Genomic DNA, 42,093 nt, shown 5'->3' on the forward strand with positions numbered 1-42,093 from the left:
ATATCGAAGTAGTCCTGCCGGCCGGAAAACCGGAACTGCACCCGCTCCTCGTCAAAGCGGTAATTGCGCAACACTTCGTTGCCCGAGAAACGGCCGTTCAGGTTGTCCGTGGCATTCTTCTTGTTGATCCCGTAGACCATCAGGTAATAGCTGCGCAGAACCTCCGCCGAGCTGAAATCCGCCGGGGTATTGCGCATCTCCAGCGTGGCATAGGGATACCAGCCCCATTTGCTGTTATCCGGACTCGACTTGGTCAGCAGCACCATCATGGCGTTGCCCGCCTTCATCCGTTTTTTCTCCCTCGCCGACAACCGGCTGGGCAGCAGATAGATCGTCAACTTGCCCACCTGCTCGTCCAGCACCGCGACCGAATCCTTGATTTCCAGCCGGGTCCCTGCTTTTTCGATATACCCCTGCGAGGCAGTACACACCCCGGATATAACTAACGCCAGCAATGTAACCAGAATACGCATGGTCCCTCCCCATTGAGTCAATAACATCTCAATACTAAAAATCCCGCCTCACGCCGCCAGCAGCGTCTCGATCTGCTGCAGGTTGGCCTCGACATCGGTATAACTGTGCCGGATGAAATGGATCTGATCCCCCACCTTCAGCACCACGCTGGGATAGCCGCGGGCGCCCAGTTGCTCCGCCAGCGCCATATCCGCCTGCAATTGTTGCGCGATATCATCCGAATGAATCCGCTCGATAAACGTCTCCCGCGGGATGCCCAGCGCCTCACCCAGATCGTATAAATTGGCATACAGCGACGGATTGCCCGCCTCCAGGTAATAAAAGCGCTGAATCCGCTCGTCCATCGCCCGCTCCTTGCCATACTCGCGCGCCACCAGCGCCGCCTTGCAGGCCGGATACGTCGAGCGCAGCGGCGTATTCTGCGTCCAGAAATCGAAATTGAATTCCACCTCACACTGCTCGCTGATCCGCCGCCAGGTCTTTTGCAAATAGTCGCTGACCTCCGGCTCCATCGGCTCGTCCGTCTCCGGCGCCAGCCCGCCGAGCACGTAAACCACCTCCACCCGGTCCGCCAGCGCCGCCTTCACCTGCGACCACACGGGCCGAAACCCCCAGCACCAGCTACACATCGGGTCATACAGATAATACAGCGTCGCTTCACGGCTCATCTCACCTCACCCTCGCGCACCAGCGCGGTTAAAAATAGTGCCGTCCGTGGCCATGCGGCTTGTTTTTATTATTCCCGCACCCCTCCCGTTGAGCACTGAATATAACCGGTTAAAATCAAATCGCTTCGACCTGTTTTTACGAACAGCTTTTTACGTCGCTTTGCGATAATGGCTTAAAAACAGGTGCTCCCCGAAGAAGACCAGTAGCAAGCCGACGATGGCGGTGTAGATCACCAGCATGTCGGTCTGCGCCTTGATGATCAGCAACGCCACCAGCACCACCAGGTCCAGGATGAGCGCCGTGATCAGTATATAAGCGTTGGCATTGATCTGTTTGCGGATGTGCCGCAGGATGCCCCAGTGCACCGCCATGTCCATGATGATGTAGAAGATCGCGCCCAGCGCCGCGATGCGACTCAGATCGAAGAAGATGGTCAGCAGCATGGCCAGCACGATAGTGTAGACCAGGGTGTGTTTCTGGATACTGCCCGGCATGCCGAAGTGGCTGTGCGGCACCAGCTTCATCTCGGTCAGCATGGCCAGCATGCGTGAGACGGCAAACACGCTGGCGATCACCCCCGAGACCGTGGCAATGATGGCAAACACCACCGTAAACCACAGGCCGTAATCACCGAAGGCCGGGCGGGCCGCCTCGGCCAGGGCATAGTCCCGCGCCCGGACGATCTCGGCGATAGACAGGTTGCCGCCCACCGCCAGGGTCACCAGCATGTACAGCACCAGACAGATCACGATGGAAATGACGATCGCCCGCCCGACATTGCGGTGCGGATCGACGATCTCCCCGCCGCTGTTGGTGATGGTGGTAAAGCCCTTGTAGGCCAGGATCGCCAGCGCCACCGCGCCAAGAAAACTGCCGCCCTCCAGATTCGCCGGGGCCACCGAGATACTCTCGAACGACAGGCCCGAGACCCACAACCCGCCCAGGGCAAATACCACAATCCCGCCGATCTTGATGAAAGCCGTGATGAAGGAGAAGGTCTCGATCAAGCGGTTGCTGAGGATATTGATCAAAAAGGCGAAGAACAGCAGCCCGACTCCGAGCACGATCACCAGCACACTGTCCTGGCTCACGTCGAACAACTGCAGGGTATAGGTGCCGAAGGTCCGCGCCACCAGGCTCTCGTTGATCACCATGGAGAAATACATCAGCAGCGCGCAGGCCCCGGTCATGACCGACTTGCCGTAGGCCTTCTCCAGAAACATCGCGATCCCGCCCGCCGACGGCCAGGCCCGGGACAGCTTGATATAGGAATAGGCACTGAAACCCGAGATCACCGCCGCCAGCAGAAAGGCCAGCGGAAACCACTCCCGCGCCAGCTCCGCCACCTGCCCGGTCAGCGCGAAGATCCCGGCACCGATCATCACCCCGGTACCCATCGCCACCGCCCCGGTCAGCGTCAGGCTGTTGGCCGTGTACTTCGCCGATCTGTCATCCGATCCCGGCATTCGCTCACTCGTCCCCTTTTATGCCTGCGCGATAAATAAAACCGTCCCTGGCCATGCGGCGTTTTATTGTTATTCCCGCAACGCTCCCGTTGAGCACTGATTAAAACTCATCTCAAGTATTCTTTTCCCTAGATGCCGAGTTCCTCAGTAATAAAACCCGGCCATCAATTCCGCATAACTATCCGAGCAATCCGCAAAGATGCTGTTATCACAGTCCTGATACCGGACATACGCCATGCCGACACCCAGCACCAGGTTGCGACCGGCGCGCGCATAGACGCCGGCCCGACCGCCCCAGGCATCACGATCCTCAAAGCCGTCGATGCGGGTACGGCGATAGAACCCCCCGACATAGGGTGACACGCTGCCCTGCCGGGCAAACACGTAATTCACTTTCGGGCTGATTTGTTCGATGCCCGGCGAGCCGCCAGACCAGACTTCATAATCCAGCCCCAGCTCCAGACCATCTGCCACATAATAGCCACCGCCGACCCCGAAGATCCGGTAGGTATCATCAAACGCCCGGCCCTGACCCAGCACCACCGAGAGATTGAACGAGCCAGCATCGAAGGGATCCGCCGAGACCTTCAGCGGCAGCACAGTGCACAGCAGAACAAACACCAGAACAGCTCGATTCAGAACAGCCATGTCAAGTTCCTCTTGTAACCGCAGGGCCCCAATCGAGTCTAGCCCTGCCGATCGTTGTTAAATAGTGCCTTCCCTGGCCATGCGGCTGTTTTTGTTATTCCCGCAACGCTCGCGTTGAGCACTGATTAAAACCGTTGATACTTCACTCTTTCGTTAAACAGGCATTTTTACCGCAAAAATCGGGCTTCTAAGCCTCTATAAAGGCGATAAAACTGCATAATTTATTGCCAAATCATAAACTTGCATTGGTCCGACCCCGTTATTTTTGAACGCAGCAGCACCGGGCGGTTTGAAGCCGGCCCCTGCAGGCAGACTCCGGGAGGCCATACTCCCATCTTCAGTACAGTTCCACAGGTTTTAATCTGTGTTCGTGGCACACAGTGTTCTGACCCCTTGATCACTCCACCGAGAGATTGAACGAGCCGGCATCGAAGGGATCCGCCGAGACCTTCAGCGGCAGCAGAGCGCATAGCAGGACAAACCCCAGAACAGATCGATTCAGAACATCCATTTCAAGTTCCTCTTGTGACCACAGGGCCCCAATCGAGTCTAACCCTGTAGGTCTTGTTAAATAGTGCCTTCCGTGGCCATGCGGCTGTTTTTGTTATTCCCGCAACTCTCCCGTTGAGCACTGAAAAGCCTTCCAAATTTACCCATTAAAGGGCTTTGACCCCTTTAATCCGGTCAGCGTCAGGCTGTTGGCCGTGTACTTCGCCGATCTGTCATCCGATCCCGGCATTCGCTCCCTCGCCTCCTTTTATGCCTGCGCTATAAATAAAAACCGTCCCTGGCCATGCGGAGTATTATTTTTATTCCCGCAACGCTCCCGTTGAGCACTGATTAAAACCGTTGATACCTCACTCTTTCGTTAAACAGGTATTTTTACAGCAAAAATGGGGCATCTAAGCCTCTATAAAGGCGATAAAACTTCATAATTTATTGCCAAATCATTAACTTGCATTGGTCCGCCCCTGCACTGCTTACCAAATCATTAACTTGCATTGGTCCGCCCCTGCACTGCTTAACCTCGCTTTACCACATAAGAAGCTGAGTTATCAGACACCTTAATTTCATCGTCTGACCAACTTAGATTTATTGACTTTGGCAAGGAGATCTCAACTTCTTCAATCCCTTGGATTGCAGGTCGTATATACTTTTCTATAAATACAGAAATTACATCTCCTGCTTCTTCTTCCATGTGCTGCCACGCAGCCTCACCATGGTAAAACTCACCCCCACAGGAGATATACTTTTCAGAAAGTTCTGTTAAACGACTTGAAGGGGTAGGATCAAGCACTAAGAGAACGGGGATAAAACCAGCCGCTTGGCTTTCCTCAGCGAAAGAAAGCTCCTCTCCGAAACGCCCCTGCCCGCTAGCCGCGATAGTTACTCTTAACTTCAGCTCATAAGTTCGATTATTACTTGGTACCAGACAATCAATCTGCCGACCTTTTTTAGTTGGCGTCCCGTTTGAATCTAGCCGTTTTACCGGTGAATTTTTCGCTCCAACTGGCTCACCTCCAAGACAGCTAGCCAATAGCGGTTCAAACAAATATCCCGTTTCCTGTGCTGAACGATTATCTACATCATAAATCCATTTTCGCCATACCATCCAGTTGGCGAGCAAAGCAGATTCGCAACAACCATACTCTAATAAAGATCTGGGACCAATCTGATCCATAGTTGGCATCGGTTGCTCAGCTAAAATTCGGCGATATTTGACTCTGCGACGATGAAGTGCGCTTAAATTTTCAATAAACAGCCCAAAATCATTATCCTTCTCGAAAGCAGACCTAAGTGTTTTTTCTATTTGATTCGATTCGATATTTATATGAGCTTGCTGATCGAACCAACTTAGAGGTATTTTGTAGTAATCATTATTAGGAGCAACGACACGGTCAACTCCAATTTCGGTATGACTCCAATCTAAATTATCGATGGCAATCGATATAAGAGAATAAAGCTCGCCGTCAGATATAACAACCTGTGCATCCCCAGCCCCATGCATCTTACATTTTGTATACAAATTACGAAAAAATGCTGAATTCCTCATACTCTATCCAAATAATAAATGTTGTTTCTGGTTTTGATTTTCCATGAGATTTAGCAGCAATGATTCCGTTACCTTCAATGCCGGGCTCATCGCTCCTGCTTTAGTTAATAGATATCCTATGAGCCTGCCTTCAGTACAAGCTTTTCCAAAAAAACCGAAATCGTCTCGTATATGCTCAGCGAAAATACGAGCAAGCATAGGGGGGATAGCATTGCCTATTTGCTGTATCTTTTGGGAGGCAGTACCATAAAAACAAAAGTCATCCGGGAAGGTTTGGATTCTTGCAGCTTCTCTGATCGTTAACGGTCTATCTTCGACAGGGTGGATTAACTCTCGAGTTGCCGCACCAGTGATTGTTAGGCTTGGCTCCGTTTTTATTAACCTTTTCAGCCCTGAAGGAGCACCTCCCCGCTTTTCAGTAGGCGTTCCATCAGCAACGCGCCTATTAGCCCGCTTCTTGAACGACTCATGTTGAAGGTTCTCAGGCAGATCTTTCATTGTCTGACCAGGCTTAAGAGCCGAGATCCGTTCTAGCTGAAGTCCTTTAACAATTGGGCAATAGTGATCTGTGATTTCAGTGGCCCTCCCCCTCAACAAAAGATCAAACTTATCGCGGACAGGCTCGGAAACAGGTTTTACCGATTTGAGATTGGAGGTAGTTGCTCTTGGGAGGGTTTCAATTGCGTGCGAAATAGTAATATCTGAATTTCTGAATATTTGCCCAGATACCTTTATTGTCGCCTCGGGCAACTTATACTCATGCCCGATCCGATTACCAACAATTAGCACTCTTTTCCTTCTCTGAGGTACCCCATATTCCTGCGAATATACTTTTTCAATCCTTATAAGATACCCGAGATCTATAAAGGCTTTAGCTGCTTCATAGACGTATTTTCCTTTATTGGAAGTTAGCAGACCCTCAACATTTTCCATAATAAACCATTTAGGCCTTATAACTTCCAAAGCTTTGACATAGCTTCTTAATAGATGATTCCTTGGATCGTCCCAAAATCTCGTTCCGGCAGTTGAAAAGCCTTGGCAAGGTGGGCCACCGATTAACATATCAAGATCACCTGGACCAACCCCAATATCTTTCAATATCTGAGTAAAATCTAAGTTATTAATATCTTCATTACTACAGACTGTATCGGGGAAATTTTTTTTATAAGTTTCGATGGCTGCGTGGTCTTTATCATTCGCATAAAGTATCTCGTATCCAGCCTGCTTGAATCCGAGAGAGCACCCGCCTGCACCACAAAAAAGGCTAATCGCTGTCGGCTTTTTCACTTTTTCATCACCATAAATAACTTCAAAACTGTTAATAATGCACCAGGAATCGAGCTTTTGGTAGCGCTAACGCATCAATAACCTGCGCACATTGGGAATTCCTGGGACAGCACACCTATTTTACCTTCTGAATCAGTTTAGATTGATAATTAGTATACTGAACCCGGATTTCGATCATCGTTCTGCGACTTTCCTTGCGGAAGCAATCATAGATCTATATTTATCCATGAGGTATGCGATAATTTTTTTACTATATGCAATAGGTGATGTAGCGGCAAAAAAAGAAATGAATACGCCAAGCACCGCCAGCACATTCTTGTTTCCTCCTTGAATTTCTATAAGCAGATAAACTACAACCCCATACAATCCAATAATTATTGACACTAACAATATGGCAAGGCACCAAAATAAAATCATGATATTTCTTTGTTTTTTTATAACCAATGCACTTCTTTCATTCTCCTTTATGGACTGCAGTTCTTTTATAGCCTTTTCACCTTCATAAGCCTTTTTCTCAAGCAAGCTTTTTTCTCTTATATGTGACTCAATTTCTTTATTTCCTAGAAATGATAAAGCATCATCAATATCAGTCGCAGTTATCTCCTCAGGCGTAGCTGACTTGCTCCTTAGCTCTTTATGCAAATATTCAGCTTCTTCCGCCGATAATTTTCTTTGATCATATTGCTCCTTGAGTTGATCAAACTTCTCAGAGACTGAACTATTAATATGAGAAGCCAAAACAACTTGAGCTTTTATAACAACATCAAATGATAACGGGATTTTTGAATCATTCGACAACCCTTTATTTAACTTAAACCAGAGTCTATTTGTTATAAAATCAATATCAGTTGCATAAGGGATGCTTCCATCGTTTTCTCTTATTTTAGGATGAAATGCTAAATACTGAGTCACACTATTACCAGTCATTAAAATATGGCCAATATCTTCAAAAGATCTTTTATTCTCTCCCTTCCTCAACGCATTGATTTTTGTGAATAATTTCAAGGCATTCTTACATTTTTCTTCATCGAATTGCCTATTATTTTCCTCCGCTTCTTTCTTTAAACTTTGTATTAACTCACCACCCTCTACAACATATTGGTATTCATCATAAAAATCGTCTCTATTAACCTTAAATATACGCTTCTTTTCTAGCAGAGAAAATAATTTTGCCTTCTTAGTTGCTATATCGCTTTTTGTACCACTACCATTTAGAATATTTTGTATCGCAGTTTTTGATGGATCCGGCCTTACCTTTCCATCAACTATCAACTCACATACATGAAAAATATTATGAACCTCACTTTCACACTCATCAAAATACTCTAATGATATCTTTCCATTTTTCTTTTGGTTGACTTCTTTAACTAACCCATAAAACTCACCAAATAAATTTTTATAAAGTTCACCATTATATCCGGCAACGTTGAATAAATGTTCTGTATCTAAATATATCGTGATATCTTTTTTCCATGTTCCAATATCAGCTAAATTAGGCGAATACCTTATCCCGTCATATATAACAAGCCCTTCTCTTATTGCATTTAAATTTTTGGTAAAGTCACTTTGATCTTTGTTAGCAATGATATACGAGCTTATTAGATCTGAGTATCTCTGCCTCGAGCTGTTATCTAAAAGATAATCACAAAATTCATTTTCAATATCTTGCTTTTCGACATCAGCAAGGCTTTGATGTAAACGCTTCTCTATAAAATCAACTAATCCTTCTACTATTTTTTTCTGGACACCTTTCGCTGAACTTAGCTGTCCTGACAAAGGGTTTGATTTTTTTAGATCTTCGTCTATTACATAATAACCACCATCTTTTTCATCTAATACCTTATAATCCCTCTTTAAGCGATTCCTTAGAGTGGTTTTTACCACTGCCTCTGGAATATGGAAACCAAACACATCCTCAAGATACTGTGTTGCCTCACTCGCATTAAACTCCCATTTCTTTTCTAGCACGAAAACTGCTTTCAACAACTCCGCAATAACATCATATATATCTTTATTGTTATCATAGAGCTCACTAAACAATGCTACTGATGCTAATAGTTTGTTGTCGCTCATAAATAGACCCAATTCTTTTACTTACCCATATTAAATATATTATTAAATGATATAGCTTTAAAATACCTTAATTTTCAGTGCAATTCGCATAAACATAATCCAACTTAACTATAAATGCAGAAAGCAGCCCGTTGGACTGCTTTCTCATTATTATTCTTCGCGTCTCACAACTTGCACAGTGAGAAGTGCGAGAGCAAGGCATAAACTGTTTTGAGTACCGGAGCTACCATCTGGCGTAGTGAGGAAACTCAAAACAGTTTATAACGCGGCTAATCGTGCTTCTCACGAAGCAAGCTAGCCGCATTTGCTATCGCCGCAATTCAAACACGTCAAACACCCATCCATTTTAATCACGGCCTTGGTACTGCATTTGCCACACAACTGCGCCCCGGCCGGGAAGTCGCCTTTGGCTTCTTCGGACTCTTCGGCGACTTTCTTGGCGCCTTCGAACTGGGCGCGTTTTTCCTCGATCAGTTTCTTCTGATGCTCGTCCAGACCCTCGTCTTTGAGCAGGCCGATCATGCGCATGTGGCATTCGATGGCGTCACCGATCTCGGCGACCAGCGAGGGCATGTATTTACCGCCCTTTTTGAAGTAGCCGCCGCGCGGGTCGAACACCGAGCGCAGCTCTTCGACCAGGAAAGTGACGTCGCCGCCCTTGCGGAACACGGCGGAGACGATGCGCGTGAGGGCGACGATCCACTGGAAGTGGTCCATGTTCTTGGAATTGATGAAGATCTCGAACGGGCGGCGCAGTTCGTGATCGGTGCCCTGGTTGAGAATCACGTCGTTGATGGTGATATACAGCGCGTGCTCGGTCAGCGGGGTTTTGATCTTGTAGGTCGAGCCGAGCAGCATTTCCGGGCGCTCGAGCTTCTCGTGCATGTGGATGACGTTGTCTTCTGCCTCCGCTTTCTCTTTCAGCGCCGCTTCGGCGGCCTGGTCGTCGGCGTCTTCTTCCTTGACCACTTCGTAGGCGGCGATTTTGCTGTCGATTTTGATGGCCATGTTGCTGTTCCTCTCGCTTGTTCTTTTATGTTGTTGGGTTTACCAACTCACATCGGGTTTTTGCCCCTCTCCCTTTATCCCTCTCCCCGGAGGGGAGAGGGAATTTAAAAAGAGAGTTGTCTGTTTTTATCCTCTCTCCCTAACCTTTATGCCCTTCAGGGTGCTCTCCCTGGGGGAGAGGGGATGGGATGAGGGTTTGTTTGCCGGACAACAGTCCGGCCTACCGCTAATATTTTCCGTAATAGCCTTCTTTGAGGGCATCGTACAAGTTGGCGGCATTATGGGTTTCGCCGTCGTATTCGATCTCCTCGTTGCCCTTGGCTTCGATCACGGTGCCGTCGTCCAGGGTGAAGCGGTAGGTGGTGTTTTCCAGATCCTTGTCCTTGACCAGCACGCCCTGGAACGCCTCGGGGTTGAAGCGGAAGGTGGTGCAGCCCTTGAGCCCCTGGTGATAGGCGTAGGTGTAGATGTCCTTGAAGTCCTCGAAGGCGTACTCGGTAGGCACATTCGCGGTCTTGGAGATGGACGAGTCCACCCACTTCTGCGAGGCGGCCTGGATGTCGACATGCTCCTTGGGCGAGATGTCTTCGGCGGTGATGAAGTAGTCGGGCAGTTTGGCTTCTTCCTCCTCGCTGTAGGGCATCGCCTTCTGGTTGACCAGCTCGCGGTAGGCCAGCAGTTCGAAGGAGAAGACGTCGACTTTCTCCTTGGACTTGCGCCCCTCGCGGATCACGTTGCGCGCATAGTGATGGGCGAACGACGGCTCGATGCCGTTACTGGCGTTGTTGGCCAGCGACAGGGAGATGGTGCCGGTCGGGGCGATGGAGCTGTGATGGGTGAAGCGCACGCCCTTCTCGGCGATCTGCTCGACCAGTTCCGGATCCACCTCGGCCACCTTCTGCATATAGCGGCTGTACTTGGCCTGCAGCACCTTGCCCTTGAGCTTCTGGCCGACCTTGATGCCGTCCTTTTTCATCTCCGGGCGCCAGCGCAGCATGTCGGCGGTGACCTTGAATTCCTGCTCCATGATCGGCGCCGGGCCTTTTTCCTCGGCCAGGGCCAGGCCGGTGCGCCAGCCTTCCAGCGCCAGCTCGCGGCTGACCTTCTCGGTGAATTCCACCGACTCGCCGCTGCCGTACTTCATGCGCAGCATGGTCAGCGTGGAGCCCAGCCCCAGAAAGCCCATGCCGTGACGACGCTTGCTCAGGATCTCCTTGCGCTGACCTTCCAGCGGCAGGCCGTTGATCTCGACCACATTATCCAGCATGCGGGTAAAGATGCTGACCACCTTTTGATATTCCTCCCAGTCGAAGCTCGCCTCGGGAGTGAAGGGGTTGCGCACGAACTTGGTCAGGTTGATCGAACCCAGCAGGCAGGAGCCGTAGGGCGGTAATGGCTGCTCCCCGCATTGCCCTGTCACCAGCCCGTTGAAGATCACGGTGTTGTGATCCTGCTGGGTGGTATCAAAGACGGCTTCACGTCCCACGTAGTCAATCGATTCAACAGTGGAGGTAAACTTCTGGCTCTTGTAGAGCGGACGTTCGGCCGCCCATTCGCGATAACGATCGTTCTTGTAATCGAGCAGGAAGCCGATCTCGTCCATGAACTGTTCGCGGGACTCACCGTCGATAATCAGTTCATGATCGGCCTGACAGTTGTATTCCTTGCTGCCCCCATGGCCGTCCGGCAGCGACCGTTTGCCGGCATCACGGCGTTTGTGGATACGGCAGAAGACACCGAAGTTGGACAGCAGCATCTGCACTTCCTGCAACAGCTTCCTGTGGCTGGAAGCCAGGCGAATGGAACAGCTCTGGCTCTTGCCGGAGATATTGACCGTCCCGTCGGCCTGGAACAGGGCGCGCAGATAGCCCCTGACGCATTCTTCGGACCCGCGCCAGACGACTTCCGGCACCTGCAGCTTGGTCTGTTTGGTGAAGCCGTAATGTTCGAGTACCCGCGCCAGGATCACGGAGCGGACAAACACATGATTGCGATCCGGCACTGCAACCGGTGACACATGATAGGCACGCGGCGTCATGGCCACATCGCCGATCAGCGAGTTGACATAATTAACAATAGCCGGGGCCAGAACTCGATCTTCACCCCAGAAATTGACAATCGCGGCTTCCTTGCCACCACCGCGATTGGTGAAGTGGCCGTCACCGGCGATCAGCCCCAGCAACATGCCCAGTTCTTTGGAACCTTCATCGCCAAACTGACCCTTGCCGGACTGCACCAGCAGGCTGTCGCCCTGCTGGAGTTCGCTCAGCGGAATCTTGCCCCGACCGGTATAAAAGTCGTGCCACTCGGTCGCCTTGATTTCATAACCTTCCTTGGTGGTCACGCGGTAAACATCGGCTTCGCCGGCGGTCATAAAGGCCGGTACGGCTGATCTTGCCTCGGTCCCTCTGCCGTCCTGGCCCAGCGCGCGGGTATCCACAGTGGTTTGCAGCTCGGCACCGGACTTGTACAGCTCGCCGATTTCGACCATGCCGTACTGGGTATGCAGACGGGTATCGGCCGTGACACACGGATTGGTCGCGCGAATGTTTTCGCAGTACCAGTTGTTGTTCTGCTCGTTGACTCTATCTATAAGAATGAACCCCGGCTCGGCGAAGTCGTAGGTGGAGTTCATGATCATGTTCCACAGGTGTTTGGCCTTGATGGTCTTGTACACCTTGCAGGCCACCAGTCCTTCCTTGTTGGTGAAGTACTTATCCTTCACCGGCCAGTCGCGCCAGATGATCTGCTCGCTGTCCTTGAGATCGAGGCCGTCTTCGTCGATCTCTTTTTCGGTCAGCGGGAAGGCCAGTTGCCACCAGCCGTCGCTCTCCACCGCCTGCATGAACTCGTCGGTGATCAGCAGGGAAAGATTGAACTGGCGCAGGCGGGCGTTTTCGCGCTTGGCGCGAATAAAGTCCATCACGTCCGGATGACCGACCTCGAAGGTCGCCATCTGCGCGCCGCGGCGTCCGCCGGCGGAGGAGACGGTGAAGCACATCTTGTCGTAGATATCCATGAACGACAGCGGCCCGGAGGTATAGGCGCCGGCGCCGGAGACATACGCGCCTTTGGGACGCAGGGTGGAAAAGTCATAACCGATACCTGAACCCGACTTCAGAGTCAGCCCTGCTTCATGCACCTTGTTTAATATATCGTCCATCGAATCCTGGATGGTGCCGGAGACGGTGCAGTTGATGGTGGAGGTGGCCGGTTTGTGCTCCAGCGCGCCGGCGTTGGAGGTGATGCGCCCGGCGGGGATGGCGCCCTGGCGCAGGGCCCAGAGAAACTGTTCGTACCAGTGGTCCTGCTTGTCCTTCTCCTCGACTTCGGCCAGCGCCCGCGCCACCCGCTGATAGGTCTCGTCCATACTCTGGTCGATGATCCGGCCGTCCTTGCTCTTGAGGCGGTATTTTTTGTCCCAGATATCGAGGGATGCGTCCTGGAACGGAATTTCTTTGACACTGCCGACAGGCAGTTTATGTAGCTCGGCGCTCATGTGCGGTGTTCCTCCCTTTTGCGCGGATAATATAAAGCCAAAGCCCGGGCCGACTTGTTGTGTACGGCAAACGACGCCCTCGGGTACAACATGGTACAGCTGATTACGACAAGACTGCTGGCAAACACTAGATATTGTGTTTGATGTATGAGCTTAGGACCCCCGGCGGGGTCTGTCAATGCTTTGCCGTGTATTTTATGACTCAGGGTTTACCCTTAACAAACAGGTACTTGCACTATTATCAGGCAGTCTGCGCCGTCCCGGGGCAGAACAAAAATGCCCTCCCCCGACCACTATATATTGTGTTACTTATATTGGCCTGGCGCGCCGCTTTGACGGTTAGGGTCTACTTACGTTGCGGCCATTTTGCCCCATCGCCGCCGATCCACCGGGCCGGATCGCCGTGCCGCGCCACGCTCCCGCTGACACTATTTGCCGCCCGCACTTGATAACCATCGGGTTCACACCTATATCCCCTCAAGCAGATGGACACTGTGCGCACAGCAACACCTGCGAATAAATTCAACCCACGTTATTTATTTGCAATAAAGGAGAACGAATCATGGCCCTAGTACGTTATGAACCCTGGAGCATGCTGAACCAGATCCGACGCGAGATGGATCATATGCTGGAAACCACCGGCGACAGCGGTGAAAGCAGCGCCATTGCCACCAGCGACTGGATCCCGGCGGTGGACATCAAGGAGACCAAAGACGCTTTCATCCTGCATGCCGATGTCCCCGGCGTGGATCCCAAGGACGTGGACGTGCACATGGAAAACGGCATCCTGACCATCAAGGGTGAACGCGAATCCGAGAAGAAGGACGAGAAGGAAGGCTACAAGCGGGTGGAACGCCAGTACGGCGCCTTCTATCGCCGTTTCAGCCTGCCGGATACCGCCGATGCGGAGAAGATCTCGGCCAAGTCCAAAAACGGCGTCGTGGAGATCACCATCCCCAAGAAGGAAGCCGTGCAGCCGCGCAAGATCTCGGTCGAAAGCTGATTGGCGTGAGATGGCGAAGTCGTAAGAGCGTTAGCTCGTCAAGTCGAAAGGGGAGGCGTGTCAAGCTGTCGCAGCCTCTCCCAACCTCGCGACCTGACAATCTGGCGACCTCACTACATTACGACCTCTGAATCGCAGGGTGGCTCAAACAACGCGGGGCCACCGGCCAATGACCGAAGATGCCGGATCCGCCTGCGGCTTGATCCGGCCTATTTCATGCAATCATATATTTAAGGAGTGAACATGAACGCGATGGCAGAACTGCAACAGGGACTCAACCGTGCCTGGCACTCTCTCAGCGAGGGCTGGACCCAGCTGCGGGACCGGGCCGCCAACGCCATTACCCGCTTCAACCCGGTCAAGCACGACGGGGAGGTGGAGTCGGCCGAAGACGTCGGCGCCCTGCGCGGGGCCCGCTGGAGTGTCCTGGCCGCCGAGGTGCAGGACAAGGGTGACGATCTGGTGGTCCGCCTGGAAGTGCCGGGGATGGAAGCCGATGACTTTGATATTGCCGTGGTCGACGACTATCTGCTGGTGCGCGGCGAAAAGCGGCTGCAACGGGAGCAGACCGAAGGCGACTTCCATATTCGCGAACGCGCCTACGGTGCTTTCCAGCGCGCCGTGCCGCTGCCGACGGCCGTGGATCAGGAGAAGGCCAAAGCCCAATACAAGCGCGGCGTGCTCAACGTCACCCTGCCCAAGGCCAGCCATGCCCGGCGCAGAAAAATCGAAGTTGGCAGTTAGCAGTATGCAGTTGGCAGTCAGTTAAAAGTCAGAAATCGGAAGTCATAAGTCGTAAATCAGGATCAAAACCGATTTCGGACTTATGACTTCAGATTGATAACTGCAAACTGCCAACTGCCCTCTGCCAACTTCGCTGTCTTTACATATTCTTGCATTGACTCGAGAAACATTTACCTGCCGATCAGGCACTATAGTTATGCCACCGCTTTTTACGGCGGGTTTTGAATTCAATTGATACCGTAGTAAAAGGGAGAGCCGATCTTGAGAAGTCTGACTACCGCCCGGTCCACTCGATATGTGCTGTACCTGCTGCTCGGCCTGCTGCTGGCCGGCAACGCGGTGGCCCTGCCCACCCACGACAGCCAGGGCGAGGAACTGCCCAGTCTGGCGCCGATGCTGGACAAGGTCACCCCCGCGGTGGTCAATATCGCCACCACCGGCCGGGTGCGGGTGCAGGGCAATCCGCTGCTGGATGATCCCTTCTTCCGGCGCTTTTTCGATATGCCGCCGGATAGGCCGCGCGAACGCCGCACCCAGAGCCTGGGCTCCGGGGTCATCGTCGATGCCGAGCAGGGCTACATCCTGACCAACAATCATGTGATCGAGCACGCCGATCAGATCCAGGTCACCCTGCGCAACGGCAACAGTTACGAGGCCGAACTGATCGGCACCGATCCCGACTCGGACATGGCGGTGATCCGGATCGACGCCGACAACCTGAAAGCCGTGCCGCTGGCCGATTCGGACAGCCTGCGGGTGGGCGACTTCGTGGTCGCCATCGGCAACCCCTTCGGCCTGGGCCAGACGGTCACCTCCGGCATCGTCAGTGCGCTGGATCGCAGCGGTCTGGGGATTCAGGGTTACGAAGACTTCATCCAGACCGACGCCTCGATCAACCCCGGCAACTCCGGCGGGGCGCTGGTCAATCTCAACGGCGAGCTGGTCGGCATTAACAACGCCATCTTCTCCCGCTCCGGCGGGAATATCGGCATCGGCTTTGCCATTCCCGTCAATATGGCCCGCCAGGTCATGGCGCAACTGGTCGAACACGGCGAAGTGCGTCGCGGCCGGCTCGGTGCCCAGGCCCAGGATCTGACCCCGGAACTGGCCCAGGCCTTCGAACTCAAGCAGGGCCAGGGGGCCGTCGTCACCCAGGTGTCACCGGGCTCCCCGGCCGACAAGGCGGGCCTGAAGGCCGGTGACATCGTGATCGAGGTCGACGGCAAACCGGTGCGCGACGCCAATAGCCTGCGCAACGCCATCGGCCTGCTGCAGGTGGGCAGCCGGGTGCGCCTGAAGGTGCTGCGCGACGGCGAGACCACTTCGCTGACCGCCACGATCGAGGAGCCGGTCAGCCAGGGCCAGGGCGGCGAGCAACTGCACGCCCATCTGACCGGCGCCAGCTTCACCGACATCGGCGAAGACCATCGCCTGCACGGACGCATCGAAGGAGTGCTGGTCAGTGAGGTCGAGCAGGGCAGCCCGGCCTGGCGTGCCGGGCTGCGGCCCGATGACGTGATCGTCTCGGTCAATCGCCAGCCGGTCAAAGACCTGACCCGGATGCGCGAGGTGATCGGCAACAGTCAGCAACTGTTGCTCAATATCCGTCGCGGCAACGGCGCCTTGTTCCTTTATCTGCGTTAAACGCCCCGCCGGTCGGCCGTCCGCCGACCGGCCTCCCCCTCCCCGAAGAGCCGCGTCCGAAAAGAGCGGTTGAACCGGGGTTGTCGGTCTGGACAGGGCCTCGATCCCCTCTTGGCACACTCCCGGCATGTCAATCGGGCCGAACAGTGCTATTTTAACCCCGGTAAGCCAACGACTCTTCTTGATGCGGCAAACGGGAACCCAACTTGCAGCTAACCACGCTTCGCTCCTACCTGAACCGACTGAGCCTGGGAATCATGATTCCGGGCGCGGCGCTGGCGATCGCCCTGTTCCTGTATATCCAGGATAACGAACAAAAAAGTATCGACTACCGTCTGCAGCTGGCCTTCGATGAGCATTACCACGCCCTCGATGCCGAAGGGGATGTGCTCGACAAGTTGCTACAGGGCCTGCGCGGCCTCTATGCGGCGTCGGAGAAAGTAGAGCGTCACGAATTTGCCAACTATGTGCGCAATGCGGTCTTGCGCCATCATTACATCAAGGGGGTCTCCTGGGCTCCCCGGATCGATGGGGATTCCCCCGCCTATCCGGTACAGTTCGTCGAACCCGAGACCTATCGCGCCTCCATGAGCGGGCTGGATCTGGCCGCCGATACGACATTGCGCCAGCAGCTCCAGGCGGCCGGACGTGACCGGCAGCTGCTGATCCGCGCTGCGCAGCGCGATCCACAGGAACAGAGACTGCAATCGATCCGGCTGTTTTTACCGATCTATCATCCTGACAATCGCCGCCTGCAGGGTTTCATCGGCCTGTTGCTCGATTTTGACGAATTCGTCGAAGCGGCCCTGGCCCAGCGCACCACGGCCAGGCGGTCCATGAATCTTGCCATTTTAAACCGCAACAACAACCGGCTGTTGCTCTACCATTCCGTCGACGACCAGGTCCGCCCTGTCTTGCGCCCGGATCTGAATGTGCAGAAGAATGATTATCAGCGCCCATTGCACATACTGGATCAGGACTGGACACTGCTGATCCGGCCGGTGCCGGGTCGCTTTCCCGATCAGCTGTCGCTGATGCCGTGGTTCGCCCTGTTCGCCACCCTGGCCATCTCGTTACTGATCACCGGGGTCATCAACAGCACCCTCTCCCGGCGCAAGTATGCGGAGACCCGGATCGAGGAACATACCCGGGCGTTGCGCAAAAGCGAGGAACGGCTCGCCCGGCTGTATGACATCATCGCCTCGGATCTCGATTTTGCCGACAAGACCCGCAAGCTGCTCGCCTACGGCCGCGATCAACTGGATCTTCAATTCGGGGTGCTGTCGCGCGTCAGCCAGGGCGAGATCACCATTTTGTATGCCAGCACGCCGGCCGGCCAGCTGGAGGAAGGCCGGACCTACCCGCTGAATGAGAGTTACTGCAGCCAGACCCTGAATAACCAGGTCATCACCTCGGTAGCCCATGTCGGGAAATCGGACTGGCGCCATCTGCCGTGTTATGCGCAACACCCGCTGGAGTCCTATATCGGCACGCCAATCCATACCGGCCGCCGGCTGTACGGCACCCTGAGCTTTTCCGATCCCGAGCCCCGTGACACCCCTTTCAGCCAGGCCGAGCAGGAACTGGTGCAACTGATCGCCCAGTGGCTGAGCATGGAACTGGCGCATATCCAGTTTGAAGAGCAGCTGGTGGAACAGCGCAACACTATCAGCCATATCCTGGAGAGTACCGCCGAAGCCTTTGTGGCCGTGGATCGCGAGCAAACCATTCTTTATGCCAACTCCCTGACCCGCAGCCTGCTCAACCTGGAGGCGGAACAACTGGTCGGCCAGCCGCTGCAGACGGTGGCGCCCGAATTACTGACCTTGCTGGACAAAACGCTCGACGACACCCTGCGCAATGGACGCGCCGACCAGTTTGACTGCTTCTATCCGGCCAGCGCCAAATGGCTCGAAGTGGCCATCCATCCCACTCTGCAGGGGGCCTCGCTGTCGCTGCGCGATATTACCGAGTCAAAAGCCAATGCGGAGATGCTCTCGCACACCCTGGGTATCAAGAACGCCATTCTCAACAGCGCCAACTTCACCATCATCGCCACCGATGTCAATGGCACTATCATGAGCTTTAACAATGCGGCCGAACGGACGCTGGGCTATGCCGCCAGTGAGGTGATCGGCCGGCATAACCCCATGCTGTTTCATGATCCCCGGGAAATCGCGCTGCGCGCCCACGAGTTGAGCGAAGAGCTGGAGACAGATATCGAGCCGGGTTTTGAAGCCTTTATTGCCCTGGCCCGACGCGGCATCCCGGATGAGCAGGAGTGGACCTATCTGTGTCGTGACGGCAGCCGGGTGCCGGTGCTGCTGTCGATCACCGAAATGACCGACGCACACGGCAACAGCATCGGCTTTCTGGGGATCGGCGTCGACATTACCGAACGCAAGCGTATCGAGCGCCTGCGTGACGAGTTTGTCTCCACGGTCAGTCATGAACTGCGCACGCCGCTGACCTCGATTCGCGGCTCGCTCGGTCTGCTGAGCGGCAACCTGGGCGAACAACTGCCGGAACAGGCCCTGTCGTTGATCGACATCGCCTCGCGTAATGCCGAACGCCTGCTGCATCTGATCAACGATATTCTCGACATTAACAAGATCGAATCCGGTGAGATGGCATTCGACTACCAGCCGTTGCGCGTGTCCGGTTTTCTGCAGCAGGCGGTGGAGAACAACCTCGCCTACGCCCGACCGTTCGATGTGGATCTGGTGCTGGCCGACACACTCCCCGATGTCGAGCTGTTTGCCGATGAGCACCGTCTGATGCAGGTGATGAACAATCTGCTTTCCAACGCGGTAAAATTTTCCCCCGCGCACAGCCGGGTCGAGATCGACGCCAACATCCAGCAACACTTTGTACGCATCAGTGTCACCGATCACGGCAAAGGCATTGCCGAAGAGTTTCATCAGAAGGTGTTCGACCGTTTCGGCCAGGCCGACGCCTCGGACAGCCGCAATACCGGCGGTACCGGGCTAGGCCTGAGTATCGCCCGCGCCATCGTCGAGCAGCACGGCGGCCAGATCAATTTCGTCAGCCAGCCCGGGATCGGCACCACCTTCTATTTTGATATGCCGCTCTATCAGCAGCAGTCGATCACCCGCATCAAGGATCAGATCATCAGCCTGGCGCCGCCCCGGCCCCATCGCCTGTTGATCTGCGAGGATGATGCCGATGTTGCCGGCCTGTTGCAGCTGATGCTGGCCCGCCACGGTTATCAGGGCGATATCACCCATAGTGCCGAACAGGCGCGCGCCGCCCTCGCGCAACACCATTATGATGCACTGCTGCTGGATATCCTGCTGCCCGATCGGCACGGCCTGGATCTGATCCGCCAACTGCGAGAGTCCGCCGCCACCCGACAACTGCCGATCATCGTCGTTTCGGCCATCGCCAACGAGGCGCGCAATCAACTCGAGGGGGGCATGGCCGACATCATCGACTGGCTGGACAAGCCGCTGGATCAGGCGCGCCTGCTGCAATCGGTGCACCACGCCCTGCAACATCTGCCGGACAAACCGCGGGTCCTCTATGTCGAGGATGATCCGGATCTGCAACAACTGGTCGCCCTCATGCTGCAGGATCAGGTCATACTCTCCGCCGCCCGGACGCTGCAGGAGGCCGAAGCGTTGCTCGACGCACAGCGCTTCGATCTGCTGCTGCTGGATATCACGCTGCCCGACGGCTCGGGACTGTCGTTGCTGGAGACGCTCAAGGCGCACCCGATGCCGCCGGCGACGGTTATTTTCTCCAATCACGAACCGGACGCCGATACCACCCGCCAGGTCAGCGTGGCCCTGCGCAAAAGCGACACCTCGCAACAGACCCTGCTGGAAACCCTGGCTGCCTGTCTGCGACAACGCGCCCGTCACTTCGCCCACACTGACGACGACCCGGGAGACCGATGAACGCCTCAACGCTGCACAAGATCCTCTATGTGGAGGACGAACCGGACATCCAGACCATCGCGCGCCTCGCCCTGCAGGATATAGGGGGTTTTGATCTGTGTATCTGCAACAACGGCGCCGAGGCGCTGGAGACGGCCGACGCCTGTCGACCGGATCTGTTGATCCTGGATGTGATGCTGCCCGGCATGGACGGTCCCGCCACCCTGGCCGAACTGCGCAAAAAACCGGCCCTGGCCACCATCCCCGCGCTGTTCATGACCGCCAAAGTCCAGCCCCGGGAGCTGGAGCAGCTGCGCGCCCAGGGGGCGGTCGACGTTATTACCAAGCCCTTCGACCCGATGACCCTGGCCGAGACGGTCCGTCAGATCTGGCAAAAAATCTGATACTTTTTTATTTTTCAAATGGTTAGCGGCTATTGAAATCCCGCGCGACAACCTTACATAGGGAAATAACCTAGATATTTACTAGGGCTATAAGTTTTTTATTGGTTCACCTTGACTTATTTTATGTGTCTACTATATTAGTAGTTACTAAACAACTAACTCTGTAACGGAGGTGAGCAACATGGCTGGCGACCTGATCAAGAATTTCCCCCATGATGGTGTGGTGACTGTTAACCGCGTCATTCTCAAACCCGAATACTCGATTGACGATCTGCAGGAGCGCGTTGCGTTTCTGTGTGAAAACGTCAAGACCTATCACTCCGACACCGGTTTTGTCGGCGGCTTTGTCTGCCTGAACAGCGGTGCGGTCTCCAACGAGGGCTCCACCATCGGCCAGGCGGTCGAAAGTCCCCTGAAGGGCAAAGAAGCGCTGATCATCACCTTCTGGAACACCTTCGAGGAGCACGAGGCCTCGCACATGTCAGAGACCTTCCAGCCCCTGTTCCAGCAGGTCCTGGAGCTGTGTGAAAACGGCAACGAGGAAATTGCCTACGAAATGCTCTGGTCCGGTGCCGCCTATTCACCGGAAGAAGCCGAGCAGGCCCGTAAAGCCAAGGAAGACGCGGCATAACAAAAGGCGCCCGCCGGGCGCCTTTTGTCAGGGACGAGGTCCGAGTGACGAGGGACGAGTCCTGATATTTAAAGCGCCCTTCGGGCGCTTTTTTTGTTTCCAGCTCTGTGATAAATGAATTTGCCCATCCATTTCAACTCAGTCTAATTTCCGGATCCGGAGGCTTGTGCCTCGTCACTCGTCCCTCGGCACTCGGCCCTGTATTCTAATGCCCTCATAAATATCCCTGTTGTTCCGCCCCGAAGGCAGTGGTGTATAGTCGGGCGACTAACAATTTTGGCCGGGCTGCGCGGCAGCCGGACTCCCGCTCCGGCGGGCCCACCCAGACAACGACAGCCCGAACCGTAAATACATATGCCCATAGCGGCCCAACCTTGAGGAAGGACGGATGATCAAACCAATTGGTAGCGACGAGCTGCAACCGCGCTTTGTCTATGACTCGACGAAACACGATGCATTGAGTAAAGAGGCGGAATCCCTGCCTTCAGTGGTTATCAGCTCCCAGGCGGCGGGCAACGCCGTCATGCTGGGCGGCGGCTACTTCAACCCGCTCAAAGGCTTCATGAACGTGGCCGACGCCATGGGCGCCGCCGAGAAGATGACCCTGACCGACGGCAGCTTCTTCCCGGTCCCGATCCTCTGTCTGCTGGAAAATGCCGACGCCATCCAGGGCGCCGAGCGTATCGCCCTGCGCGATCCCAATGTCGAGGGCAACCCGGTGCTGGCCGTGATGGACGTGGAGGCCATCGAGGCGATTTCCGACGATCAGATGAGCACCATGACCCAGAAGGTCTACGGCACCACCGACATGGAACATCCCGGCGTCGCCGCTTTCAACAGCCAGGGGCAGATCGCTGTCTCCGGACCGATCCATGTACTCAATTTCAGCTACTTTCTGACCGACTTCCCGGACACCTTCCGCACCGCCGTGGAGATTCGCAACGAGATCCAGGAACACGGCTGGAACAAGGTCGTCGCCTTCCAGACCCGCAACCCCATGCATCTGGCTCACGAAGAGCTGTGCCACATGGCCATGGATCGCATCGGCGCCGACGGTCTGGTCATCCACATGCTGCTGGGCAAACTCAAGCCCGGGGATATTCCCGCACCGGTCCGTGACGCCGCTATCCGCAAGATGGTGGAACTCTACTTCCCGCCCAACAGCGTGATGGTCACCGGTTACGGTTTCGACATGCTCTATGCCGGGCCACGTGAAGCGGTCCTGCACGCCTATTTCCGCCAGAACATGGGCGCCAGTCACTTTATCATCGGCCGCGACCATGCCGGTGTGGGCGACTACTACGGTCCCTTCGACGCACAGAAGATCTTCCACGACGAAGTGCCCAAAGGCGCGATGGATATCGAGATCTTCGAGGCCGATCACACCGCCTGGTCGAAGAAGCTCAATAAAGTGGTCATGATGTGTGAAGCCCCGGACCACACCAAGGAAGACTTTGTCCTGCTCTCGGGCACCAAGGTGCGTGAAATGCTGGGCAACGGCGAAGCCCCGCCGGCGGAATTCTCCCGCCCGGAAGTGGCCAAGATCCTGATCGACTATTACACCAGTAAAGACGCCTGATCAGACCCCTGCCACTGCAGGTAAAAAGAGGCGCTCCGGCGCCTCTTTTTTTATGTCCGCCTTTTTCACATTCATCAGTACGTCAGGGATGAACCCACTTTTTTCTGCTGGAAAAATGAACGCAGAGAACGCGGAGGCGCGGAGAAACATAATTTAATGAAAACCACCGAAGACACAGGCTCAGTGTTGTCAGCCGTAGGGTGCGTTCTACGCACCGTTACTCTGAATATAATGGGTTCGCTTTCAGTGATTTCGGTGTATTCGGTGGTTCGGTGGTTTTCAGGAATACAGTTAAGAGGAAAGTGACCTGCCAAATAAATTTTTCCTCTGCGTCTTTGCACCGACACAACGGGCATAAACGCCTCCGTGTTAATTTTCCAGAGCACAAAAAAGAAACACGCCACCAGGGTGTGCCTCTTTCCATTAGCATCTCCGTATCAGCAGGGTGTCACGCAGGCTAACGCCAGCGTGACCTACCGGGTTAGCCAGAGTATAAAGTGTTCATGCAGACTCCGCGTCCTCCGCGTTAACTTTCCAGAGTACACAAAAGAGGCACATCACACAGGGTATGCCTCTTTGCATTACCAGGCGTAGGTCAGGTTGCGCGCAGCGCTACCTGACATTCTCCGTACCGTCAGGGTGTCACGCAGGCTAACGCCAGCGTGACCTACCGGGTTAGCCAGAGTATAAAGTGTTCATGCAGTTGGAAAAGTTACTATGCTTGAAGCCAGTTCTGGCAAAGAATCTTTCTCACAAGGGAATTGTTTTATTCTCCGCGCCTCTGCGACTCCGCGTCCTCCGCGTTAACTTTCCAGAGTACACAAAAGAGGCACATCACACAGGGCATGCCTCTTTGCATTACCAGGCGTAGGTCAGGTTGCGCGCAGCGCTACCTGACATTCTCCGTACCGTCAGGGTGTCACGCAGGCTAACGCCAGCGTGACCTACCGGGTTAGCCAGAGTATAAAGTGTTCATGCAGTTGGAAAAGTTACTATGCTTGAAGCCAGTTCTGGCAAAGAATCTTTCTCACAAGGGAATTGTTTTATTCTCCACGCCTCTGCGACTCCGCGTCCTCTGCGTTAACTTTCCAGAGCACAAAAAAAAGGCACATCATCTGATGTGCCTCTTTTACTTCAGTAACGAACCGGGTTTTATATATTACTGCCGGCACCGGTTTGATAGACACCGGATTTGGTTGCCTTGTCATACTGATCGAGCTGCTTCATCACCAGCGCCATCGCTTCCGTATAGGGTACCGTGCCCTGTTGGCGAATGATTTTCTGGCCTTCCTCGCTGACCGCATAGCGGATAAAGTCCTTGACCTTCTGATCGGATGCACCCCGTTGGGTTACCAGGTACAACGGCCGGTATAGCACATACTCGCCCGTTTTGATGTGCTCATAGCTGGGCTCGAAATCATTGAGCTTGAGGATCTTGAAGTCGCGTTTCTTGGCACTGCTGATCCCGGTCACCGCAATCGCATGAGGATTTTTCTCTACCGCGCTTTCCACCGGACCGGAGGATTTCATCAGATTGTCGGTTTCGAATTCCTGATTGAAATTATTGAATACCAGCTCGCGCAGGGTCCGCCCGACACCGGATAATTTGCCGCGCCGTGCATACAGTTCGATCGGCGCATCATTACCGCCCAGCTCCTTCCAGTTGGTAATCTTGCCCAGATAGAGCTCCTTGAGCTGTTCGAAGGTAATATTATCGACCGGATTGTCATTGTGAGTCACCACCACCAGCGCATCCCAGGCAACCGGAATCTGATGGGCATTACGCTCGTCATCACGACTCTCCAGCGACGTGCGGCAGGCGCCGCCGATATCGATATTCCCCGCGGCGGCGTTACGGATACCCTTGGTCGCGCCGCCACCGGCGATACCGATGTTGATACCGGTTTTGGCTTCATACGCCTTGGCCAGCTCGGCCATGAAGGCTTTTTTGGTAATCCCGCAGCCGGCCCAGTTCAAATCCGCGGCCGCTTCGTCCGCGCCCGCGCCGGCCACCAGGCCGACTAGCAGTGCGCACACAGATAAAAGTTGAAAACGTCTCATTGGTGAAATCTCCCCTGGATGGTTCTTGGTATGGTATCGGCGATTTCAGGCAGGACCTTAGAAACAGGCAGCCGATTATGAGGAAGACGTCACACTTAAAGAATTATTCCATGCAATTGAATTTTATAATATTTTAATACTCTTACTTTTATAAAACCCAACAGCAAGCCAGACAGAACACCGGCTGCTTTTTCAAGCGGCGTTGACGGCCGGCATTCAGACTCGCCAGCCGTATTCTTCCGCCTTCTGGCGAGCCAGTGCGGGGACATCTGTCGCGACAAAATGCTTGTGCAGGATTTGCACGCCGACCATGTGATTAATCACGGCATCGAGTTTCACCTGGGTCGACGCGGTGGTCTCCTCGGCCTCGTGCAGTTCGAACAGCGCCCTGACCCCGTCCTTGTCCAGTACTCCGGCCTCCTCGATGGCCTCGTCCGACAGGTAGTTGTCCGACAGGACCTTGAGAGCCGCCCATTTGTCCGGATCGGTGTGCGCCGGCGGCGCCATGAAGGCGAACTTTTCCCGCTCGTAGAGGGTGGTGGGCAGGATCCCCTTCATCGCCTCACGCAGCACGTATTTCTCGGTGCGCCCCTTGATGCGCATGGAGGGCGGCAGCTGGGCGCAGTATTCCGCCAGATGGTGATCCAGAAACGGCGGTCGCGCCTCCATCGAGTTGGCCATGTCCACCCGATCGCCGCCCCAGGTGAGGATCTGTCCTTCCAGCATGGTCTTGATCCAGACGTACTGCGCCTTGTCCAGCGGATGGCGCCCCTCCAGCATATCGCCGTCCAGGGCCTCGGCGATGGCCTGGCCGGGGGCATACCCCTCGACTTCCTGACGCAGATCGGCGGCCAGCAGGCCGGGCACATGGACCGCCGAGGCGAGCCAGGGCTGCAGGCAGCTGGGAGTAAAACCCATCAGTTCGTTCAGGGCCGGATCGCTGACCTCATCCTCGGCCAGCATGGCGCCCTGAAACAGCTTGTTGGCCTCGGCCAGGATAGCCTCCCATTCGGCCCGCTCCGCCGGCGACAGGGTATCCATACCGTGCAGGAACATGTCGCGGCGAAAAGCCGGATAGCCGCCGAACAGTTCGTCGGAGCCTTCGCCGGTGACGACCACTTTATAACCGGCCTTGTTGACGTGCCGGCTCATCAGCATCTTGGCCACACCCAGGGTGTTGTAGATCGTGCGCTCGGTATGCCAGAGGGTCTCCTCGAAGTTTTCATACAGGTGACCGGCGTTGAGCAGCATCACATCCTGATCGGCACCGACCGACTCGGCCATCTCGGTGGCAATCGGGGTCTCGTCGTAATCGGCATCATCAAAACCGATGGTGAAAGCCTTGACCGGTGACTGCTGGCTGGCCGCCGCCATGCCCAGCGTGGAACAGGAGTCGATCCCGCCGGAGAGATAACAGGCCACCGGCACATCCGCCTCCAGGCGCAACTGTACCGCCTGCAGCAGCTCCTTGCGGACGCCTTCGATATAGTATTCCTCGTCATCGCGATCGTTTTTCAGCCGCTCGCTTTGTAACGGAAAGTCCATGTCCCAGTACTTCTGATCGGTGACCTGGAACTTGCCGTGCTTGCGCTCGATAATCACCACATGACCGGGCTTGACCTGATTGATGTTGTCAAATGCCGTACTGCCGGGCACCGTGGTCTGCATCAATTGATGAAACACGCCTTTGGCGTTGAAGCGGCGCGGGACATCGGGATGGGCGAACAGCACCTTGAGCTCGGAGCCGAACACGATCTTGTCGCCGGTGTCGGTCCAGTACAGCGGTTTGACGCCGAACCGATCCCGGATCAGCATCAGCCGATCATGCTGTTTGTCATACAGGGCGAAGGCGAACTCGCCGCGCAGATGCGGCAGCATGTCCTCCAGCCCCAGACGCGGATAGAGATGCAATACCATCTCCGAATCGCTCTTGGCCCGAAAGCGCGCACCCTTGAGGGTCAGTTCGGCACGAATCCGCTTGTAGTCGTAAAACTCGCCATTATGTGCCAGTAACAGATTTTCATCGGCGGACATAAACGGCTGACGGGCGCGCTCTTCATTGAGATCGATAATCGACAGCCGGGCATGGGAGAACCCCACCCCCTGATCATCCAGGGTCTTGTAACCGAAGCCGTCGGGACCGCGATGGTGCTGTATCGCCGCCATGTTAACCAGCAACTGCGGGTCGATTTTCTGTTCGGGGTTGGCGTGAAAAATTCCGGCTATGCCACACATAATCTGTTTAGTTAACCTCTATTAAGTCGTAAGTCGTAAGTCGTAAGTCTTGAATCGTCAGTCGTCAGGAGAATGTCAGGTAGCGCTGCGCGCAACCTGACCTACGCCTCTGGCACCTGGCACCTAGAACCTTACGAGGCTGGTCATGATGGCCATGCGCACATAGACCGCGCCGCGTGCCTGTGCGAAGTACCAGTTATGTTCCGTGTTATCCAGATCGGTTGCCAGCTCTTCGCCCCGTGCCAGGGGATGCAGGATGATCGAACCGTCCTTCAGGGGTGAGCTGTCGTTCAGGCGATACTCGGTACCCAGCTCTTCATAGCTGTCGCCGACCCAGGCGATGGCGTTGATATAAACCACGTCCGTATCCGGCAACTGGGCGTCAAGATCGGCGGTCACGCGCAACTTGAGCCCGGCTTCCTCCAGCTCTTCCTTCTGACCTTTGGAGAAGGGCTGATCGGCATTACAGATGATCACCACCTCCTTGATTGCCGGGCTGAACAGGGCCAGGAACGACAGCAGACTGCGTACCGTGCGCATCCGTCCCGGCACGCCGATCACACAGATACGGATCTTCTTGTCCGCCGGCGGGTTGTCCATTAAAAACTCCGGCCGCCATTTGGCGATGGCGTAGATATCCGCCAGCGCCTGGGTGGGGTGTTCGTCGGTGCCGTTGCCGGCATTGATGATCGGGATGCGCAACACATCCAGCATCTCGTAGATGGCCTCCTCGTTGGAGTCACGCAATACCACCACATCACCGTAATGGCTCATCATCTCGGCCACATCGTGGAGCGATTCGCCCTTGGCCACGCCGGTGGTCGACGGATCGGTAATGGAGATCACGTCGCCGCCCAGCCGGTGCCAGACACTTTCAAACGAGAGTCGGGTTCGGGTACTGGGCTCGTAAAAGGCGCTGATCAGGATTTTTCCTGTCAGCGGAAACTGGCCCATGGTCTGGGTGGTTTCGAATTTGGCCGCCAGCCGACACAACTGGATCGCCTGCTCGCGGCTGAACTGTTTGCCCGAGACCACCGACCGGTTGGCCAGATCGGCCAGGGAGGCCGGATCCTCCGGGATCTGATCCATCAGCGACATCGGCATATCCAGCCCGTCTGTCCAGTTACCGGGCTCGATACGTTCATCAAGTTTGGGATGTGTTTTATCTACCATAACTGTTCTTTTTTCCAGTCTCTTATCCATAAATAAATCAGTATCAGTGGTGTCACCGCGGACATGGCCACGGCGGCGGTCACCACCCACGCGAGAACCGTCACACCCGCGGTCATGATGGACTGCCCTCCCTGCTCTGTCGTAACTGTTCCCAGTCGAACCAACTATGTGACATAGCGGTGTTAATCAACACCACCGACATCGAAACCACGGCGGACACCAGTGCCGCCACATAAAAGCCGATGAAATGATAGGCCAGAAGCCCGCTGCCGATACCCAGCAGCATCGCCAGCAGCGCCCCCGTGGCCGTGGTCCTTCTCCAGTATAGTCCAGCCACAACCGGCCAGATGGTGCTGGCGACAAATGCGCCCAGATAATGCAGCAGGCTGGCCAGGGTGGTGATACGCGGCAGACAGATCAACCAGGTAATAATCCCCAGTATAATCACGATGCGCTTGGCCATAATGCGCAGTTTCTCATCACTGGCCCCGGGGTTGAGGTGTCCGCGATAGATGTCCTGCAGAACCAGGTCACTGGTTGCCGCCAGCAGCGAGTCGAGGCTGGAGGCCAGTGCCGAAAAGACAATAATAAACACCAGCACCGCGCCCCCGAAGCCGAGGAGCTCCGCCGCCACCATCGGTCCGACCATGTCCGCGGCCGGCACGTTCAACCCCAGGGCGGGCGCGGCCAGGGCGATAAATCCGGCGACGATCGGGATCGGCACCCAGATGATCCCCGCCAGCAGATAGGCCCGAAAGCCGACATCCTTGCGAAAGGCGAAGGCGCGCGACCACCAGACATTGGAGTGGAATATCTCGCCGATACCGAACAGCAGGTTATTGAACAGGAACATGACTGCGGCCGGCATCAGCAGGTTGAGCAGTTCCGGGCGCTCGGCCAGCAGGCTTTCATGCATGGCATCAAAGCCGATCTTGTTAATGGTGAGGATCGCCAGCACCACGACACCGCCGATGATCAGCAGGGTCTGGATAAAGTCGGTGCCGATGACCGCCCGCAACCCGCCCAGCAGCGTGTACAACACGCAAATGGTCAGGATGACCGTCATTCCCAGCCGGTAATCGATCCCGGTCAGCGCATGGATCAACACCCCGCCGGCCATGCCCAGGCTGATCAACCAGCCGATGGCATAGCAAAGCGAGATCACCAGAAAGACCCGCCAGGTCCAGGTTCCGTAACGCAGGCGGATAAAGTCACCGCTGGTATAACCGAACGGCAGCAATTGACGAATCCGCCGGGCCAGCGGCGCAAACAGCATCAGCCCGACCGACCCCAGTGAATAGCCGAGCATGCCCCAGATACCCAGCTGAAAAGCCAGTTGCGGCGCCACCATGGTGGTATTGCTGGTCACCCAGGTGGCCATGGCCGTGGCGGTCCCCAGCGCCATACCCACCCGGCGGCCGGCCAGCATGTAGTCGTCCAGATGCCTGGCCTTGCGTCCCCAGAACCAGCCCAGCCAGACCCAGATGACGCTGAAGATCGCCAGGATCAACCAGCCAACATTGGCGTCGAGTATCGCGGAGTTGACGCTATTCATGCCACGACCTTATTGATCTCCTTGATCGCTTCATCGGTGGTCATGACCCGCGAGTAGCGATCCTTGACCGTACGAATGGTCGCCGTGTGCAGCTCCGGGGTCACCGTGGTGCAACCGTCGGCGATCAACGTGGTATAGAAACCGAGATCACTGGCATCGCGAATGGTCGTGGAGACACACTCGTTAGTATAGACACCGCAGACAAACAGGCCGGTGACGCCCATGTTGCGCAGCACATATTCCAGATTGGTGGCATTGAACACACCACTGGCGCTTTTGTTAATCACGATCTCATCACCCTGAGGAGCGACTTCCGGGAGGAACTCGGCCTCCTTGGAATCGGGCGCCGCATGCAGGCCGAGCCGCTTGTGGCCGGGACTGCGATCCCGCCCGTCCCGGGTCAGGGACTGAATCCGGATATGAATCACTTCCAGCTTGTTGGCGCGAAAGCTGTCCTGCAGGCGCCGCACATTGGGCAACACCGTATTCTCCAGCGAGTCAAAATAGAACTCCTCGGCCTCATGCGGCATCTGCTCCCGATCCACATTGGCAAACACGCCGTACCCGCGCGCGGCATCCAGATATTGCAAATCGATCACCAGCAGGGCGGTATGATGTTCCTCCAGCGACTGCTGGATCGCCTGAACCGGGGTAATCGACTTGCGGTACTTTTCCTCAAGGGGATCGACTTCCAGAAATTCCGGGTTCAGATCCAGATCTTCACTGAGATCATATGTCTCATCGGTCATACTTGCTGTTCTCCGGCTATTTTATACAGCGCATTGAGCATCACATTGGCGCCGCGCTCGATATCCACCAGTTCGGTCCATTCGGCCGAGGAATGACTGCGTCCGCCCTTGCTGGGCACAAACACCATGGCGGCGCGGGCGATGCGGGCCATCATCTGGGTATCGTGGGCGGCGCCACTGGCCATGATCAAGGGTTCATGCTTCAACTGTTTGGCCACCTCTTCCAGATCATTGACCAGACCCAGATCACATTTGACCGGATCAATCTCGCTTAAAATCTTGAATTCGAACATCAGATTGCGCCGCCGGGCGATGGCCGACAACGCCTTGCGAAACGCATGCTGCAGATCCTCGAGGGTATGCGCGTCGGTATCGCGCGCTTCCAGGGAAAACTCGACCCGCCCCGGTACCACGTTGGGCGCCCCCGGCTTGATATCGACCCGGCCGATGGTGGCCACGCTGCGTGCCGAACCGTTCTCTTCCAGGATGCGCTGAATCTCACTGGAAAATTCCGCCAGCCCCTGAAACGCATCGTTGCGCATATGCATGGGCGTGGTCCCGGCGTGGTTGGCGGTGCCGATCAGGCTCACCTCCCATTTGAACAGGCCGGCGATGGCATCCACCACGCCGACACTCAGTCCCATCTGATCCAGAATCGGTCCCTGTTCGATATGCAATTCCACAAAGGCGTGAATCGCTTCCGGCCGGTAACGGGCGTGTAACGCATGCATGGCATCATAGCCGTTTTGTTGCATCGCCTCGCTCAGTGTCACCCCATCCAGATCCACCGCCTGGTGAATCGATTCGGGGGTCAGCTGACCGGCGATCGCCTGGGAGCCGGCCATGCCGCCGAAACGGCCCTCTTCATCGGTAAAGGAGATCACTTCCAGCGGGTGGCGCAGCGGCAGATTCTGCTCCTTGATACAGCGCAGACACTCCAGTCCCACCAGCACACCCAGCGCGCCATCCAGATGTCCCGCCGCGGGGACCGTATCCAGATGCGAGCCGGTGACGACCGCCGGGGTTTCATCGTCCCAGTTGAGCCGGCCATGGATGTTGGCCGCCCCGTCTTCATAGACTTCCAGCCCGGCCTCTTCCAGTTGCTGTTTGAACCAGGCGCGGCCTTCCATGTCGCCTTCGGTAAAGGCCATACGGTACAGGCCATGATCCTCCCGTCGGCCGATGGCCGAGAGCGTTTCAATATCCTGCTGCAGGCGGGTGGTATTAATCGATAAAGTCACACAGACTCCTTGATATGATAGCGACGGTTGCCGATCAAAATGGCGACCAGAATCGCAATGAACACAATCGCCCCGGCGCTGAAAAACCCCAGGGCGCGGGACAGGGGATGATGGTCTATCTCCACCTTCACGGTATCAGACCAATCGCCCGTCGATCCGTCCACCCCGACGGTTCTGGCCCGGTAATAATAGATGCCGTCAGAGCGACCGGTGACCACGGTCGCGCGATCGCGGCCCTGGTAAAGTTCGCGCGCCTCATCAAACGCGGGGTTATCGGCCTCCTCGATCTCAAAGCGAACCTCTTTGTCCCCATTTTCCCATTTCAGTTGATAATAGCCGGCGGTCGCCACATCGCTATCGCTCTCCAGCTCAATGGCGCTCGCCGGCGAGGCGACAAAAAACAGCGGAATCAAGGTGAGAATGCGCAGGCGTTCACGCAGCGACTTGCGGACGGAACCCCCATCAGACGCTGACAGAAGCCTGGCCCGACGGGCTGTACGGCTTGTTGGCTCAGAAGAATTCAATGAATCATCCATTATTTTCACTGCATTCGGGCAAGTGTTCCGGATCACATCGGCCGTGCCGGCGCAGTGAAATGTTGTTGATCTATTCTGCCATGACTGACTGTAAAATTCATATTAGCGCTAAAATTCTAGTCAAAAGAATAACTTATTGCCAGATACGTACCATGGCACGGGAACGCGCCGCAGCCCGATGCCCGGATTTTGTCCGCCGGGACGCTGCGGCCCCATTCCGTCAGGGTTATGGCCGCCTTGCCTGTCCCCGCGCCCAAACAGGAAAGCGTTCGGCCGAGAGCTTATATATTGGTATACCCGTCCCCCTGATCGAGATCGGCATCGGCGGGCTCACCCGCCTGATGCGAACGGGCGCCTGCTCCGGTGACGACAAGCCCGGCTTGTCCGGCGACGCAGGCGTGGAAGCTGTTTGCACCAACCCCAACCAGGGCAACAGAACCGGTGAAATGACGATTTTTTGAGCGCGTTATACTCGATCTAAATATAAGTGAATTTTATTTTGGATCCGAACCCCGTGGCAGGGTTTAAAATCGAGCTCAATCCGCTATAGTTTCACCGCGCCGCGCACAAGCTAAAACCCCGATAAAAAACAGATGGTTAGTCGGGCCTTGCTATCTCGCCAAGGATAGAGTCAGGGATCACGCACTATCCCCGGATGGATACGGTTATTGTATAATCATTTTAGTATATAATTATCTTATAACCTTTTAATAACGCTGATTAGTCACTGTGCGGGGGTCTCCCTATAATCCCGCACCCCATTAAAAAGGCTAGGTTTGACGATGGCAGTAATACACGACCCGATTCAGAAGCCCGCGGGGCGCACTGAAACCAAGAACACCACCTGTTATATGTGCGCCTGCCGCTGCGGCATTCGCGTCACCGTGCGTGACGGGGAAGTGCGCTATATTCAGGGTAATCCCGATCACCCGCTGAACAAGGGCATCATCTGTGCCAAGGGCTCCTCGGGGATCATGAAGCAGTACTCGCCGGCGCGTCTGACCAAGCCGCTGATGCGCAAGCCCGGTTCCAACCGCGGCGACGCCGAGTTCGAGGAAGTGAGCTGGGATCACGCCTTCGACGTGCTCGAAGAGCGCCTGAGCCATCTGCGCGCCACCGATCCGAAGAAATTCGCCCTGTTCACCGGGCGCGACCAGATGCAGGCACTGACCGGCCTGTTCGCCAAACAGTTCGGTACCCCCAACTACGCCGCCCACGGCGGCTTCTGCTCGGTCAACATGGCCGCAGGCATGATCTACACCATCGGTGGCTCCTTCTGGGAGTTCGGGGGACCGGATCTGGAACGGGCCAAGCTGTTCGTGATGATCGGCACCGCCGAGGATCACCATTCCAACCCGCTGAAGATGGAGCTGTCCAAATTCAAGCGTAACGGCGGCCGGTTTATCTCCATCAACCCGGTACGCACCGGGTACTCGGCCATCGCCGACGAATGGGTGCCGATCAAACCCGGCACCGACGGCGCGCTGATGCTGGCCCTGACCCACGAGATCATCAAGCAGGGGCTGTTCGACCGCGACTTTCTGGTCAACTACACCAACTCCGCCGAGCTGGTGAACCTGGACGAAAACAGCAGTGAGTACGGCATGTTCGTCCGTTTCGAGGTGCCCGAAGAGGAAGGCTGCTTTGATCCGCAGAACAAGCTGTGGTGGGACCGGGATCTGAACAAGCCGATCTCCACCCATACGCCGGGCGCCGATCCCTATCTGCTGGGCGAGTTCAAACTGCCCGACGGCACTCCGGTCAAACCGGCCTTCCAGATGCTGACCGAGCGGGTCCAGCAGTACACCCCCGAATGGGCCGAGAACATCACCGGCATCCCGGCCGAGACCATCCGCCGCCTGGCCTATGAAATGGGCATCACCGCGCGCGACGAGAAGATCGAACTGCCGATCGCCTGGACCGATGTCTGGGACAACGAACACGAGTCGGTTACCGGTAATCCGGTCGCCTTCCATGCCATGCGCGGTCTGGCCGCCCACTCCAACGGCTTCCAGTCCATTCGCGCCATGAGCATTCTGATGTCGATTCTCGGCACCATCGACCGGCCCGGCGGCTTCCGCCACAAGGCGCCGTTCCCGCGCCCGATTCCGCCCTGCCCGAAGAACCCGACCTCGCCGGACGACGTGCAACCGAATACGCCGCTCAACGGCATGCCGCTGGGCTGGCCGGCGGACCCGGACGATCTGTTCGTCGACGACCAGGGCCAGCCGGTGCGCATCGACAAGGCCTTCTCCTGGGAGCATCCGCTCTCCGTCCACGGCCTGATGCACAACGTGATCACCAACGCCCACCGCGGCGATCCCTATCGCATCGACACCTTGCTGCTGTTCATGGCCAATATGGCGTGGAACTCCACCATGAACACCGACGAAGTGCGCAAGATGCTCAACGACAAGGACGAGGACGGCGAGTACAAGATCCCGTTTCTGGTGGTCGCCGACGCCTTCCAGTCGGAGACTGTCGCCTACGCCGATCTGGTGCTGCCGGATACCACCTATCTGGAGCGTCACGACGTCATGTCCATGCTGGATCGCCCCATCTCTGAATACGACGGCCCGGTCGACTCGGTCCGCATTCCGGTGGTTCCGCCCACCGGCCAGTGCAAGCCGTTCCAGGAAGTGCTCATCGAGCTGGGCTCGCGGCTCAAGCTGCCGGCCTTCGTCGACAACGAGGGGACGCGCAAATTTCGTGACTACCCGGATTTTGTCACCAACTTCGAAACCGCCCCGGGCTCCGGCATCGGCTTTCTGGCCGGCTGGCGCGGCAAGGGTGGCGAGAAGGCCATGCGCGGCGAGCCCAACCCGGACCAGTGGAAAATGTACGAGAAAAACAACTGCGTCTTCCATTACGAGCTGCCCAAGTCGTACCAGTACATGCGTAACTGGAACCAGGGTTACCTGCAGTGGGCCCAGGGCAACGGTCTGACCCGCTATGCCGAGCCGATCAACTGCCACATCTATTCCGAGGTGTTGCAGAAGTTCCGCCTGGCGGCGCAGGACAAGAACCCCGGCGGCCGGGTGCCGCCCCAGCATCTGCGCAAGCGCATCGAAACCTTCTTCGATCCGCTGCCGTTCTACTATGAGCCGCTGGAGTCGCAGCTGAGCGACAAGCACAAGTATCCGCTCAACGCGATCACCCAGCGGCCGATGGCCATGTACCACAGCTGGGATTCGCAAAACGCCTGGCTGCGCCAGATCCATGCCTACAACTACCTCTATCTGCATCCGCAGACGGCGAAGGCCGCCGGTATCGAGGACGAGTCCTGGATGTGGATCGAGTCCATGCACGGCAAGGTGCGCTGCCTGAGTCGCTACTCCGAGGCGGTGGAGCCCGGCACCATCTGGACCTGGAACGCCATCGGCAAGGCCAGCGGCGCCTGGAACCTGGACAAGGACGCCAACGAGTCCCAGCAGGGCTTCCTGTTGAACCACGTGATCAGCGAGGAGTTACCCGCCAGCGCCGAGGGCGACCATCTCTCCAACTCGGATCCGGTCACCGGCCAGGCCGGCTGGTACGACGTCCGGGTCCGGATCTATCCGGCCTCCGAGGGCGACGAACCGGTCACCTTCCCGCAGTACGAGGAAATGCAGGCCGTGCCCGGTACATCGCCACGTCGCAAGTGGCTGCAGTACTTTGCCGGCCTGTTTAATAATCAAAAGAACTGATAACGCAAAGAACCGCGGGCGACGGGACGTCGCCCGCCGCTTTGTTTGAGAATGCACCGATAAAGGTTTAGTGATATGACCCAACTAGCACTTGTGATTGACCTGAACGTCTGCGTGGGTTGCCACGCCTGCGTGACCAGTTGCAAGCAGTGGAACACCTCCGGCGCCGCCGGTCCGCTGTTCGACGACAATCCGTATGGCAAGGACCCCACCGGGACCTTCTTTAACCGGGTGCAGACCTACGAAGTGGGCAACTACCCGAACACGGAAACCATCCATTTCCCGAAGAGCTGCCTGCATTGCGAGGACGCGCCCTGCGTTCCCGTCTGCCCGACCGGTGCCAGCTACAAACGCGAGAACGACGGCATCGTGCTGGTGGACTACGACAAATGCATCGGCTGCAAATACTGCTCCTGGGCCTGCCCCTACGGTGCGCGCGAACTGGACGAAAAAGAGCAGGTGATGACCAAGTGCACCCTGTGCGTGGATCGCATCTACGACGAGTCCCTGCCCGAAGCCGAGCGCAAGCCGGCCTGCGTCATGGCCTGCCCGACCAACGCGCGACTGTTCGGTGACGTGCACGATCCCGACTCGGAAGTCTCGGTCGCGATCCGCGAACAGGGCGGTTACCAGCTGATGCCCGAATGGGGCACCAAGCCGGCCAACCACTACCTGCCGCGGCGCAAGACCAAGATGCACATCCACGAGGACGAACTGGTGCGTGTGGATAATCCGCTCAAGAAAGAGGATATCCGGCACAAGACCACCAAGGACGTCACCCTGGACGACTGGCTCTTGTAAAACAGGCTCTAGGTTCTAGGGGCGAGTTACTAGTATTTGTTTGGAGAATTTTTATGCATCCTGCATTTTCCGTTATCTTTCTTACTACCCTGATCGGGGCCGGTCAGGGGCTGTTTCTGGCGCTGTTCAGCGGTCAGCTGTATTCCGCGGTCAATCTGCTGCCTGCCCAGGAGAGCAGTTTTTATATCACCGGCAGTGTCATCGCCCTGGGCCTGATGATCGGCGGCCTGGCGGCGTCGTTTTGGCACCTGGGCCGCCCGGAACGGGCCTGGCGCGCCGCCAGCCAGTGGCGTACCTCCTGGCTGTCGCGGGAAGTCATCATTCTGCCGGCGGTCATGGGGCTGGTCTTCATCTACGGCCTATTGCACTTCAGCGGCTGGCATCCGAACTGGTTCGGTAATGCGATTCCGAATCAACCGGCGCTGATCGTCGGCGTGATCACCACCCTGGCGGTATTTATCCTGTATATCGCCACCGGCATGATCTACGCCAGCATCAAGTTCCTGCAGGAGTGGGCCAGCGTCCTGACCGTGATCAACTATACCCTGCTGGGTGCCGCCTCCGGCTTCACCCTGGCCACCGCCCTGGCCGCCTGGCAGGGCTCCGGCCTGATCGGCTTCTACGGGACCTGGGCGGTGATCCTGACCCTCGCCGGTCTGCTGAGCCGCGCCGCCTCGCTCTATCGCAACGCCCGGATCAAATACAAATCCACGGTGCAAAGTGCCATCGGCATGCGGCACAACGCCGTGGTCCAAAAATCCATGGGTATGATGGGCGGCTCCTATAACACCCGGGAATATTTCCACGGCGCCAGCGCCGCCTGGTTCAAGTCGATCAAGTATATCTTCCTGGTGCTGGTGTTCCCGGTGCCGCTGCTCCTGTTGTGGGCCGGCTTCAGCACCGCCAGCGTCCCGCTGCTGGCCACCGCCTTCGTGGTCCAGTACATCGGTCTGCTCTTCGAGCGCTGGTTCTTTTTTGCCCAGGCCAACCATCCCCAGAATCTGTACTACCAGACCATCTGACGGCCCCTCCCGGGCGCCACCCTGCAAAAAAGCGCATCCCCGGATGCGCTTTTTTGTTTGCCACGCAAAACTCAGGGTAATCCCCAATAACCTCCCCCGGCCACCTTCTATATGCTGTAAGCGTGTCAAACCGCTGGATAGACGCGATCCTGTTCCCGTCCCATGACATGTCATGACAGCTCTGAACAAAAAATATTTGAAAACTGCATCACACTGCCGATATCTCTGACAGTTCAACGGGTTTTTCCGGGGCCCACTCCGGCCACCGACTTGACTACTGCCCGATCGACATGAGAGCGCCTGAAAAATGGACTATTCAAGGCCAAATTCACCAACCGGTCTCAGGAGTGATGACACCGGTGGAGGGCCAGACAGTTAGTACAATAATGAAACAAGCGACAATCCACGTAGTCGATGATGATCAGGCCGTGCGCGAATCCATTGAATGGTTAATCGAGTCGGTCGGGCTGAATATCCGGACCTACGCCTCGGCCAACGAATTTCTGGAGAATTACACTGAAGATTCCCTCGGCTGTCTGATTCTGGATGTGCGTATGCCGGGCATCAGTGGTCTGGATTTACAGCACATTCTCACCGAACGGGGCATTGATCTGTCCGTCGTGTTTGTTACCGGCCACGGTGATGTGCCCATGGCGGTCCGGGCCCTGAAAAATGGCGCCGTCGATTTTATCGAAAAACCGTTCAACGACCAGCTCCTGCTGGATACTATCCAGAGCGCGGTACAAAAGCACAGCCAGCGGCTCAAACAGCGTGCGGAACTGGAAAACCTGCAAACCCGTTATGACAACCTGACCACCCGTGAACAGGAGGTCATGGATCGGGTGGTCACCGGCAAACCGAACCGGGATGTGGGTGGTGAACTGGGGATCAGTGTCAAAACCGTCGAAGTCCACCGTGCCAAGGTAATGGAAAAAATGCGGGCCCGCTCCATCGCCGACCTGGTCAAAATGGCCATGATGATGCGTGAAACCGGTAATGACAAAACCTCACGCACCTGAAAGCTACACACCACTTTTCAGAATCACTGGAAATAACGCGGAGGACGCAGAGGCGCGGAGGCGCGGAGTGTTCGTTTCCATGTCAATTACGTTTTCGAGCTATCGCCATTAAACTTACCGGGCATTATCCAAAGGTAATTTATCATGTATCTTCTCTGCGGCTCCGCGACTCCGCGTCCTCCGCGTTAAATTCCGCTAACCTGGATATATGATTAGCTGTTGCTGAAGGCCACCACCTGGTTGCGGCCTTCATCCTTGGCTTTGTATAACGCCACGTCGGCACGCTCGATGAGCGCGTCGGCGTTGACGGCATCATCGGGATAGCAGGCCAGTCCGATACTCATTGTGAGCCAGATATTAATATCCTCGTTAACATCAAATTGTTCCGTTTCCACTGACTGACGGATCCGCTCCGCGGTTTCACTGCCATCCTGTTCGGAAGTCTCGGTAAGCAGGATGATGAACTCTTCACCGCCGTAACGACCCACGTAATCGGCCTCGCGCACCTCGCCTTGCAACAGGCCGGCGAGTTTACGCAGGACATGATCGCCGACCGGGTGACCATGGGTATCATTGACCTGTTTAAAATAATCGATATCCAACAGTAACAGCACAAACGGATGGCGGGTTCGCCGGGTGCGACGCACCTCGTCATGCAGACGAAGTTCGAACTCGCGTTTGTTCAACAGACCGGTCAGGCTGTCGTAGGCGGCGAGAAATTCCAGCTGATCCGCCATTTCGTTGAATGTCCTGGCCAGTCGACCGAATTCATCAGCATTCTCCAGCTTGATCCGGTGACTCAGATCGCCATGGCCAAAACGCTCGGTACCTATGCGCAGCTGCGCCAACGGCTTCAGCAGGTGTTGTGCCAAACGGTTGCCGACGATCAACGCCCCTCCTACCGCGGTGATCAATATGGCCAGTAGCAATATCTGAATCTGCCGCTGATCACGCCGGGCATTTTGATACTTACGCCGGATCTCGCTCCACAGCGTGGCATACACCTCGCCCAGTATCTCACTGGTCACCTGTCGCTGCCTTTCAAAACGGAGGGTGGCTGTCGGCGGCACATCCTGGCCGCTGCGCTGCATCTCGAGGATCGCCTCACCAGAAGCCGCGAGCTCCTTCCAGCTTGTCGCTGCGCGTCGGATACCATCTTGATACCCCGCCAGCGAGCTGGAAGCGTCCCGCAGGACTGCAAACTGCCGGTCAATGGCTTCGATCCGCTGCTCGAACGTTTCACCCGCCTGCGGGGTTGCACTCGACGGGTATCTGTCCACGGGCACATTCAGCTGCAATATACCGCGCCGCAGCTCACCCACCGGCATGCCGATCTGCAATCCCTGCTGCATGGCGGACTCGAAGGCGTCGATGGTCTGCAGATAGAGCAGATAACCGGCGCCGCCGAGCAACAACAGCGGCACCAGCATCAGGCCGGTACCCCGGATCATTCGTTGGCGTAAAGAAAGCGGTCGCGTGAACACAGGCAGGCCTCATGAGTAACGGTTTGCCATAGGTTAGCCAGGGGTATTCCCTTACCAATATCAGTAGTTGCTAATATCGGCGACCTGCCTCGATTCTTGAACAAAATTTGAACTGCGTCACATGTTAGTACTAACTTACTTTTCTCGGGGTCAGGCCCGGAGAAACGTCGATATCCACTGTTATACCAGGGGATTAGTTCCTCTGTTTTAAACAGAAAAAGAGACGCCGCCAGTCGAGTCGCACCGGATTTTTCATGGTTTTTCAGTACATTACAAACTGCTAATTTTCGCCTATAATCGAATGATTTCCGGCACACCCCACTCGGTTATTTTTTATGGCAGACCTCATCGACCCCTTCGGCAGACGCATCGAATACGTCCGGCTCTCGGTCACCGACCGCTGTGATCTGCGCTGCAAGTACTGCATGCCGCAAGGTTTCAATGACTTCGAAGAGCCCGAAGACTGGCTGACCCCGGACGAGATCGAGCGGGTCATCGGCGCCTTCGGCCGGCTCGGCACCCGTCGTATACGCATCACCGGCGGCGAGCCCCTGGTGCGCAAGAACCTGCCCGCGCTGGCTGGCCGTCTGGCCGCCCTGCCCGGGATCGAGGATCTGTCGCTGAGCACCAATGCCACCCGCCTGGACAAGCACGGCCAGGCCCTGTTCGACGCCGGCGTCAGCCGCATCAATGTCAGTCTGGATACCCTCAGGCCGGAGCGTTTCAAGGAAATCACCCAGGGCAAGCTGGAGAAGGTGATCAACGGCCTGATGGCCGCCAAACAGGCGGGCTTTCATCCCATCAAGATCAATATGGTGGTGATGAAAGGGGTCAATGACGATGAAGTCGAGGAGATGGTCGAATTCTGTATCGAGCACGACTTTACCCTGCGCTTTATCGAGACCATGCCGGTGGGGGAAACCGGCCGCGCCGCCACCGATCAGTACATCAGTCTGCAGGACGTCAAGGCGCGCCTGGCCGACCAGTACGAGCTGATACCCGGCATGATGCCCGGCGGCGGCCCGGCCCGCTACGTGCAGGTAGCCGGCACCGATCTGCGCATCGGCTTTATCACGCCCATCTCGCAGCACTTCTGCGAGACCTGCAACCGGGTACGCCTCTCCGTGGACGGCACCCTGTACATGTGCCTGGGTCAGGAAGAAAGCTATCCGCTGCGCGAACTGCTGCGCGCCGGGATCAGCGATGCCGAACTGGAACAGCACATCGTCAAGGCCATTGCCTTAAAACCCGAACGGCATGAATTCAACGAAAAACCGGATCAGGTCGTCCGCTTCATGTCGATGACGGGCGGCTAGCGCCGCAGTCTCTAGATACTAGGGGCTAGGGGCTAGGGGCTAGGGGCTAGGTGTGATCTCTCAGTAGGTTGTTCATCCGGCACCTACCCGGACAATTGGCGGTGCAAACCCAAACCAACCGCCAGGAGGCCCGG

At 56.1% G+C, this 42,093-nt stretch carries 31 protein-coding genes (1 of these 31 only partly in view); 13 read left to right on the forward strand and 18 right to left on the reverse strand.

Translation table 11 applies throughout. From position 1 onward, the window contains the following. The 9 genes from EDC23_RS12015 to EDC23_RS12060 all read right to left on the reverse strand — a co-directional run. Window positions 1–473, reverse strand: partial view of a hypothetical protein gene (locus EDC23_RS12015; RefSeq protein WP_134084906.1) — the 5' portion only. It extends 37 nt beyond the left edge of the window; 473 of the gene's 510 nt are visible here — the first part of the coding sequence; the start codon lies at window positions 471–473; its stop codon lies off the left edge, out of view. 48 nt (window positions 474–521) lie between these two features. Beyond that, window positions 522–1,142 carry a DsbA family protein gene (locus EDC23_RS12020; protein ID WP_134084908.1) on the reverse strand — a complete coding sequence of 207 codons (621 nt, stop codon included), beginning with the start codon at window positions 1,140–1,142 and terminating at the stop codon, window positions 522–524. Between the two features lie 150 nt (window positions 1,143–1,292). Then, complete coding sequence (locus tag EDC23_RS12025; RefSeq protein ID WP_134084910.1) at window positions 1,293–2,609, reverse strand: APC family permease; 1,317 nt, start codon at window positions 2,607–2,609, stop codon at window positions 1,293–1,295. A gap of 144 nt (window positions 2,610–2,753) precedes the next feature. Then, a complete protein-coding gene (locus tag EDC23_RS12030; protein ID WP_134084912.1) occupies window positions 2,754–3,257 on the reverse strand; it encodes a hypothetical protein in 504 nt (167 codons plus the stop codon). Window positions 3,258–4,278: 1,021 nt separating this feature from the next. Beyond that, the gene (locus EDC23_RS12040; RefSeq protein WP_208321368.1) at window positions 4,279–5,310 is read right to left on the reverse strand and encodes a hypothetical protein; all 1,032 of its coding nucleotides are present in this window, start codon (window positions 5,308–5,310) and stop codon (window positions 4,279–4,281) included. Window positions 5,311–5,313: 3 nt separating this feature from the next. Further along, complete coding sequence (locus tag EDC23_RS12045) at window positions 5,314–6,597, reverse strand: DNA cytosine methyltransferase (protein ID WP_134084914.1); 1,284 nt, start codon at window positions 6,595–6,597, stop codon at window positions 5,314–5,316. A 174-nt stretch (window positions 6,598–6,771) separates the two neighbouring features. After that, window positions 6,772–8,670, reverse strand: a complete 1,899-nt coding sequence (locus tag EDC23_RS12050; protein WP_134084916.1) for a hypothetical protein — start codon at window positions 8,668–8,670, stop codon at window positions 6,772–6,774. Window positions 8,671–8,964: 294 nt separating this feature from the next. Beyond that, window positions 8,965–9,678, reverse strand: coding sequence for a TSCPD domain-containing protein (locus EDC23_RS12055; protein ID WP_134084918.1), 714 nt, complete (start codon window positions 9,676–9,678; stop codon window positions 8,965–8,967). A 226-nt stretch (window positions 9,679–9,904) separates the two neighbouring features. After that, window positions 9,905–13,177 (reverse strand): LAGLIDADG family homing endonuclease, encoded by a 3,273-nt coding sequence (locus tag EDC23_RS12060; protein ID WP_134084920.1) that lies wholly within the window; start codon window positions 13,175–13,177, stop codon window positions 9,905–9,907. A 562-nt stretch (window positions 13,178–13,739) separates the two neighbouring features. Here EDC23_RS12060 and EDC23_RS12065 point away from each other — a divergent pair. The 7 genes from EDC23_RS12065 (at window position 13,740) to sat (ending at window position 23,081) form a co-directional block, all read left to right on the forward strand. Further along, window positions 13,740–14,180, forward strand: a complete 441-nt coding sequence (locus EDC23_RS12065) for an Hsp20/alpha crystallin family protein (protein WP_134084922.1) — start codon at window positions 13,740–13,742, stop codon at window positions 14,178–14,180. 243 nt (window positions 14,181–14,423) lie between these two features. Continuing rightward, window positions 14,424–14,924 carry an Hsp20/alpha crystallin family protein gene (locus tag EDC23_RS12070; protein WP_134084924.1) on the forward strand — a complete coding sequence of 167 codons (501 nt, stop codon included), beginning with the start codon at window positions 14,424–14,426 and terminating at the stop codon, window positions 14,922–14,924. Window positions 14,925–15,185: 261 nt separating this feature from the next. Further along, on the forward strand, window positions 15,186–16,568 hold the full coding sequence (locus EDC23_RS12075) for a DegQ family serine endoprotease (RefSeq protein ID WP_399359404.1): 1,383 nt from the start codon (window positions 15,186–15,188) through the stop codon (window positions 16,566–16,568). 206 nt (window positions 16,569–16,774) lie between these two features. Then, a complete protein-coding gene (locus tag EDC23_RS12080; RefSeq protein ID WP_134084926.1) occupies window positions 16,775–20,488 on the forward strand; it encodes a response regulator in 3,714 nt (1,237 codons plus the stop codon). Then, window positions 20,485–20,871: a response regulator gene (locus tag EDC23_RS12085; RefSeq protein WP_134084928.1), complete on the forward strand. Its 387-nt coding sequence runs from the start codon at window positions 20,485–20,487 to the stop codon at window positions 20,869–20,871. The genes EDC23_RS12080 and EDC23_RS12085 overlap by 4 nt, the downstream gene beginning before the upstream one ends. A 181-nt stretch (window positions 20,872–21,052) precedes the next feature. Next, window positions 21,053–21,502 (forward strand): ligand-binding protein SH3, encoded by a 450-nt coding sequence (locus EDC23_RS12090; protein ID WP_134084930.1) that lies wholly within the window; start codon window positions 21,053–21,055, stop codon window positions 21,500–21,502. Window positions 21,503–21,890: 388 nt separating this feature from the next. Then, a complete protein-coding gene (sat, locus tag EDC23_RS12095; RefSeq protein WP_134084932.1) occupies window positions 21,891–23,081 on the forward strand; it encodes a sulfate adenylyltransferase in 1,191 nt (396 codons plus the stop codon). A gap of 1,152 nt (window positions 23,082–24,233) precedes the next feature. Here the strand turns inward: sat and EDC23_RS12100 are convergent. The 8 genes from EDC23_RS12100 to EDC23_RS12130 all read right to left on the reverse strand — a co-directional run bounded on the left by EDC23_RS12100 (window position 24,234) and on the right by EDC23_RS12130 (window position 32,631). Further along, window positions 24,234–25,142: a phosphate ABC transporter substrate-binding protein gene (locus EDC23_RS12100; protein ID WP_134084934.1), complete on the reverse strand. Its 909-nt coding sequence runs from the start codon at window positions 25,140–25,142 to the stop codon at window positions 24,234–24,236. A gap of 216 nt (window positions 25,143–25,358) precedes the next feature. Further along, window positions 25,359–27,377 carry an asparagine synthase (glutamine-hydrolyzing) gene (gene asnB, locus EDC23_RS12105; RefSeq protein WP_134084936.1) on the reverse strand — a complete coding sequence of 673 codons (2,019 nt, stop codon included), beginning with the start codon at window positions 27,375–27,377 and terminating at the stop codon, window positions 25,359–25,361. 123 nt (window positions 27,378–27,500) lie between these two features. Continuing rightward, window positions 27,501–28,550, reverse strand: a complete 1,050-nt coding sequence (locus tag EDC23_RS12110; protein WP_134084938.1) for an aspartate/ornithine carbamoyltransferase family protein — start codon at window positions 28,548–28,550, stop codon at window positions 27,501–27,503. Beyond that, window positions 28,544–28,666 carry a hypothetical protein gene (locus EDC23_RS14340; protein WP_279585928.1) on the reverse strand — a complete coding sequence of 41 codons (123 nt, stop codon included), beginning with the start codon at window positions 28,664–28,666 and terminating at the stop codon, window positions 28,544–28,546. Before EDC23_RS14340 ends, EDC23_RS12110 begins: the two co-directional genes overlap by 7 nt. Continuing rightward, window positions 28,663–30,105, reverse strand: coding sequence for a sodium:solute symporter family protein (locus EDC23_RS12115; RefSeq protein WP_134084940.1), 1,443 nt, complete (start codon window positions 30,103–30,105; stop codon window positions 28,663–28,665). Before EDC23_RS12115 ends, EDC23_RS14340 begins: the two co-directional genes overlap by 4 nt. Then, window positions 30,102–30,854, reverse strand: a complete 753-nt coding sequence (locus EDC23_RS12120) for a cysteine hydrolase family protein (protein WP_134084942.1) — start codon at window positions 30,852–30,854, stop codon at window positions 30,102–30,104. The genes EDC23_RS12115 and EDC23_RS12120 overlap by 4 nt, the downstream gene beginning before the upstream one ends. Then, on the reverse strand, window positions 30,851–32,095 hold the full coding sequence (locus tag EDC23_RS12125; protein WP_134084944.1) for a Zn-dependent hydrolase: 1,245 nt from the start codon (window positions 32,093–32,095) through the stop codon (window positions 30,851–30,853). Before EDC23_RS12125 ends, EDC23_RS12120 begins: the two co-directional genes overlap by 4 nt. Then, window positions 32,092–32,631 carry a hypothetical protein gene (locus EDC23_RS12130; protein ID WP_208321369.1) on the reverse strand — a complete coding sequence of 180 codons (540 nt, stop codon included), beginning with the start codon at window positions 32,629–32,631 and terminating at the stop codon, window positions 32,092–32,094. The genes EDC23_RS12125 and EDC23_RS12130 overlap by 4 nt, the downstream gene beginning before the upstream one ends. Before the next feature lie 59 nt (window positions 32,632–32,690). Between EDC23_RS12130 and EDC23_RS12135 the strand changes: the two genes are divergently transcribed. The 5 genes from EDC23_RS12135 to EDC23_RS12155 all read left to right on the forward strand — a co-directional run bounded on the left by EDC23_RS12135 (window position 32,691) and on the right by EDC23_RS12155 (window position 39,159). After that, window positions 32,691–33,092, forward strand: a complete 402-nt coding sequence (locus EDC23_RS12135) for a hypothetical protein (protein WP_134084948.1) — start codon at window positions 32,691–32,693, stop codon at window positions 33,090–33,092. A 342-nt stretch (window positions 33,093–33,434) separates the two neighbouring features. Then, window positions 33,435–36,317: a molybdopterin oxidoreductase family protein gene (locus tag EDC23_RS12140; protein WP_399359416.1), complete on the forward strand. Its 2,883-nt coding sequence runs from the start codon at window positions 33,435–33,437 to the stop codon at window positions 36,315–36,317. A gap of 75 nt (window positions 36,318–36,392) precedes the next feature. Beyond that, a complete protein-coding gene (locus EDC23_RS12145) occupies window positions 36,393–37,118 on the forward strand; it encodes a 4Fe-4S dicluster domain-containing protein (RefSeq protein ID WP_134084952.1) in 726 nt (241 codons plus the stop codon). Window positions 37,119–37,171: 53 nt separating this feature from the next. Next, entirely contained in the window at window positions 37,172–38,140 is a 969-nt protein-coding gene (locus EDC23_RS12150) for a dimethyl sulfoxide reductase anchor subunit family protein (protein ID WP_134084954.1), read from the forward strand. A 386-nt stretch (window positions 38,141–38,526) separates the two neighbouring features. Continuing rightward, the gene (locus EDC23_RS12155; protein WP_317622983.1) at window positions 38,527–39,159 is read left to right on the forward strand and encodes a response regulator transcription factor; all 633 of its coding nucleotides are present in this window, start codon (window positions 38,527–38,529) and stop codon (window positions 39,157–39,159) included. A 212-nt stretch (window positions 39,160–39,371) separates the two neighbouring features. On the opposite strand, the gene EDC23_RS12160 is transcribed toward EDC23_RS12155, so the two are convergent. Further along, entirely contained in the window at window positions 39,372–40,643 is a 1,272-nt protein-coding gene (locus tag EDC23_RS12160) for a GGDEF domain-containing protein (protein ID WP_134084958.1), read from the reverse strand. Window positions 40,644–40,978: 335 nt separating this feature from the next. On the opposite strand from EDC23_RS12160, the gene moaA reads away from it, so the two are divergent. Next, a complete protein-coding gene (gene moaA, locus EDC23_RS12165; protein WP_134084960.1) occupies window positions 40,979–41,959 on the forward strand; it encodes a GTP 3',8-cyclase MoaA in 981 nt (326 codons plus the stop codon). The last annotated feature ends 134 nt before the right edge of the window (window positions 41,960–42,093 follow it).

The organism is Thiohalophilus thiocyanatoxydans, assembly GCF_004366735.1.
In the GTDB taxonomy this organism is placed as follows: Bacteria; Pseudomonadota; Gammaproteobacteria; order UBA6429; family Thiohalophilaceae; genus Thiohalophilus; species Thiohalophilus thiocyanatoxydans.

Bases quoted from the DNA above. Each gene is read 5' to 3' on its own strand.
- EDC23_RS12020 (WP_134084908.1), bottom strand. From the start codon at position 1,142: ATGAGCCGTGAAGCGACGCTGTATTATCTGTATGACCCGATGTGTAGC.
- EDC23_RS12025 (WP_134084910.1), bottom strand. From the start codon at position 2,609: ATGCCGGGATCGGATGACAGATCGGCGAAGTACACGGCCAACAGCCTG.
- EDC23_RS12030 (WP_134084912.1), bottom strand. From the start codon at position 3,257: ATGGCTGTTCTGAATCGAGCTGTTCTGGTGTTTGTTCTGCTGTGCACT.
- EDC23_RS12040 (WP_208321368.1), bottom strand. From the start codon at position 5,310: ATGAGGAATTCAGCATTTTTTCGTAATTTGTATACAAAATGTAAGATG.
- EDC23_RS12050 (WP_134084916.1), bottom strand. From the start codon at position 8,670: ATGAGCGACAACAAACTATTAGCATCAGTAGCATTGTTTAGTGAGCTC.
- EDC23_RS12055 (WP_134084918.1), bottom strand. From the start codon at position 9,678: ATGGCCATCAAAATCGACAGCAAAATCGCCGCCTACGAAGTGGTCAAG.
- EDC23_RS12060 (WP_134084920.1), bottom strand. From the start codon at position 13,177: ATGAGCGCCGAGCTACATAAACTGCCTGTCGGCAGTGTCAAAGAAATT.
- EDC23_RS12065 (WP_134084922.1), top strand. From the start codon at position 13,740: ATGGCCCTAGTACGTTATGAACCCTGGAGCATGCTGAACCAGATCCGA.
- EDC23_RS12070 (WP_134084924.1), top strand. From the start codon at position 14,424: ATGAACGCGATGGCAGAACTGCAACAGGGACTCAACCGTGCCTGGCAC.
- EDC23_RS12085 (WP_134084928.1), top strand. From the start codon at position 20,485: ATGAACGCCTCAACGCTGCACAAGATCCTCTATGTGGAGGACGAACCG.
- EDC23_RS12090 (WP_134084930.1), top strand. From the start codon at position 21,053: ATGGCTGGCGACCTGATCAAGAATTTCCCCCATGATGGTGTGGTGACT.
- sat (WP_134084932.1), top strand. From the start codon at position 21,891: ATGATCAAACCAATTGGTAGCGACGAGCTGCAACCGCGCTTTGTCTAT.
- EDC23_RS12100 (WP_134084934.1), bottom strand. From the start codon at position 25,142: ATGAGACGTTTTCAACTTTTATCTGTGTGCGCACTGCTAGTCGGCCTG.
- asnB (WP_134084936.1), bottom strand. From the start codon at position 27,377: ATGTGTGGCATAGCCGGAATTTTTCACGCCAACCCCGAACAGAAAATC.
- EDC23_RS12110 (WP_134084938.1), bottom strand. From the start codon at position 28,550: ATGGTAGATAAAACACATCCCAAACTTGATGAACGTATCGAGCCCGGT.
- EDC23_RS14340 (WP_279585928.1), bottom strand. From the start codon at position 28,666: ATGACCGCGGGTGTGACGGTTCTCGCGTGGGTGGTGACCGCCGCCGTG.
- EDC23_RS12115 (WP_134084940.1), bottom strand. From the start codon at position 30,105: ATGAATAGCGTCAACTCCGCGATACTCGACGCCAATGTTGGCTGGTTG.
- EDC23_RS12120 (WP_134084942.1), bottom strand. From the start codon at position 30,854: ATGACCGATGAGACATATGATCTCAGTGAAGATCTGGATCTGAACCCG.
- EDC23_RS12130 (WP_208321369.1), bottom strand. From the start codon at position 32,631: ATGGATGATTCATTGAATTCTTCTGAGCCAACAAGCCGTACAGCCCGT.
- EDC23_RS12135 (WP_134084948.1), top strand. From the start codon at position 32,691: ATGTTGTTGATCTATTCTGCCATGACTGACTGTAAAATTCATATTAGC.
- EDC23_RS12145 (WP_134084952.1), top strand. From the start codon at position 36,393: ATGACCCAACTAGCACTTGTGATTGACCTGAACGTCTGCGTGGGTTGC.
- EDC23_RS12150 (WP_134084954.1), top strand. From the start codon at position 37,172: ATGCATCCTGCATTTTCCGTTATCTTTCTTACTACCCTGATCGGGGCC.
- EDC23_RS12155 (WP_317622983.1), top strand. From the start codon at position 38,527: ATGAAACAAGCGACAATCCACGTAGTCGATGATGATCAGGCCGTGCGC.
- moaA (WP_134084960.1), top strand. From the start codon at position 40,979: ATGGCAGACCTCATCGACCCCTTCGGCAGACGCATCGAATACGTCCGG.